This window comes from Rhodoferax sp. RT5P35, from assembly GCF_056521385.1.
This window is the reverse complement of sequence record NZ_JBWMAX010000011.1, coordinates 114918-171729: the sequence shown is the minus strand read 5'-3', so window position 1 is coordinate 171729 and position 56812 is coordinate 114918. Positions and strand designations below refer to the sequence as shown.

Here is a 56812-nt window from a genome sequence, read left to right as displayed (position 1 = left end):
CCTTCACCGCCGACGGCTACCTGCGCACCGGCGACATCGGCCTGATGGACGAGCGCGGCTACACCCGCATCGTGGACCGCAAGAAAGACATGATCTTGGTCAGCGGCTTCAACGTGTTCCCCAACGAGCTGGAAAACGTGATTTCGCTCTGCCCCGGCGTGGTGGAGTGCGCAGCCATTGGCGTGCCCGACGAAAAGCAGGGCGAAGCCATCAAGGTGTTCATCGTCAAAAGTGACCCGGCCCTGACCGAAGCCGATGTGCTGGCCTTCTGCAAACAGAACCTCACCGGCTACAAAATGCCCAAGAGCATCGAGTTCCGCAAGGACTTGCCGAAGTCCAATGTGGGCAAGATTTTGCGCCGCGAACTGCGCACGCCCACGACCTGACTTTCAGGCTAAGACGCTGCCGCCTGCCGCGCCACATGCACCTGGTGCAGCGTGATCTTGCGGACCTCGGCCTGGCTGCTTTGGATGTGGGCGCGCAGCAGCATGGCGGCCTGGTCGCCGCGGTGGCTGCGGATGGCTTTGAGGATCTTGGCGTGCTCCTCGTAGGTGGCAGTGATGCGCGCCTGCTTGGTGAAATCGAGCCGCCGGATGATGCGGATGCGCTCGGTCACGTCGCTGTGCACCCGGGCCATTTCGGTATTGCCCGCGGCGCGCACCAGGGCGCAATGGAATTCCTCGTCCCAGCGGGCCACGGCGATGCCGTCGGTACTGCGCTGGGCCACCGGCACCAGCCAGATGGCCACCAGCGCGTCCAGCAAGCTGTGGTCGATCTGGATGTGCGGTGCCCCCGCACCTGCGCCGCCTTCGCACAGGCGGTGGGCGGCGGTGGTTTCCAGCACCATGCGCAGGTCGTAGAGCTGCTCGAACTGCTCGAAGTTGAACGGCAGCACGCGCCAGCCGCTGCGAAACAGCACCTCCACATAGCCCTCTTGCTGCAGCCGGATCAGCGCCTGCCGCACAGGGGTGCGCGACACGCCCAGGCGCTCGCTGATTTCGTTTTCGGTAAAGCGGTCGCCGGGGACCAGGGTGAATTCACCCACGTCGCGCTTGAGCTGGGCATATACCTCGTCGGCGCGCGAGCGGTGTACGGCGGGTTCTGCAGGGGGGGTGGGGGTGGGAGTCAAAGATTGCACGGGGCAAACTTTAGCAGTTGCAAGGTGGCGGATTCAGACAGCAGCCAATACCTGCAGCACCGCCGTGCTGGGTGCCGTCCAGCCGACGATGCCGCCCTGGGCGCGCACCATCTGCAGCGTGGCGGCCTTGAACGCGGGGAAGTAGCTCTCGGTGCAGTCTTCCAGCAGCAGGCCGTCATAACCGCGGTCGTTGGCCTCGCGCATGCTGGTCTGCACGCAGACCTCGGTGGTCACGCCCATGAACAGCAGTTGCTGGATGCCGCGCTGCTGCAGCATCTCGTGCAGGCCGGTGGCGTAAAACATGCCCTTACCGGGCTTGTCGATGACGATCTCCCCGTCCACCGGGGCCAGTGCCGGGATGATCTGGTTGCCCGGCTCGCCCGCCACCAAAATGCGCCCCATCGCGCCCACATCGCCAATGCGCAGCGCCGGGTTGCCCCGGTTCAACTTGGCCGGGGGGCAGTCGGACAGGTCGGGTTTGTGCGCCTCGCGGGTGTGCACCACCAGGCCCCCTGCGGTGCGCCACGCCAGCAGCATGGCCTGGCAGGCGGGCACGATGGCCTCCAGCAGGGCCACGTTGTTGCCCAGGGTGTCCCCAAAGCCGCCGGGTTCGATGAAGTCGCGCTGCATGTCGATGATGACCAAGGCGGCGTGGGACAGGTGCAGCGGGTAGTCGAACGGCAGGGCGGGGATGTTCATGCAGCCTCCTTGTGGTCGTCGTGTCCACCACCCATATGTGCGCCCAACACGTGGCGCTCGGCGGTAGCAGCCGGGGTTTCAAACACGATGCGGCCTTCGCTCATGACCACGATGCGGTCGGCCAGCTCCAGCAGCTCGTCCAGGTCTTCGCTGATCAGCAGCACCGCGCCGCCGCGGTCGCGCACACCCAGGATGCGGCTGTGGATCTCGGCCACAGCGGCAAAGTCCAGGCCGAACACCGGGTTGGCCGCAATCAGCACATTGATCTCGCCCGCCAGCTCGCGGGCCAGCACGGCGCGCTGCACGTTGCCGCCCGACAGACTGCGGATGGGCGCGCCTTCGCCTTGCGTCTTCACGCCGTACTCCTGGATCCAGTCGCGGGCCCGGCTGCGCCAGGTGGAAAAGCGCAGCAGACCGCCCACATTCAGCGGCGGCTCATCAAAGTCGCGCAGTGCCATGTTCTCGGCCACCGACAGATCGCCCACGCAGGCATTGCGCAAGGGTTCTTCGGGCAGGCTGCGCACCTTGAGGCGGCGGTTGTCGGCGCGGCGGGCGGCGTAGTCTTCACCCATCACCTGCACCCGACCGCTGAGGCGCGCGCGTTGGCCGACCAGAGCCTCCACCAGCTCGCGCTGGCCGTTGCCCGAAACACCGGCCACGCCCAGGATTTCGCCCTTGCGCACCTGCAGGGTCAGGCCGTGCAGGGCCAAGGTGCCGCGGTCGCCCTGGGCTTTCAGGTTGTCTACCTGCAGGGCGATCGAATTTTCATTTGCTATACTTTGTGTAGCAAATTGTGCGGTTGCTTCCTGCGCTAGAGCACTATTTGACTCTGAACTCTCGCCCATCATCGCCTGGGCCAGGGTGCGGGTGAGTTCCTGCGGCGCAGCACCGGCCACCCGGTCGTGGTGCACCGCCTTGCCGCGGCGCAGCACGGTCACACCATCGGCATAGGCCAGCACCTCGCGGAATTTGTGGGTGATGATGAGCACGCTGCACTGGCCGCTCTGGGCGAAGGCACGCACATGGCCCAGCACCTCGTCGGCCTCCTGCGGGGTGAGCACCGAGGTGGGCTCGTCCAGGATCAGCAGGCGGGGTTTCAGGTAGAGCTGCTTTAGCAGTTCCAGCTTCTGTTTTTCGCCCGCCGCCAACTCGGCGGGGCGGGCATCCAGGTCCAGGCTGAAAGGCGTGGTGGCCAGAAAGGCCTTGAGCTCGGCGCGCTTGGCGGTCCAGTCGATCAACGCAGGCAGGGTGCCACCGGCCAGCAGCAGGTTCTCGGCCACCGTCATCCCCGGTGCCAGCGTGAAGTGCTGGTAGACCATGCCGATGCCAAGGCTGCGCGCCACGATGGGGTTGGCAATGTTCTGCTCGCGCCCGTCGATCAGGATGCTGCCCTCGTCCGCCCGCTGGAAGCCCGCCACGCATTTCACCAGGGTGCTCTTGCCCGCGCCGTTTTCGCCCAGCAGGGCATGCACCGTGCCGGGTTCGACCCGCATGGTGACGCTGTCCATGGCGGTGAAGCTGCCGAAGCGCTTAGTCAGCAAATAGGTGTCCAGCGCCAGCGCGCCGGTGCCTGGGGGAAGCCCGCCGATGGGGGTGGTGTCGGAGGCCATGGGGTTCCTTGGGTTAGACAACGGCCAGCAACGCGGCAGACGTGGCATGTGCACCGAACACGCCGCCCTGCATGGTCACCATGTTCAGCGCAGCCTGGTGGTTAGCCGGGTCGGTGGCCGCCGTGCAATCGGACAGCAGCAGGCACTCGTAGCCCCGGTCGTTGGCATCGCGCATCGTGGTGTGCACGCACACGTCGGTGGTGATGCCCGCAAGAATGAGGTTTTGCACGCCGCGCAGGCGCAGCACCATGTCCAGGTCGGTAGCGTAGAAAGAACCTTTGCCGGGCTTGTCGATCACCACCTCGCCCGGCAGCGGGGCCAGCTCGGGAATGATCTGCCAACCCGGTTCGCCGCGCACCAGGATGCGCCCACAGGGGCCGGGGTCGCCAATGCCGACTCCGCCCGCGCCAATCTGCCGCGAGCGCCAGCGCTTGTTGGCGGGCAGGTCGGCCAGGTCGGGCCGGTGCCCTTCGCGGGTGTGGATGATGTGGAAACCCAAGGGGCGCAGGCGGGCCAGCACAGCGGCAATCGGGGCGATGGGCGCGCGGGTCAGGGCGATGTCGTAACCCATCACGTCCACATAGCCACCCACGCCGCAGAAGTCGGTCTGCATGTCGATGACGATGAAGGCCGTGTTGTCAGGTCGCAGCGCGCCGTTATAGGGCCAGGCGTAAGGGTTGGCCTGGACGCAGCGGGGGGCGGTTTGCATGCTCATTCTGCCAACCGAGTGGAGCAAGGGGTGGGCGAAGGCGCGGGGTAAGGATTGGCCTCCGGCCCCTTGTAGGCACGCGTGGGCGCGTCGAAGCCGCAGGGCGTGCCATCGGTCACCGCCACCTCCCAGGGCAGCTTGTACTGGCCCGCCGCCATGTCCTGCATGTAGGTGTAGGGGAAGTCCTGCGCACCGCCTTTGACCGCCACGTAGCCGCGGTGGTAGAGCTGGTACATATTGTTTTCCACACCCCAGCCCATGCGGGCCTCGCGCACCAGGTCGGGTCGCAGCTCGGCGGTGATGATTTCGTCGGGGCGGCCACCGCCCTGCACCATCACCGTGCCATCGAAATGGCAGAACATGCCCTCGCCCATGGAGTCGAACGTGCCATCGCTGCCGCACATGCAGACGCTGGCGGTGTAGGCCAGGTTGCAGAAGGCGTTGGCCTGGTTGGTGATCTTCCAGGCATGTCGGATGGGTGCGGTGTAGCCCGCCGTGCGCAGAATGATGTCAGCCCCCTTGTACGCAGCCTCGCGCGCCATTTCGGGGAACATGCCGTCGTGGCAGATGATGAGGGCCAGGCGGCTGCCGTTGGGTCCGTCGCACACCGGTATGCCTAAATTGCCGGGCTCCCAGGGCTCAACCGGCACCCAGGGGTGCAGCTTGCGGTAGTACAGGCGGATGGTGCCGGTGTCGTCGATGACCAGGCCGCTGTTGTAAGGGTTACCGCCGGGGTTCAGCTCCATGATGGAAAAGCAGCCCCAGATACGGTGGTCCACACAGGCTTTTTTGAAGGCCGCCACTTCGGGGCCGTCCAGCGTGCACAGGATGGCGGGGTTGGTGTCCATGCTCAGGCCGTGCAGCGCGTATTCGGGAAACACCACCAGGTCCATCGTGCCCTGGTTGCGGCGCGCCTTGGCCACCAGGTCGCAGATGCGCTGGGTTTGCGCGGCCAGGTCCGCCGGGGTTACCACCACCGGCAGTTGCAACTGCACCAGACCCATAACCACGCCATTTTTTGATTTGTTCAAACCACCAAAACCGCTCACAGGATTCTCCTAACGGGTTGAAGAAAGTTCGCCCGGGCTGCCCACGGCTACGCTCCCGGGCTTGCAGGTCATGACCAAAATCACCAGGGTCAGCACATAGGGCACGGTATTGAACAGGTGGTAGCCCCAGCCGATGCCCACCGACTGCATGGCCGGGCCAATCGCCCCGGCACCGCCGAACAGCAGGGCCGCACCCACGCAGCGCAGCGGGCTCCAGCGCGCAAAGATCACCAGCGCCACCGCAATCAGGCCCTGGCCGCTGGAGATGCCTTCGTTCCAGCTACCGGGGTAAAACAAGGTGAGCGATGCGCCGCCCAAGCCCGCCATGAATCCCCCTGCCGCCGTGGCCGCGATGCGGATGCCCGACACCGAATAGCCCAGCGCCCGCGTGGCATTGGCCGAGTCGCCCGCCAGCCGCACCAGCAAGCCCCAGCGGGTACGTGCAAACGCCCACCATAGGCCCACGGCCAGGGCGATGCCAATGGGCAGCAGCGCGTTGATTTGCAAGGCCGACTGCACCACAGTGGAGCTGCTCCAACCGCCCAGGGCGATGGCCGGAATCTGCGGTGCCTGCGGCTGGATCAAGGGCTTGCCCAGATAGAAAGCCAGCCCTGTGCCCAGCAGCATCAGCGCAATGCCGGTGGCCACGTCGTTGACACCCGGCAGCGAGCACAGCACGCCGTGCAAGGTCGCCAGCAGCGCCCCCGCCATGGCACCGGCCAGTACGCCCAACCAGGGGGAGCCGGTGAGGTAGGCCCCGCCAAAAGCCGTCATGGCCGACAGCACCAGCACGCCTTCGAGCCCCAGGTTGATGCGGCCGGATTTCTCGGTCAGGCATTCGCCCAGGCTCACAAACAGAAACGGCGTGCCGACGCGCAAGGCCCCGCCAACAATTCCGGCAAACAACGCCACCCATTGGTCTGCAGTCATAAAGTTACCCCCACGCTCGGCATTGCATGTACTCGCTGCCCCCCGAGGGGACCGCGAGCTTGCTGGGGACGGCCCGGCGCGACGCTCATACAGCCTCCACCGGTTTACGCATCTTGGCAAACACCGTTTTCCAGTCCACGTCGCGCAGCGCTTCGCTGGCCAGGATCAGCACAAAGGCAATGCCTTGCAGCACCATCACCGACGCGTCCGGCAAGCCCAGGCGGCGTTGCAGCAGGCTGCCTGCTGCACCAAAACCGCCGAACAGAATGGCCACCGGCACGATGGCCACCGGGTTGTGCCGAGCGATGAAGGACACCAGAATGCCCGCATAGCCGTAGCCCGAGATCAGCGATGCATTGGCATTGGTGTGCACGGCCGCCACCTCCACCGCACCGGCCAGCCCGGCACCGGCCCCGCCCAGGGCGCAGGCGGTCAAAATCAGTTGCGTGGCGGGCAGGCCCACCAATTGCGCCGCGCGCGGGTTGCCGCCCACCACGCGGATCGAGAAGCCCGATGCCGTCCAGCGCAGCCATAGCCCCAGGGCTACGCATGCCAACACACCCAGCACCAGCCCCCAGTGCACGTCCGAGCCCGCAATGCCGGTGATCAGCATGCCCTCGGGCAGGGAATGGGTGGCGGGTTTGTTCAGGCTGGCCGGGTCGCGCAGCAGGCCTTCCACCAGGTGCTTGAAGATGCCGATGGCGATGTAGGCCAGCAGCAGGCTGCTGATGGTCTCGTTGATGCCGCGCGCCTGCCGCAGCCAACCCGCCAGCATGGTCCACAGCGCACCCGCCAGCGCACCCACGGCGCAGACCAGCGCGGTGCCCAGCAGATTGGCCGGTAGCGGCAGCAAGGTGCCTGCGGCGGCACAGGCCAGCCCGCCCAGCACCAAAGAGCCCTCCCCGCCGATGATGACCAGCCCGGCCCGTGCAGGCAGCGCCACGCACAGGGCCGTCAGCATCAGCGGTGCGGCGCGCTGCAGCGTGTTTTGCCAGGAGAACCAGTCGCCGAACGCGCCCTTGAACAGCGTCAGCCACATGTCCAATGGGCTGACCCCGGCGAACCAGACGAACACGCCAAACAGCAGCAGCGCCAGCGCAATCGCCGAGGTCGGCAGCAGGATGTCTTTCATGGCAGCGGCTTAAAAACTGCCTTGCACGCCTTCAGCCAGGTAATTCATGCTCTCCAGCACCAGATCGGTTTGCTTCAAGACCTTGCCTGCGGGGATGACCACCGCGCCTTTGTTGTCCTTGATCGGGCCTTTGAAGATGTCGAACTGATCCGCCACCATCAGCGCTTTGGTGCTGTCGGCCTGCTTCTTGGCCGCATCGGTGACCATGGCACCGTAGGGGGAGGTCTTCACGTAGCCCTCCTTCAGGCCGCCGCGCAGGAAATTGGGATGCGGCTTGCCGGACTGGGCTGCGTCGATGGCGGTTTTGTAGGCGGTGAACCAGTTCCATTCGGCACCGGTGAGGTAGGCGTTAGGGGCCAGCTTTGCCTGGCTGGCGTGGTAGCCGCAGACCATCTTGCCGCGCTTGGCAGCGGTCTCGACGACCACTTTGGGGCCGTCCACGTGCATGGTGAACACATCGCAGCCCTGGTCGGCCAGACTGTTGGTGGCCTCGGCTTCCTTGACGGCCATGGACCAGTCGCCGGTGAAGATCACGCTGCAGGTGATGCCGGGCTTGACCGAGCGCGCACCCAGGGTGAAGGCGTTGATGTTACGCAGCACCTGCGGAATCGGCTTGGCCGCCACGAAGGCGATCTTGCCGCTCTTGCTCATGTGCCCGGCGATCACGCCGTTCAAAAACTGGCATTCGTCGATATAGCCAAAGAAGCTGCCGACGTTCTTGGGGTGCTTGCCCTCGGTCCACATGCCGCCGCAGTGCGAAAAGCGCACATCGGGGTACTTGGGAGCCAGCGCCAGGATGTGCGGGTCAAAGTAGCCATACGAGGTGGGGAACAACAGCTTGGCACCGTCCTGGGCAATCATGCCGGTCATGGTTTTCTGCACGGCCGAGGTTTCGGGCACGTTCTCTTCTTCCACCACCTTGATGCCGGGCAGCTTTTTGATCTCGGCAGCAGTTTGCGCATGGGCCTGGTTGTAGCCGTAGTCGTCGCGCGGGCCGACGTAGATCACGCCGATGGTCAGCGGTGTCTGCGCCCGGGCCAGGCTGCCCAGGCCACCCAGCGTACTGGCAGCGCCCAGGGCGGCGATGGTTTTGAGGGAGTCGCGGCGGTTGAAGGTGGTCATGGCAGTCCTTTCGGTGGTGAAAGCGTGGGGTGGATCAAAACGGTGCGTAAAACTAAATCTTTCTTGGATACAAGAAGGGATGCAAAATGCGTGCCTGCTGGTAAAAGAATCGGGCCTCCATGGCATTCAACGTGCGGGCATTCCGGCATCGCCCAGCGGGCCGACCCGCACAATCGCCGCGACCGGCCCACCCCCGGCCGGGCCCTGGTGTTCGGCCCCGCCAGACACATACAGGGCGGTATCGCCCACTACCGAGGCCAGCACTGCCCCTACAGCAGCCCGTGCGTGGCGGGTGGCGTTGATGTCAGAGTCGTTGAGCATGGTGTGCCGCGCCCCGCGCACCCGCCCATCGGGGCTGGCTTCGGCCTTGGCCAGCAGGTTGACCAGACCGGGCAGCGCCGATGCACCATCGCTGTCCAGCCCCAGGGCCGCGCGCAGCATCTGGCGCACGCTGGCCGCGTCCACCGCGTCGCGCATCACGGTATGGGCAATACGGTACGGCGATGCCGCGCCCTCGGCTTCGCCCAGCACGATCACCACATTGGCTTCCAGCTCGATGCCTGCCGACGCAGACGCCCGAGCCGAATACAGCGACCAATCCGACAGCAGCGCCGCCGCATCCACGGGAGGCGGTATTTCGCCCAGGGCCAGCGCCACCCCCAGTGCCGAGGCCCCACGGGAATAGGCCATGGACTCGTAGCTGTCGTGCGTGACCGGCCTAGCGCCGCGTTGCAGCGCGGCATGCACTTTGGTGGACGTCAGCAACGGGCATTTGATCTGCACAAAATGCACGTCGGCGGCATCGGCGATACCCGCGTCTTGCATGGCCTCCCGTACGGCGGCGGCAGTGCACTCGATCTGGGCACTGCGGCCTATCTCTTCGGGTAAAAAATCGCGGGTATGCGCCACGCCCACCACCAGGCGTTTGCCACGCTGTTGCGGCTCGGCGGCCACCCAGCGGCGCGAAAACACCGTGAAATGGGGCGACAGCACGCCTTCGGTGCCGCCCGACATCACCAATGCCACCTGCTGCCCGACTTCGCTGGGCGAACACCCGAGGTGCGGGCTAAGGAAATCGCACCAGCGGCTGGCCGCAAAGTCACGCGTGAAATCGTTGACGCAGCCATTGCCCTCGGTCTTGCCCATCACCGCCACGATATCGGCCGGGCGCAGCGCACCGCTGTCGACCAAGGTCTGCACGCCCCCCAGGTCGCCAGGGCCGCTGCACAGCACCCGGTGCACATCGACGTATTGCACTTGCGTGTTCATCGGCGTACCCGGCGCATCACAGCAGGCTGACATGCGCGGCCACCACCCGCCAGCCCTGGGCCGTGCGTAGCCAAGTCTGGCTTTGGCGGCCGGTGGTGGCACTGCCTTCGCGCCGGAACTCGGCATGGGCCGTCGCAAAGTCCTGCCCGTAGGTGGTCAGCACGGTTTTCAGCAACTGGCGCTGCAATCCCTGGGACGGGCGGCCTGCGCGGAAGGCCTGGATGGCATCGAAACCGTAGAGGTTTTCGGAGGCACCAAACCGCAAGGTGTGCGGGCTGTCCCAAAACAGTTCGTCCAGCACCTCGACGCGGTTGTGCACCAGGGCATCTTCGTAGCGGTTGAAAACGGCCTGCACTTCGGCCAGGACTTCGGGCAGATTGATGGGGTAGTCCATGGGCTTCCTTCAGAGATGTGCAACGGGCGCGCGGCAAATGCCCGCAGCCTCCAGCACGGCGGCGGCGCGCAGCACCAGGTCTTCGCGCCAGGGTGCGGCAATCACCTGCACGCCGATGGGCAAATGGGGCAACTGCGGGTCCATACCCCATACCGGCACAGCGCACACCGGCAGGCCGATGCAGGAGATGGACTGCGTCAGCACACCGATGTTGGGCCGCAGCGGCAGGTCGCGGCCATTCAGGTCCAGCCGCTCGGCACCTAAAGGCGTGGCAACGCACGGCGTGGCGGGGGCCAGCAGCAGATCGTATTTTTCAAACACCTGGGCGGCGGCTTGGGCGTAGCGGCGGCGCACCCGCTGGGCGCGGGCCACCCAGGCGGCGGGGATCAAGGCCCCGGCCAGAAAGCGGTCGCGCGACAGGGGCTCAAAGTCCTGCGGGCGGCTGCGCAGCTTATCCAGGTGCAAAGCCGCGCTTTCGGAATTGGTGATCAGAAACGCGGCGGCCCGACCCGCCTCCACCCAGGGCAGCTCCACTGTGTCGCGCGCGCCCAACGCCTGCGCCACGGTGGCCACGGCGGCGCGGGCGGGGGGCAAGGCGTTATCAAAAAAGTAGCCGCCCAACACCCCGATGCGCAGGCCGGCGATGCCACGATCCAGCTCGGTCACTACACTTTCTGTAGCGCGCTGCGCACAACCTGCATCCACGAACGGGCTATTTTCTTCACAACCCTGCATTGCGTCGTAAGCCAGAGCCAGATCACGCACGCTGCGGGCGAACGGCCCCAGGTGGTCCAGGTTGGTGACGAACGGAAAGCTGCCGGTGCGCGGCAAGCGCCCGAAGGTGGGCTTGAGGCCGAACACGCCACACATCGAAGACGGCACGCGGATCGAGCCATTGGTGTCCGAGCCCAGCGCCAGCGGCACCTGCCCCGCCGCCACCGCCGCACCTGAGCCGCCCGAGGAGCCGCCTGCCGTGCGGGCCAGGTCGTGCGGGTTGTGGCAGGCGCCTTCGTGGGTGTTCTCGGTGGTGAAGCCGTAGGCGTATTCGTCCATGTTCAGCGCGCCGACCAGGATAGCCCCGGCGGCTTCCATGCGCTGTACCAGCAGGCCGTCGGCTGTAGCGGGCGCGCTGTCGCGCTCAATCTTGGAGCCCGCCAGCGTGCGCAGCCCGGCAATATCGAACAGGTTTTTGACCGCAAACGGCACGCCCAGCAGGGGCAGTGCGGGCTGGCTGCCGTCGGCCAGACCTGCGTCGATCTGCGCCGCACGCTGCAAGGCTCGGGCCTGCACCACGTCAGTGAAGGCGTTGACGCGGCCGTCGGTGGCCGCGATACGGTCCAGACTGGCCTGCACCAGTTGCGTGGCAGTCACCTCGCGGGCCGCTACGGCGCGGGCCATGTGGGATGCGTCTTGCTGCCACCAGTCGGCGGTCATGGCTTGCTCCCTGGGGTGACCGGAATGAAGGCCATGGGCGATTCATCGTGCACCGTCAACGGCGCGGCATTCACGATGTCGGCAAAACCTGCGGCCAGGGCGAAGTAGCGCAGTACGCCTGAGCGTGATTCGCCCAACGGCAGGCCGATGGCCGCAGCCGCCGCATCCACATAGGTTTCCAGCTCTTGTTCGGTCATTTCAGCAATTCCTCTTGCACATACGCCCGCCATCCGCCCCAGTGGCTGATGTCCCGTGCCCCCGCCAGTGCCTGCGGCTCGCAGATAAAACCTTGCACCCTGCTGCCATCGGCCAGCGCCAGGGTGCCGATACCCAGCGGGGCCGGGACCAGCGCCACGAAGGAGCCGTAGTGCGCCACCGGCATCTCCCACACCTCGACGGCAATAGCGGTGCCGTGGCCGGGCGCGACGCGCAGCAAACCGGGCTTGGGCGGCACGGTGCCGGGCAGGGCAAACAGCTGGTAGTCCGGAGCGGTGGTGGTGCTGGCGACCAGGCGGGCCTGGCGCTCGGTCAACTGGCTGTTCAAAGGCATGCCGGACAGGTGCGCACCCACCACTGCTACCCGCACCACCGCCGGGGGTTGGATGCCGGGCAGCGCTTGTGGCGCAGGAAGCGGCAGATCCAGTGCGCCCTGCAGCAGGCCGCTGGCATGGTGGTAGCGCTGGCCCAGTTCGGCCAGTTGCCAATCGCTGCCGCAAGGGCCGATCAGCGTGATGCCAAACGGCAGGCCATCGGCGCGCAGGCTGCTGGGCACCGAAATGGCGGCGTAGTCCAGCAGGTTGACGAAGTTGGTGTATGCGCCCAGGTTGCGGTTCAGCACCACCGGGTCGGCCTGCATATCGGCAATGGTGTAGTGCGTGGGTGCGGTGGGCACCAGCAGCACGTCGATGCCGCCCCACATGGCGGCAGCCTGCTGGCCATAGGCGCGCAACCGCACCTGGGCATCGACCAGATCGGCGGCGCTGTAGCCCCGCCCGCTGGCCAGAATGCTGCGCACCGGCTCGACCACCTCGTCCTCGTGCGTATCGAAAAAGCCGCGTACAGCCGCATAGCGCTCGGCCACCAGCGCGCTGTCGTACAACAGTGCGGCGGCGGCCGCCAGCGGGGCGTAGGCAATGGTGACGGGTGTGCCACCCAGGTCGCAGAGCCTGCGTATCGCCTGCTGAAAAGCCGCTTCGGCTGCGGTGTCGCCAAAAAAAGCCAGGATGTCGGGCACGCCGAAGTTGAACCGCGCAGGCAGGGGGCTGCTGGCCAAAGTCAAAGGGCGCGAAAACGGATCCAGCGGGTCGTAGCCCATGGCCGCCCGCAGCACCTGGGCGGCGGTGCCCACGCTGCGCGCGAAGATGGACACGCAGTCCACGCTTTGCGCGGCAGGCACCAGCCCCCGGGTGCTGACCAGGCCTTTGGACGGTTTGATGCCGACGATGTTGTTCAGCCCGGCGGGCACGCGGCCCGACCCGGCGGTGTCGGTGCCCAGCGCAAAGTCTACCTGCCCGGTGGCCACTACATAGGCCGAACCCGCGCTGGAGCCGCCCGACACGTAGGCGGGGTTGAACGCATTCGGCACCGCGCCATAGGGCGACCGCGTGCCGTTCAGGCCGCAGGCAAACTGGTCCAGATTAGTTTTGCCCAGCAGCGACGCCCCGGCTTGCAGCAGCTGGTGCACCACGCTGGCATGCGCGGTGGGCGCATAGGCAAACGCCGGGCAGGCCGCGGTGGTGGGCAGGCCGAGTACGTCGATGTTGTCCTTGACCGCGAAGCGCAAGCCCGCCAAGGGGCCTTGCGCCGCGCCCGCCATGGGGCCCGCGCTGCGCGACAACCAGGCTGCTGCTGCGGTACCGCTGCTTTGCGTTGGGGCTTGCACCATGTTGAAACATCCCATCTTGTATCCAAGTTGAGATGCAAGCAGTGTGCCAACTTGTGTGCAGTGCAAATGGCAGAAACCGAACGGTGCCTGCGGCTCCCGGCCAATTTTGGGTCGCCCTGGTTAAAATCTCGGGTTGCCTGCCCACCCGGCAGCGCCCCGTTTTGCTCTGGAAACCACCTTGTCTTACGCCTCCGAAACCCGCCGCCGCCGCACGTTTGCGATCATTTCCCACCCCGATGCGGGTAAAACCACGCTGACCGAAAAGCTGCTGCTGTTCTCGGGCGCGATCCAGATTGCAGGATCGGTGAAGGCGCGCAAGGCCACCCGCCACGCCACCAGCGACTGGATGGAAATCGAAAAGCAGCGCGGCATCTCGGTGGCCTCGTCGGTCATGCAGATGCTGTACCGCGACCACGTGATCAACCTGCTCGACACCCCCGGCCACAAAGACTTCTCGGAAGACACCTACCGGGTGCTGACCGCGGTGGATTCGGCCCTGATGGTGATCGATGCGGCCAACGGTGTAGAGGCGCAAACCCGCCGCCTGATCGAGGTCTGCCGCCAGCGCGACACGCCCATCATCACCTTCGTCAACAAGATGGACCGCGAAGTGCGTGAGCCACTGGACATTCTGGACGAGATCGAACGCGAACTCGGCATGCCCTGCGTACCGATGACCTGGCCGGTGGGCCAGGGCAAGAGCTTTGGCGGCATCATGAACATCCGCACCCAGAGCATGACCGTATTCGACTCCGGCAAGGAACGTCTGCCGCAAGAGTTCGAGACCATCGCCCTGGACAACCGCACCGAGCTGCTGAAGCGCTTTGGCAGCGAATTTGAAGGGGCCGAGCAAAGTATGGAGTTGGCCGCCGGGGCCTCCCCCGCCTGGGACCTGGAGGCCTTTTTGGCCGGCAAGCAAACCCCGGTGTTCTTCGGCTCCGGGGTGAATAACTTTGGGGTGATGGAAGTGCTGGACGCGCTGGTCGATCTGGCCCCGCCGCCGCAGCCGCGCACCAGTACCACGCTGGTCAACCGCCAGCCAGTGGTGAAAGAAATCCAGCCCGAGGACAAGGCGTTTGCCGGCGTGGTGTTCAAGGTGCAGGCCAATATGGACCCGGCGCACCGCGACCGCATTGCCTTTGTGCGCATGGCCTCGGGCAAGTACACGCCGGGCATGAAGCTGCGCGTACAGCGCACTGCCAAAGAGCTGCGCCCGACCAGCGTGGTGACCTTTTTGAGCCAGCGTCGCGAAGCGGTGGACGAGGCCTATGCGGGCGACATCATCGGCTTTACCACCCATGGCGGCGTGCAGCTGGGCGACACCATCACCGACGGTGCAAGCCTGCAATTCACCGGCCTGCCCTTCTTCGCGCCCGAGCTGTTCATGACGGTGATTTTGAAGAACCCGTTGCGCACCAAGCAGTTGCAGCAGGGCCTGGCCCAGCTGGGCGAAGAAGGTGCCATCCAGGTGTTCCGTCCCAGCGTTGGCGGGCCGATGCTGCTGGGTGCCGTGGGCCAGTTGCAGTTTGAAGTGGTACAGCACCGCCTGAAGTCAGAATACGATGCCGACGTGCGGCTGGAAGGCTGCCAGTACACCGGTGCGCGCTGGATCACCGCCGACACCCCAGCCGAGCTGCGCGCCTTCACCGATGCCTACCCGATGCGCATGGCCCACGATGCGGCCGAAACCCTGGCCTACCTGTGCACCTCGCCCTACGATGTGCGGCTGGCGCAAGAGCGTTTCCCGAAAATCCATTTCCACCCGCTGCGCGAACACGCGGGCCTGGCGCTGCAGAACGCATGCTAAACGCGGAATGAAACCATCGCCGCAGTTTCTACGCTTCTGCATGGTCGGCATCGTTGGCCTGGGCGTGGACCTGGCGGTGCTGTATGCCTCGGCCTGGGCTTTGGGCTGGTATGGGGCGCGGGTGCTGTCGTTCATCGCTGCGGCCACCGCCACCTGGTGGCTGAACCGGCGCTTTACCTTCCAGGCCGGGGTAACGGACACGGCTTCGGCTGTGCAACAGTACCTGCGCTACATGGTGTCGATGCTGGGGGGGGCGGTACTGAACTACGCCGCCTATGTGGCCACCCTGCACTGGATCGACCTGCCCGGCAAGGCCGCGCTAGGCGTGGCCTTGGGTAGCTGCGCAGGCCTGCTGTCCAACTACCTGACGGCCCGGCATCTGGTGTTCAAACAGAAGCATCAGGCCTGACGCTCTACCTCCAGCGTCGAATCGCAGCCGATGCCTGCGGCCACCCAGCGCCGCGCCCAACGGGCCAGCAGCGGTGCCGCCCAACGCCAGCGTGGCCCCAGCACTTCGGCGGGATGCGCAATGGCACCGCACAGATAGCGGGCCTGCGCGTCCTCCCAACGCAAAGCCGCACACGCACCGCTGCGCCGACCCGACAGCACGATGCCCAGTGGGCACGGAGCCGACAGGCAGCACACGCCGCAGCCGTTGCACGGCGCGCCCACGGCCGGTTTGGCCGGAGCGGCGGGGTGGATGTGGAGCACCTGCCAGTCGGCGGGGGAAGGATGGGGCATGAGCGATTGTGGCCCAGCCATCCAATGCTATAAATTAAATAGCTACTTGCGCATATGGAACCTGCGCTAACGGCCTAAAAAGCACATAACCAACGCAGCGACACCCCTTCCAGAGATTCCGCGGAACTGGCTTTGCCAGGCCGCTGGAATCGCCCCCTACAAGGGCGTGGGCGAAAAATGCGCAGCACTGCAGCCTGGGGGTGCCGCTACCCAGGGAAACTGCTGCGCAGGGTTTGGTACAGCGCCCGGAAACGCTGGTAACGGGCCACCTCGGCAGCCACCTGCGCCACCGGCTCGAATCGCTGAGCTATGGGCGGGCTCAGGCAGACATCGGCCTCCATACCGCCATCGGCCAGCCAGGCCAAACGTGCTGCACCCAGCGCCCCGCCGGTGGCACCGCCCTCTTGCGTCACCAGCGGCACGCCCAGGGTGTTGGCCAGCTCCTGCGACCACCAGGCGCTGCGGGCACCGCCGCCGACCACCGACAGCGCAGCTATGGGCTGGTCGGTGGCCAGGGTACGCCAACCGTCGCACAGGCCGAAGTTCACACCCTCGACCACGGCGTAGGCTAGTGCCGAGGCATCATGGCTATGGGTCAGGCCGAACAGCACGCCCTGTGCGTTGGGGTTGTTGTGCGGCGAGCGTTCGCCGGACAGGTAGGGCAAAAACAGCGGTGCGTTGGCGCGGGCGGTGGGCGACACCTGGGCAGCCGCCGCCAGCAGCGTGGCTTCGTTGTCAAAACGCAGCAGCTTGGTGGCCCAGCTCACCGCGCTGGCGGCAGACAGCATCACCGACATCTGGTGCCAGCGGTTGGGCAGTGCGTGGCAAAAGGCGTGTACCGCCTGGGCCGGGTTGGGCCGAAAGGTGTCGGTGGCCAAAAACACCACGCCCGAGGTACCCAGCGACACAAAACCCTGGCCCGGCGACACCACGCCCATGCCCACGGCGCTGGCGGCGTTGTCGCCCCCGCCACCGGCGACTGGTAGACCGGCACGCAGGCCCCAGCGGGTCGCGATGTGGGCCGACAAACCAGCGGACACTTCGCTGCCTTCGACCACGCGGGGCATGTGCGACGCGTCTAATCCACAGGCGGCCAGCAGCTTGGGCGACCAGGCGCGTGCGCCCACGTCCAGCCATAGGGTGCCAGAGGCATCGGAGCAATCGGTGACGGCCTCGCCGGTCAGCAGCAGGCGCAGATAGTCCTTGGGCAGCAACACGCGGGCGGTTTGCTGGAATATTTCGGGCTCATGCTCACGCAGCCACCACAGCTTGGGCGCAGTAAAGCCGGGCATGGCCAGGTTGCCGGTGATGGCGGCCACGTCGGGCACGGCTTCGGTCAGGGCCACGCAGGCCGCGCCGCTGCGGCCATCGTTCCACAGAATCGCCGGGCGCAGCACCTTGTCTTGCGCGTCCAGCAGCACCGCGCCGTGCATTTGGCCCGACAGGCCAATGGCCCGCACGGCAGACAGATCGGCACGGTGGCTAGCCGCCAGCTGGTCCATCACCGATTCCAGCGCGCGCCACCAGCTGTGCGGGTCTTGCTCGGACCACAGGGGCTGGGGCTGCTGCACGCTGAGCTGCGCATGCGCCACGGCCACCACGCGGTGGTCATCGGCCAGCAACAGGGCTTTGAGTTCGGAGGTGCCGAGGTCGAGTCCTAAATACATGGGTTTCTTTTCAGAGTAGATGGGGATGGGTGCAAGCCTCCACCTCAACCCTCCCCCGGAAGGGAAGGGGGTAAAGCGGGGCAAAGGTTAGTTCTTGTTTCCAAATCTCGCTTCGGCCTGGCGGCGGAAGTCTTTGGGGGTCATGCCTTTGATTTGCATGAAGCGGCGGTTGAAATTGGCAACGTTATTGAAGCCCACGTCGTAACAGACGTTGTTGATGTAGCGGTCGGTTTCCATCAGCAACTGGCAGGCACGGTTGATACGCAGGCGGTTCACAAAGTCGGTAAAGGTGTTGCCGGTGGCTTTGCGAAAGTAGCGGGAGAACTGGCTCTCCGTCATGCCCACACGCTCCGATACCTCGCCCATGGTGAACTGCTCGGCGCTGTGCTCGGTGAGGTAGCTGACGATGCCGCTGATTTGCGCCAGCGAGGCATCGTCGTCAAAGCTTTGCATCTGCACGGTGGACAGCAGCCGGTAATCTGTGCAGCGGGCCAAGCGGTCCAGCAGCATCAGGAATTCGCCATACCGGGCCATACCGTGGCTGTTTTTGATGCGCACCAGGGCATCGCGGGCGACCTCGCTCATGTCGAAGAATTCAATGCCGTGGCGGGCCCGCTCCAGCAGAGGCAACACGCTGTGCAGTTCGCCCACTTCGGCCCCGGCCTGGCGCAGCGGGGTTTCGGAAAACTGCAACACCATGTCGCGCAGGTGGACCACTTCGTCCGAGCCGTCGCTGCTGATCCAGTTGTGCGGCAGGCGCGGGCCGGTCAGCACCAAATTACCAGGTTCGAAGTGGCCGATGTAGTCGCCCACAAACAGCTTGCCCCGGGTCTCGACGATGAGGTGCAACTCACACTCTTCGTGCTGGTGCCAGCGCACCAGGGGCGTAGGAATACCGTGCTCTAAATAGCGCAGGCTGCCGGGCATTTCCAGCGGCTCGTAGCCCAGTGTCAAATGGCGGCCCAGGTCGTGTTCCAGCTCTGGTTCGCGGTCCCGTTGTCGCAGGCTGGCCATGGTGATCTCCTTGTGAACCGGTGACACTACCACCATCCCTTATCCCTTACACAGGCAGGGAGGGTGGTGGTCAGCCAGCTCAAGCTTTCAATATGAACTGGTCAACCTGGGCACTGGCTTTTTGCAGTGCAGCGACCAGGCGCGGATCGTCCGCCAGCTCGGCCCAGAACGGCACGTTGCCCGCCAGCGCCACCACCGGGTCGGCGGCATCGCACATGGCATGTGCCACGGCGGGGTCCATCGCCTGGTCCTGGTAGATATACGACAGCTCGCCCCGATGCCAACGCTGCAGAAACGCCAGGAACAGCGCGGGCAGCATGGCCACCGCGTCGATGCTGCGGCCCTGGGCCAGGCACTCGCGCACCGTAGGGGCGATGAAGCCAGGCATCTTGGAGAAACCGTCTGCCGCCACGCGCTGGTTGGTATCCAGAATGGCGGCATTGCCAAAGCGGTCCAGCACCACATCACGGTAGTTCGGCAGATCCAGCGGGCAGGGGTGCTCAGGCGTGTCCAGGCAAGGAATCACGTCGGTGGTGACATAGTCATACGCTATTTTGCGGATCACTGGGTCGTGCGTACCCTCGTGGATGTAGGTATAGCCCGCCAAGGTACCGGCCCAGGCGATGCAGCTGTGGGTGGCGTTGAGCAGGCGGATCTTGGCCTCTTCAAACGCCGCCACCGACTCCACCATCTGCACACCCACGGCCTCCCAGGCGGGGCGGCCATTACAGAAGTTGTCTTCAATCACCCACTGGATGAAGGACTCGCCCATGATGGAAGCACCATCGTCCCAGCCGGTGGCGGCCAGCACGCGGCCCCGCAGCTCTGGCGCAGGGCGCGGCGTGATGCGGTCTACCATGGCGTTGGGGCACGTGGTATTGGCCAGCACCCAGGCGTGCAAGGCGGTGTCGCCCACCAACTGGATGAAGGACAGCAGTCCCTTGCGCACGCGGTCGCCGTTGTGGCGCAGGTTGTCGCAGTTCAACAGCGTGACCTTGCCGCCGCCGCCGGCCATGCGCACACGCAGGATGGCAGTGAGTGCGGCGTAGATGCAGCTGCCGGGCTGGCCTTGCTTGGCGCGCTCCAGGTCGGCGGCCAGGTCGGGGGAGCCCAGGTCGAGCTGGTCGTTGGCATCCAGGTAGTAACCGGCTTCGGTAACGGTGAAAGAGATGATGCGGGTGTGGGCATCGGCCCCCACCTTAATCAGCCCGGCCAGGTCGGGCGTGTACGGCACGATCTGGCGGATGGACTCGATGCGCTCGTAGCTGCGCTCGTCGGTAGGGGTGACGGTTTCCAGCGTGTAGGCACCGCCTTGGGCGGCCAGGGCGGCCATGGTCTCGGGCATGTCGGGGCGGGTATTGCCCCCGGCCAGCGACCACTGGGTGTCGCCGGTATCGCCGAGAGCGCGCAGCTTGTGCATGTAGACGGCCTGGTGGGCGCGGTGGAACGAGCCCACGCCCAGGTGCAGCATGACGGAATGGGTAGCAGACATTCTGGGTAACTCCTAAACGTGAAAGTTACGTGAAAGTTAAGCCAGTGCGACCGTGCGGCCCGCGCTGTCAAAACAATGCAGGGTGTTCAGATCGAACTCCAGCGTCACCGGGTCGCCGATCTGCAGGCTGGTGCGCTCGGCCTGGCGCGAGATCATCTGCGTGCCCATCACGTCCACGTGGATCAGGGTGTCGGCCCCCAGGGCTTCGATCAGCTCCACCTTGCCAGGGACACCGGCGCTGCCCACGGGCAGCACACGCACACCCTCGGGGCGCACGCCGATCAGGCCGTCCTGGGGTACCCGGCCCGCAGCCTGGCCCGCCAGTGCGCCAAACTGCGACAACTGGGCGGCTTTGACGATGTTCATCGACGGCATGCCGATGAACTGCGCCACAAACTGGTTGGCGGGCTTGTCGTACAGCTCCAGCGGTGCACCCACTTGCTCGATGGCTCCGTCGCGCAGCACCACCACGCGGTCGGCCAGGGTCATGGCCTCGACCTGGTCGTGGGTGACATAGATAGTGGTGACACCCAGAGCGCGGTGCAACTTGTGGATTTCGACACGGGTCTGGCCACGCAAAGCCGCGTCAAGGTTGGACAAGGGTTCGTCAAACAGGAAGATCTTCGGGGCCCGCACGATGGCGCGGCCAATGGCGACGCGCTGGCGCTGGCCACCGGAGAGCTCCTTGGGGGTGCGCTGGAGGTAGGCGGTGAGGTTGAGCTTCTCGGCTGCCGCTTCCACCTTTTTCTTGATCTCGTCCGGGGCCACCTTGGCCAGCTTGAGGGCGAACGACATGTTGTCAAACACCGTCATGTGCGGGTACAGGGCGTAGCTTTGGAACACCATGGCCAGCTCGCGTTGGCTGGATGGCAGGTGGGTGATGTCCTTGCCATCGACGTGCAGGGTGCCGCCGTCGATGGTTTCCAGCCCGGCGATCATGCGCAGCAGGGTGGACTTGCCGCAGCCGGAGGGACCGACGAAGACGATGAATTCGTTCTTGTGGATATCGAGGTCGATACCCTTGATGGCGCGGTGCTCGCCAAAAAATTTTTCAACACCGCGGAGTTGCAGAAATGACATGATGGCATCCTTGTTGATACTGGCTAATTTCCAAAGGCAGAACGCAACGTTCCTTTCCAGAAATACCGAGGAACCGGCTTTGCCGGGCCTCTGGTATCGCCCCCTGCAAGGGGGTTGGCGAAAGACGCGTAGCGCTGTAGCCTGGGGGTGTTCTTATTTCACGGCACCGAAGGTAAGACCTTGGACGAGTTGTTTCTGGCTGAACCAGCCAAACACAATGATGGGTCCGATGGCCATCAGCGAGGCCGCCGACAGCTTGGCCCAGAACAGGCCTTCAGGGCTGGAGTACGAGGCGATCAGCGAGGCCAGCGTGCCGGCGTTGGCCGAGGTCAGGTTCAAAGCCCAGAAGGCTTCGTTCCACGACAGCACTAGGCACAGCAGGCCGGTGGAGGCAATACCGCCCATGGTCAGCGGCAGAATCACCCAGCGGAACTCTTGCCACACGGTGGCTCCGTCCAGGCGCACGGCTTCCAAAATGTCCTTGGGGACTTCCTTGAAGGCGCTGAACAGCATCCAGACCATGATGGGCAGGTTGGACAGGGTGAACACAATGACCAGGGCGGTCAGCGAGTCCAGCATGCCCACGGTCTGCGCCATCACGTACACCGGCACCAGGGCACCCACGGCGGGCATCATCTTGGTCGATAGCATCCACAGCAGGATGTCGCGGGTCCTCTTGGTGGGGAAGAAGGCCATCGAGTAGGCGGCGGGTACGGCAATCAAGATGCCCAGAATGGTCGAGCCCAGGCTGGTGATCAGCGAGTTGCGGGCAAACAGCAGGTAGTTGCTGCGCTCTTGCACTTCGGCAAAGCTGGACAGCGTGGGCGAGAAGAACAGGTGCCCGGCAATGGCCTGGCCCTCGGTCTTGAACGCGGTGATGCCGACCCAGAACAGCGGGAAGAACAGGAATAGCGCAATGCCCCAGGCAAACACGGTGCGCCACAGCGGAAAGGGTACTTTTTTCATCATGGTGGGGGTCCCGTTCAGTCCAGGTTCTTGCCAACGAGCTTGACCAGAAAGACCGAGGCGATGTTGGCCAGAATGACCGCAAACAAACCACCGGCCGAGGCCACACCCACGTCAAAGTTCATCAGCGCCTGCTTGAAGATCAAGAAGGCCAGGTTGGTGCTGTCGTTGCCGGGGCCGCCACCGGTGGTGGTGAAGATTTCAGCAAACACGCTCAGCAAGAAGATCATCTCGATCATCACCACCACGGCGATGGAGCGGCCCATGTGGGGCAGCACGAGGTAGTAGAACTTGTCCAGGCCGGTGGCACCGTCCATGCCGGCGGCATCCATTTGCTCGCGGTCCAGCGACTGCAACGAGGTGATGAAGATCAGGCAGGCAAACGGCAGCCATTGCCACGACAGCATGATGATCACCGATAGCAGCGGAAAGTCGGTCATCCAGTCGATGGGAGTGAGGCCAAAGAACTGCCACACATGGGCCATCACTCCGTAGATCGGGTTCATCATCATGTGCTTCCACAGCAGTGCGTTGACGGTGGGCATGACGAAGAAGGGCGAGATCAGCAGCACGCGCACGATGCCTTGGCCCGGGAACGGCTCGTTGACCAGCACCGCCAGGCCTATGCCCAGCACCACGGTGATCACCACCACCGAGCCCAGCAGTTGCAGGGTGTGCAGCACCGATGGCCAAAAATCGGGGTCGGACATGAAGTAGCGGAAATTCTCCAGGCCCACAAATCCGGTTTCGTCGGGCTGCATCAGGTTGTAGTGGATGACGGAGAAGTACAGCGTCATCACCAGTGGAACAATCATCCACAAAAAGAGCGTGACGATGGACGGTGCCATCAACGCGCGGGGGAGAAATCGGTTCATGGTGTAGCTTTCAAGAGCGAGCCCGCAGCCCTGGCTGCCCCAAAGGGGAGGCCATGGATGAAGCCCATTTTTCGGGTTACCTGCGGTCCAGCGGAACGAAGTTGCCAGTCTGAAAACCATCAGCCAACAACCCCGTCAGGCGTACACAGCGCAAGCCGGTCCATGGGGCAGTGGTGGCAGCAGCCGGAGCCACTGCCCTGCACACGCCCGGCCAGAGCTTTACTTTTTGTAGTAACCGCCCTTGGTCATTTCACGCTCGGCAGCGGTTTGCGAGGTCTTCAAAGCCGCATCGACCGTGACCTTGCCCGCCAAAGCCGCGCTCATTTGCTGGCCTACCGCAATGCCGATGGCCTGGAACTCAGGGATCGCAGCGTACTGCACGCCCACATACGGCGACTTGGGCAAAGTGCTGTCGTTGGGGTTGGCGCTGTTGATGGCCTTGAGCTCTTCGGTGGCGAATTTGGCCACCTTCTGGAACTCGGGGTTGGCGTAGGTGGACTTGCGGGTACCGGTAGGCACGGCGTTCCAGCCTTCTTCTTTGGCAACCAGGTTCACGTACTCTTTAGACGTAGCCCAGATGATGAACTTCTGTGCTTCAGCAGGTTTCTTGCTCGATGCAGGCACAGCCAGGTTCCACGACCACAGCCAGTTCGAGCCCTTGGGGGTTACCGCCTGGGGTGCCTGGGTGAAGGCCATTTTGTCCGCCACCTTGGACTGCTTGGGGTCGCTGACGAACGAGGCTGCAATAGTGGCATCGATCCACACGCCGCATTTGCCTTCGTTCATCAAAGCCAGGTTTTCGTTGAAGCTGTTGGCCGACGCGCCGGGAGGGCCGTACTTCTTCATCAGATCGACGTACTGGTTGATGGCATCGTGCCAAGGCTTGGTGTCGATTTGTGGCTTCCAGGCCATGTCAAACCACTGACCGCCGTAGGTGTTGACCATGGTGCTCAGGAAAGCCATGTTGTCGCCCCAGCCTGGCTTGCCGCGCAAGCACAGACCGTACACGCCCTTGGCCGGGTCGTTGATCTTGGCCACGATGTTGGCCATTTCCGCCCAGGTGGGGTTGGCAGGCATGGTCAGGCCGGCAGCCTTGACCAGGTCGGCACGGTACATGGTCATCGAGCTTTCGCCGTAGAACGGGGCGGCGTACAGTTTTCCGCCCATGGACAGGCCGTTGCGGATCGCGGGCAACATGTCGTCCACGTCATAGGCGGCATCGGTCACGATGGGGGCCAACCAGCCTTTTTTGGACCAGATCGGGGCTTCGTACAGGCCGATGGTCATCACGTCAAACTGGCCGCCCTTGGTGGCGATGTCGGTGGTGACACGCTGGCGCAGCACGGCTTCTTCCATGGTGACCCACTTGACCTTGATGTCGGGGTTCGCCGCTTCGAAGTGCTTGGTCAGCTTTTGCATGGTGATCATGTGGCCGTTGTTCACGGTGGCAATGACCAGTTCGGTGGCGGCAAATGCGCTGGCAGAAGCGAACATCGCGGTGACAAGGGCAGCGCAGTATTTCAATTTCATGGAGTGTCTCCTGAGGTTTTAGATGGATTCCGCAAGCACATGCGATGCACTTGATCGGTGCCGCTATCGTAGGAGTGCACCCGCGCAAACAACAATACCCAAAGGGCTAGTTCTTATACTTTGATGCGACAGAAGTTCAGTAAAAACCCTTATTACCTAGATAAAAGTATCTGAATGGGCGACTGAGATGCCAGGTAGCCGCACCACCCTGGCGCAGCCCCCGGTCGATGCAGTGCCGCGGGCCCCGCCGTCACAGGCGTATTTTTAAGGTTAAAAATAGGCTTTTGCGCATATATAACCTACGCAATACGCTACACATTAAGTAGCAAGAAGATGGGCTTTACAGCGCCCACAAAAAAGCCCCCGCCAGCCGTTGTACACGGCCCTGCAGGGGCTTTTAAGAGCGGGTGGGCGGTTTACAGGCGGCTCAGCAGCTCGGCTTTTTTGGTGGCGAACTCTTGCGGGGTCAGGATGCCCTTGGCCTGCAGGCTCGCCAGTTTTTCGATGCTGGCAAACACGTCGCCAGCATTGGCGGAGCCGCTGCTGTTGTTGCCGGTATTGTTGCTGTAGCTGCTGTCGTTATTGCTGTTGAAAGCCGGGGCTTGCACGGGCGCGGGGGCTGGTGCGGGCGCAGGGGCCATGCCGTTGATGCTCACCACCGGCAACTGCGACAGGTTCACATAGCCATACTGGCTGCTGAACTGGGGCGCATAGCCACTGCTTTGCTGCGACACGCCGCCGATGCTGTGGTCCAGCGTGTCGTACACGGTGACCTGGCCACCCAGGTCGATCGCCAGGCGGCGGGCCTGCGCAAAGTAGGCGTAGCGCATGTCATTTTGGCCGCCGGTGCTGTTGGGGAAACGCAGGTCCGGGCCCCACCAATCGGGCGGTGCGGGTGCAAACAGGCTGTTGCCATTGCCCGAACCATTGGAATGGTTAGAGCCGTTGAAACCGTTAGATCCGTTGTATTGGGTGCTGCCGTTCTGGCTTTGGCTCTGGAAGCTGCCGCTGCGCAGCAGGTCCGGCTGGTGGCTGATCAGGCGCGCCAGCTCGCTGCACAGGTTGTCGACCCGGCCTTTGAGGTAGCCGTTGAACATGTCGCCAATCATGGTCATGCCGCCCGACATCCACTGCCCGCCGCCGCCAAATTCTGGATGGCTGAACTGGGCCATGCTGCCGTTGCCGTTGATGACCGACTCCAGCATGGATTCCACCGCATGGGTGCTGAAACCTTGGCGTTGGGCGATGTCGCTGACGGCCTGCTGGCCTGCGGGAGAGAGTTGGCGCATAAAGTAACCTGAAAAAGTGCAAGAGTGGAAACCACTAAGCGACCCACTCTACCAGTGCAGACTTGCCATAAGGTGGCTAAAAGCCTACAGCCTCATGCCCTCTGGGCATAACCCTCCAGCACATTCACCGTGTTGGTGCCCAGCGCGTCCACTGCGTAGCCACCCTCAAACACAAACACCGTGGGCAGGCCCGCGGCCGCCAGGTCTTCGCCCACCCGGAAGTAGTCTTCGCTGCGCAGCTGAAAACCCGAGATCGGGTCGCCCTCGAAGGTGTCCAGCCCCAGCGACACCACCAGCGACTGCGCCCCGCTCTGGGCAATCCGCTGCAAGGCCAGGGCCAGTGCCTCGCGCCAGCGCGCAAAGCCGGTGCCGCGCGGCAGCGGCAGATTCAGGTTCGCCCCCAGCCCTGCGCCCTGCCCTGTCTCGTCCGCGTAGCCCAGGTAGAACGGGTATTCGGTATGCGGGTCGCCGTGCACGCTGGCAAAAAACACGTCGGCCCGGTCGTAAAAGATGGCCTGGGTGCCGTTGCCGTGGTGGTAGTCGATGTCCAGAACCGCCACCTTGGCCGCACCCGCGTCGCGCAGCGCCTGGGCGGCAATGGCGGCGTTGTTCAAAAAGCAGTAGCCGCCAAAAAAGTCGGCCCCGGCGTGGTGGCCCGGCGGGCGGCTAAGCGAAAACGCGCTGCGCGCACCGCCGCTGACCATCTGCGCGGCAGTCACCGCACAGCAGGCCCCGGCGTAGGCCGCAGCCCAGGTGCCCGAGGTCAGCGGCGTGCCCGCATCGTAAGAAAACAGCCCCATACGCGCCGAAAAGTTGGCGGGCAGCACGTCGCTGCGAAAGCTGCGCACCGGCCACACCGAGGGCAGCGCATCGCGCGTAGCATTTGCAGGGTCCAGCGCCACCCATTCGGCCCAGGCTCCGGCCAGAAAGTCCAGGTAGCGCGGACTGTGGATGCGCTCGATGGGGCCTCGCCCGCAGTCCTGCGGTGTTCGTACTTCGCCAAGCTGGCGGCGTTGCAGCTCTTGCAGCACGTCGTCGGCCCGGGCGGGCACCTCGAAGCAAGGGACCAGTTGGCCCCGGAACATTTCCAGCTTGCCCTGGTGCAGGGCGTGGTAGTGGTTATAGACGGAGATCATGCGGAGTTTCTTTCCATGCGGTGGAGCCCAAAGTATGCCGCTGCAGCGTTGGAATAGCTTTGCTTTTTACAGCTGCGCAGGGCTACCATGCGCAATGAAAACTGCATTCCAAGGCTACTTATGGGTACGACCAACTCAACACACGCACTAGACAGCACGGACCGCACTATTTTACGGCTCTTGCAAAAAGACGGCTCCCTGTCCACCCCGCAGTTGGCGGAGCAGGTCGCGCTCAGCGTCACGCCCTGCTGGCGCAGGCTCAAGCGCCTGGAAGACGCGGGCTTCATCACCGGCTACCAGGCCAACCTGGACCGCCGCAAGCTCGGGCTGGACATACTGGCCTTTGTGCAACTCACCTTCGGCGTGGTCACCGGCGCATCGGTGCAGCACTTCGAAGACACCATCCAGCAGCGCCCCGAGGTGCTGAGCTGCCACAAGGTGACCGGTCAGGCCGACTACCTGCTGCAAGTAGTGGCACCCAGCCTGGATGCTTACAGCGACTTCGTGGAAACCGTGCTGCGCAGCATGCCGGGCGTGAGCCTGATCCATTCCAGCCTGGCGCTGCGAGAGGTCAAGGCATCCAGCCAGTTACCTGTTGCCGATGCAAAAATTTAAAGAAAACAGGCCTATAGCGCATATAAAGCCTACGCCAATAGCTATTAATTAAATAGCAAAACAACATCTACCCGGCCTGGGGCTTATCCGCCGAAGCGCGTGCGCACCAACAGCTTTGCGTCGGTATCCAGCACAAAACCCTCGGCCTGCGCTGGCAGCTCTCCGCTGATGGCGGTGATGTTGACCTGGTGCGTCACCCACACCTCGAACTGCCCCGGCGGCACTGCGCGCAAGGCCTGGCGCAGGCTGGGCGTGGCATCGGTGGCCGGATAGCGGTCACCAAAGCTGGAATTCAACGCGGCCCACGGTGTGTGGCGGCCAAAGGCCAGTTGCGCCGTGTCGATGCAGCGGCACCAGGCGCTGGTCAACACCGCCCGCGGTTCTAACTGCTGGCGGCGAAACCAGGCCCCGATGCGGCCCGCTTCGGTCTGGCCGTCGGCGCTGAGGTTGCGCTGGGTGCTGCAGGTACCAAGCTGGAATTCGGGTGGATCCCCCACCCCCGGCACGGTGGAGGCATGCCGCAGTAGCACCACACAGCCGCCCGCCCGCAGCAGTGCGGCGTCATCGTCCGCGCGGGACGCGGCAGGCCAAGACGCTGCCGCGAGCAGCAGCAGGGCACCGCGCCGGTCCATGGGGTTCATTGCATTTCGTTGCGCTTGCATGTCGTCCCCTTACCCAACTACCGCGCCAGCACCGGCTGCAGCGCTACGCCCGTCGCCGTCCCCAAAGCCACCACCGCCTCCGGCGCAGCCGCCGCCACAATCCGGCCCCCGCCATTGCCGCCGTCCGGCCCCAGGTCGATGACCCAGTCGGCTTCGGCAATCACGTCCAGATCGTGCTCAATCACCACCACGCTGTGGCCGCCATCGACCAGGCGGTGCAGCACGCGGATGAGCTTTTCCACGTCGGCCATGTGCAGGCCCACGGTGGGTTCGTCCAGCACGTACAGGGTGTGCGGGGCTTTTTGGCCGCGTTTGGTGATGTCGTCGCGCACCTTGGCCAGCTCGGTCACCAGCTTGATGCGTTGCGCCTCGCCGCCGCTGAGCGTGGGAGACGGCTGGCCAATGGTCAGGTAACCCAGGCCCACATCTTTGAGCAGTTGGAGTGGGTAGGCGATGACGGGCATCACGGCGAAGAAATCGACGGCCTCGTCCACCTCCATTTGCAGCACGTCGCCGATGCTCTTGCCGCGCCAGGTCACCGTCAACGTCTCGGGGTTGAAGCGCGCACCGTGGCAGGTTTCGCACTTCACCTTCACGTCGGGCATGAAGCTCATGGCGATGGTGCGCAGGCCCTGGCCTTCGCAGCTGGGGCAGCGGCCTTCGCCGGTGTTGAATGAGAAGCGCGCCGGGCCGTATCCGCGCGCGCGGGCTTCCAGCGTCTCGGCAAACAGCTTGCGGATGGTGTCCCAAAAGCCGATGTAGGTGGCCGGGCAGCTGCGCGGGGTTTTGCCGATGGGGGTTTGGTCCACTTCCAGCACGCGGTCGATCGCGGCAAAACCTGCCACGTCGGCACAACCCAGCCACGGTGCGTGTTGGCCCGCAGCCCAGCTCTCGCGCCCGGCCTTGGTACTGCGCTGGACGACCGCGGTTTGCACGTTGGCCAGCAGCACGTCGCGGGCCAGCGTGGACTTGCCGGAGCCGCTGACCCCGGTGACGGCTACCAGGCGTTTCAAGGGCACGTGGGCGGTGACGTTTTGCAGGTTGTGCATGGTGGCACCGGTGACGACCAGCCACTGCAAGGGCTCGACCATAACGACCGCTTCCAGCTCGGTAGCCGCCTTCTTCTTGGCTGCTGCCTTGCTCTTGGCGGTGGGGGCCACGTAGGGCAGATCGGCCACCGGCAGCGCCACCGCCGCCACGTCAAATGCGTCCACGGTGCGCCGCGCCTGCAGTGGGTGGCGCATGGCGTGCAGCAGGTAGCGGCCCGTGACGGACTCGGCCGCGTCCGAAATATTGGCCACGCTGCCCTGCGCCACTAGCCGCCCGCCGCGCTTGCCCGCGCTGGGGCCGATGTCGATGATGTGGTCGGCGCGGCGGATGGTGTCTTCGTCGTGCTCCACCACCACCAGGGTGTTGCCCTTACTGCTGAGGGTGTGCAGGGCGTTGAGCAGAATGTGGTTGTCGCGGGCGTGCAGGCCGATGGTGGGCTCGTCCAGGATGTAGCACACGCCTTGCAGGTTGCTGCCCAACTGCGCGGCCAGGCGGATGCGCTGGGCCTCGCCACCGCTCAGGGTGGGCGCGCCCCGGTCCAGGGTCAGGTAGCCCAGGCCCACCTCTTCCAGAAACTCCAGGCGGCTCTGGATTTCGGGCACCAAGTCGCGGGCGATGTCGGTTTCGCGCTGGCTCATTTCACCGGCGACTTGCAAGGCTTGCACCCACTTGCGAATGTCCGTCACGCTGAGGCGGGCCAGGTCGGTGATGCCGACATTGGCAAAGCGCACGGCGCGGGCGGTGGCGTTCAGACGCGTGCCCTGGCAGGTGGGACAGGCTACGTCATGCAGGTCTTCCACCTCGGGTTCGGCAAAGGTTTGTTCGCGGCCCCCGGTGTCGTCGGCGCGCACCGAGTCATCGAACACAGCCCGCTGGTCGCGGGTGAGCTTCACGCCCGTGCCCACGCAGTCGGGGCACCAGCCGTGCTTGCTGTTGTAGCTGAACAGGCGCGGGTCCAGCTCGGCGTAGCTGGTGCTGCACACCGGGCAGGCGCGCTTGGTGGAGAACACCATCACCTTGCCGATGTGCGCGGTGGGCTCGCCTGCATCCATCGCGGCCTTGAGTCCGTCGATCGCCACCAGCACATGCACCACGCCCTTGCCGTGCTCCAGCGCAGTCATCAGGCCCTCGCGCAGGCGGGCTTCGCTGCCAGGGTTCACATCCAGGCTGAGCACCGGCAGCTCGACGGTGTGCTCCTTGAAGCGGTCGATGCGCGGGAAATTGGTGGTCGGCAAAAAGTCGCCGTCCACCCGCAGGTGGGTGTAGTTGCGGGGCCGCGCCCAGTCGGCCAGCTCGGTGTACACGCCCTTGCGGTTCAGCACCAGCGGGGCCATCAGGCCAATGTGCTGGCCGCGGAAGGTTTTGAGCAACTGCGCGGCAATGCTGTCCGGCGTTTGCGGCTGTACCGCCGTGCCGTCATGGATGCAGTGCTGGGTACCCAGCTTGACGTAAAGCAGGCGCAAGAAGTGCCAGACCTCGGTGGTAGTGCCCACGGTGGACTTGCGCCCGCCCCGGCTCAGGCGCTGCTCGATGGCCACTGTCGGCGGGATGCCGTAGACCGCGTCCACTTCGGGCCGACCTGCGGGCTGCACGATGCTGCGGGCGTAGGCGTTGAGCGACTCCAGGTAGCGGCGCTGGCCCTCGTTGAACAAAATATCGAACGCCAGCGTGGACTTGCCGGAGCCGCTCACGCCGGTCACCACATTGAACTGGCCGCGCGGAATGTCCACGCTGAGCGACTTCAGGTTGTGCTCCTTGGCATTGACGATCTGGATGGCATTGGGTGGCACCACTTTGGGCAAAACCGCCCATGCCCCCGACTTTTCACGGGCCACCTGCACGCCCAGCCCCAGCGTCGATTCGTACTCGCGCAGGGCCGCGCCGGTGTGCGATGTGGGGTGGTGGCGCACGTCCTCGGGCTTGCCCTCGGCCACCACAAGACCGCCGCCATAGCCGCCCTCGGGTCCCATGTCGATCAGCCAGTCGCTGGCGCGGATGACATCCAGGTTGTGCTCGATCACGACCATGGAATGGCCCGCGTCCAGCAACTTGCGCAGCGCCCGCATCAGCTTGGCGATGTCGTCAAAGTGCAGACCGGTAGTGGGCTCGTCGAATAAGAACAGCGTGCCCTTTTTAGCCAGTGGCTGGCGGTTGCTGCTTTTGGCGGCCTCGGCCAAAAAGCCCGCGAGCTTGAGGCGCTGGGCTTCGCCGCCCGACAGCGTAGGCACGGGCTGGCCCAGCTTCACGTATTCCAGGCCTACATCCAAAATCGGCTGTAGCGCCCGTATCACGTCCCGGTCACCGTCAAAAATGAGAGCAGCCTCGCTCACGGTCAAATCCAGCACGTCGGCCACGTTGAACTGCTTTACGCGGGCATCGGAGGCGGCGCGGCGTTCGATAGTGATCTCCAGCACTTCGGGCCGGTAGCGTTTGCCGTCGCAGTCCGGGCAGCGCAAATACACGTCGCTCAAAAACTGCATTTCCACATGCTCAAAGCCCGAGCCGCCGCAAGTAGGGCAACGGCCATCGCCGCTGTTGAAGCTGAACTTGCTGGCGGTGTAGCCGCGCTGGCGCGAGGCGGGTGCGTTGGCAAAGATCTCGCGGATGGCATCCCAGGCCCCCACGTAGCTGGCGGGGTTGGAGCGGGCGGTTTTGCCAATGGGCGACTGGTCCACAAACACCACATCGCTCAAAAAGTCGGCGCCCAGCAGGCGGTCATGCAGGCCGGGGGTATCGGTGGCTTTGCCGAAGTGGCGCAGCAGGGCCGGGGCCAGCACGTCCTGGACCAGCGTGGACTTGCCGGAGCCGCTGACACCGGTGATGCACACCAGGCGCTGCAAGGGGAATTCGACCGACACGTTTTGCAGATTGTGCTCGCGCGCGCCTTCCAGCACCAGGCGGGGCGTGCTGTCGGTCACCAGCTTTTTGAAGCCCATGCCGATGGTCTTGCGGCCACCCAGGTAAGCGCCGGTCAATGTGTCGGCACTGCGCAAATCTTGGGTCGTGCCGTCGAACACGATTTGCCCACCGCGCTCGCCAGGGCCGGGGCCCATGTCGATCATGCGGTCTGCCGCCAGCATGACTGCAGGGTCGTGCTCCACCACCACCAGGGTGTTGCCCGCGTCGCGCAGGCGTTGCATGGCTTCGATGATGCGGTGCATGTCGCGCGGGTGCAGACCGATGCTGGGCTCGTCCAGCACAAACAAGGTGTTCACCAGCGAGGTGCCCAGCGCCGTAGTGAGGTTGATGCGCTGTACCTCGCCGCCGCTGAGGGTGCGGCTCTGCCGGTCCAGCGTCAGGTAGCCAATGCCCACATCACACAGGTATTTGAGCCGGGTGGTGATTTCGTCCAGCAGCAGCTTCAGCGCCTGCTCGTCCCCGCCGCCTTTGCCGCCCCGTTCTGCACGGCCGCCCAGGATGCGGTCGGCTTGCAGGTCGAAAAAGCGGCGCAGCCGGTCGATGGGCAAGAGCATCAGATCGTGCAGACACAGGCCGGGCAAAGCTTCCAGCTGGGCACGGGACCAGTCCACCCCTTGGGGCAGGTGGCGCTTGGCCGGGTCCAGCACCGTATTAGCATCTTCCACGCTACCCAGTCGCCACAGCAGGCTCTCGGTCTTGAGCCGCGCGCCTTCGCAGGCCGGGCAGGTGGTGTAGCTGCGGTACTTGGACAGCAGCACCCGGATGTGCATCTTGTAGGACTTGGTTTCCAGGTATTCGAAGAACCGCTTCACGCCAAACCAGTGCTGGTTCCACTTGCCGTTCCAGTTGGGCGAGCCGTTGACGACCCAGTGCTGGTGCTCGGGCGTGAGCTTGTAGTACGGCGTGTCGCGCGGGATGCCTGCGGCCTCGGCGTGGCGCATCAGGTCGTCCTGGCACTCTTGCCAGGCAGGGGTTTGCATAGGCTTGATGGCTCCGGCGCGCAGCGTCAGCTTGTCGTTGGGGATGACCAAGCCGTAGTCCACGCCGATGACGCGGCCAAAGCCCTTGCAGGTTTCGCAGGCGCCCACGGGCGAGTTGAAGGAAAACATCGACGGGATCGGGTCGGTGTAGCGCACATCGCTCTCGGCGCAATGAAGGCCGGTCGAAAATTTCCACAGCAGCGGCTCCACCGCTTCATCAGCCGACAGCACGTAAACGTTGACGCGCCCGCCGCCACGCTTCAGGGCGACTTCAATCGCCTCCAGTGCGCGGGCTTTTTCGGTACCCGCGATGCGAAAGCGGTCGGCCACCACGTCCAACACCTTGCGGGTGGCAGAGACCACAACCGCCTTCTTGGTGGTTTTAGCGGGCGTGGCGGATGCTTCCACCGCCACCTCGCGCTCAGCATGCACCCGGGTGAAGCCACTGGCCGACAGCCATTGCGCCACTTCGTCGGCGCTGGTGTTGCCGGGCAGCTCGACGGGGAAAGTCAGAACGAGCCGCGGGTCCTGCGCCGCTGCCGCGCGTTCACACAGCTCGGCGTAGATGCTCTCCGGCGTGTCGTGCCGCACCGGCAAAGCGGTTTTGCTGTCAAACAACGACCCGGCGCGGGCGTAGAGCAGCTTCAGATGGTCGTTCAGCTCGGTCATGGTGCCCACGGTGGAGCGGCTGGAGCGCACCGGATTCGTCTGGTCGATGGCGATCGCCGGGGGCACGCCCTCCACCTTGTCCACGGCGGGTTTGTCCATGCGGTCCAGGAACTGGCGGGCGTAGGCCGAGAAGGTTTCGACGTAGCGGCGCTGGCCTTCGGCAAACAGGGTGTCAAACACCAGGCTGGACTTGCCGGAACCGCTGGGGCCGGTCACCACCGTGAGCTCGCCGGTGCGGATATCCAGGTCCAAATTCTTGAGGTTGTGCTGGCGCGCTCCGCGGATGCGGATGGTTCCCTGGGTCATAAGTGCAGTGCTCTGGGGGGTAAGGCAGATGATTGTAGGAAGAGGCTGCCCAACCAGCCCATTCTGGGGTTATTGCAGGCCACCAACCGGCGCCTAGGGCGGGAAAACCCCCGGTCCAAAACCCGTTTTAGGACCAGAAACGTCAGTTATCGGTCAGCCCCTCTGCGCACACTCATTCCACTGCCAGAACGACATTTCGGTCTGGTGGAGGTTCGATTGACACACACCAAAGGGGACAACCATGACGGATCCGATCGTGGCCAGAATAGAGGCCAATCCCAAATACCATGAGCTCAAACGCAAACGCAACGGCTTCGGCTGGCTGCTCACCGGGCTGATGATGCTCGTGTACTACGGCTACATCGCGCTCATCGCGTTCGACAAACCATTTTTGGCCACCCCTCTGGGCGCGGGCGTCACCAGCATCGGCATTCCCATCGGTATGGGTGTGATTGTGTTTACCGTGGTGATCACCGCCATTTATGTGCGCCGCGCCAACAGCGAATACGACCGCCTGACCGCTGAAATCCTGAAGGATGTCTCCAAATGAATGCCCTCCTGAAATCTGTGGGCGCTGTGGCGCTGATGCTGTTAGCCGGTGCGGCACTGGCCGCTGGTGGCGACCTGGGCCAGGTGGAAAAACAACCCACCAACTGGGTGGCCATCAGCATGTTTGGCATCTTTGTGGTTGCCACGCTGTTCATTACCAAATGGGCGGCAGCCAAAACCAAGTCGGCTTCTGACTTCTACACCGCCGGTGGCGGCATCACCGGCTTCCAGAACGGCCTGGCAATTGCGGGCGACTACATGTCAGCCGCATCGTTCCTGGGCATTACTGCTACCGTGATGGCCTTCGGCTACGACGGCCTGATCTACTCCATCGGCTTTCTGGTCGGCTGGCCGGTCATCACCTTCCTGATGGCCGAGCGCCTGCGCAACCTGGGCAAGTTCACCTTTGCCGACGTGGCCGCCTACCGCTTTCAGCAAACCCCGATCCGCATGTTTGCGGCCTCGGGCACGTTGGTGGTGGTGGCGTTCTACCTGATCGCCCAGATGGTGGGTGCCGGTGCGCTGATCAAGCTGCTTTTTGGCCTGGACTACTGGCTGGCGGTGGTGATTGTGGGCGGCTTGATGATGATTTACGTGCTGTTTGGCGGCATGACGGCCACCACCTGGGTGCAGATCATCAAGGCCTGCATGCTGTTGGCGGGCGTGACCTTCATGGCCTTCATGGTGCTGGCGCAGTTCAGCTTCAGCCCCGAAGCCCTGTTTGCCAAGGCGGTGGAAGTCAAAACCCAGTTCGCCCTGAACGACGGCAAGATGCCCGATGCTGCCGCCAAGATAGGCCTGGCCATCATGGGGCCGGGCGGTTTTGTGAAAGACCCGATCTCGGCCATTTCCTTTGGCATGGCGCTGATGTTTGGTACCGCCGGTTTGCCGCATATCCTGATGCGCTTCTTCACCGTACCTAACGCCAAGGAAGCCCGCAAATCCGTGCTGTGGGCGACCACCTGGATTGGCTACTTCTACGTGCTGATCTTCATCATCGGCTTTGGTGCCATCACCCTGGTGCTGACCAACCCCGAGTTTGCAGATACCGCCAAGGGCATCATCAAGGGCGGCGGCGGATCGAGCAACATGGCGGCCGTGCTGGTGGCCAAGGCCGTGGGCGGCAACATCTTCTTCGGCTTCATCTCAGCCGTCGCATTTGCCACCATCCTGGCCGTCGTTGCGGGCCTGACCTTGTCGGGAGCCTCGGCTGTGTCGCACGATCTGTACGCCACCGTGTTCAAAAAGGGCAAGGCCGACAGCGCTTCCGAGCTGAAGGTATCGCGCATCACCACCGTGGCGCTGGGCATCGTGGCCGTGGCACTGGGTATTGCGTTCGAGAAGCAAAACGTCGCCTTCATGGTGTCGCTGGCCTTCGCGATTGCGGCATCGGCCAACTTCCCGGTACTGTTCATGTCGGTGCTGTGGAAAGACTGCACCACCCGCGGCGCGGTGATTGGTGGCTTCATGGGCTTGGTCTCTTCCGTGGGCCTGACCATCGTGTCACCTGCGGTGTGGGAAGTGACGCTGGGCTTTGCCAAAGGCTCGGCCTGGTTCCCCTACACTTCGCCTGCGTTGTTCTCCATGACTATCGGCTTTGTCGGTATCTGGCTGTTCTCGGTTCTGGACCGCAGCCCGCAAGCCGCCAAAGAGCGCGAAGCCTTCAAGTCGCAGCAAGTGCGTTCGGAGACCGGGTACGGCGCATCGGGCGCGTCGGGACACTAAAAGCTTTCCCTCCACCGTGGCCCTCTGAGTGGGCCACCCCCAAACCGTTCGCGCGGGTCTGGTCGACTACCTTCGATCAGACCCGCCCGGACGGTTTTTACGTTTTAGCCAAGAGCCGTTTGGGCGCGCCGGGCAATCTGGGCCCACACCGCCAACCTGCTCGGCGCGTCCAAGCCGCGCCAGGCACCGATCTCGTCCAGCGTGCGCAGGCAACCAGTGCAAATCTGGCCCGCTACGTCCATCTGGCAGATGCCTACACAAGGCGATGCCACTTCAGCATCTTTTTGGCCTCCAGCGTAGATAACACTTGCGCGAGCAGCTATTAAATCCATAGTACTCACAGGGTCACGTCCACCACCGGCGCACCGGTCAGCCGCGCCAGGTCATCGGGCGAGAGCGCAAACACCGCGTGCGGATGCCCGGCAGCCGCCCAAATCTCGGCAAACCGAAACAGCGCCTGGTCGATCAAGGTAACGCTGGGCACCGCATGCGCCACCGGGGCCACGCCGCCGATGCTGAAGCCCGTGCGGGCCTTCACAAACGCTGCATCGGCCCGCCCCACCGGCCCCACCAGCGCGGTGACCTTCTGCTCGTCCACCCGCCGGTCGCCCGAGGCCACCACCAGCACGGCAGCATCGTCGGCCACACGGCGAAAGATGATGCTCTTGGCGATCTGCCCCACCGCAATGCCCAGCGCATCGGCGGCCTGCTGCGCGGTGCGTGCTGCATCGTCGAGCATGCGCGGCAGATGGGCGTGGCCTTGCGCTAGCAGTAGCGCGGCTACCCGTTGCACGCCTTCGGGCAGGGGCTTGAGCTCAGCGCCGCACATCAATAACCCCGGTCGCGTTGCACCACGCCGTTCACTGCCTGGCCTTGCAGCAGCGCCTGCAGCTTGCCGATGATCTGCGCCAGGCTTTCCGCGTCCAGGGTGCGCGCCGAAATATGCGGGGTGATGTGGATTTTTGGGTGGCCCCAGAACAGGTGGTCAGGCGGCAGCGGTTCGGTGCGGAACACGTCCAGCGTGGCCCCGGCCAGGTGGCCGCTGTCCAGCAGGGCCAGCAGGTCGGCATCCACCAGGTGCGCACCACGCGCCACGTTAATGACGTAGCCGCCCGGCTGCAGGTGCGACAGGGTTCGGTGGTCCAGGATGTTTTGTGTGTCCACCGTTAGCGGCAGCAGGCAGACCAGCACTTTGCTGGCGGCCAAAAAGGCATCCAACTGCCCAGGCCCGGCATAGCCACGCACGCCGTCCAAACCCTTGGGCTGGCGACTCCACGCGTTGACGGGGAATTCAAAACCCCGCAAAGCCTGGGCCACCCGTGTGCCCAGCACGCCCAGGCCCATCACGCCCACGGCAAAGTCGCTGCGCCGCACAGCATCCTGCCTGCGCCAGCGCCCGGCGCGGGCATCGGCCTCGTAGGCATCCAGCCCCCGAAAATGCCGCAGCACGGCGTGGCAGACGTATTCGGCCATTTGCACCGCCATGCCCGCGTCCTCCAGCCGCACCACCTGGGTCTGCGGGGGGATGCGTAAGCGCATCAGCGCATCCACGCCCGCGCCCAGGTTGAACACGGCTTGCAGGTCGGGCTGCGCGTCAAAAAACGCCTGCGGCGGGGCCCAGGCAATGGCGAAATCCGCCGGGGCACTACCGGGGCTCCACAAGGCCACTTCGGCCTCGGGCCAGACGGCGTGCAGCCCGTCGATCCAGAATTTGGCTGACCCATCGGGGTTGTACAAAGCTATCCGCATCCAGGTTTCCTTTTGTTGCACATCCGTCCTCCATTGTGTCTGCTGGCACGCGGGCAGTGCCTAGAATTTGCCCTTCCATTCCACGACGGAGACATCCATGACAAGCACCCCTTGCGAATTTGTTTGGTATGAACTGGTGACCAGCGACGGCCCGGCCGCCGAGGCCTTCTACCAGGCCGTGGTGGGCTGGACGACGCAGGACGCGGGCATGCCCGGCATGCGCTATGCCCTGGCATCGGCAGACAGCACCCAGGTGTGCGGCATCATGACCCTGCCCGCCGAAGCCAAAGCGGCCGGGGCCCAGCCCGGCTGGTGCGGCTATATCGCCGTGCCCGATGTGGATGCCCACTCCGCACGCATGGTGCAAGTGGGCGGAACTGTCCACTATCCGCCCACCGACATCCCCGGCGTAGGCCGGTTTGCCATGGTGGCCGACCCGCAGGGGGCGGTGTTTGCGCTGTTCAAGGGCCTGCCCGCCGAGCGCCCGGCCCCGCCGCCCGCAGGCACACCAGGCACCTTTGGCTGGCACGAGCTGCACGCGGTGGACGATGCCGCTGCCCTGGCCCTGTATGCCGATCTGTTTGTCTGGACCGCCGCCGAAACCATGGACATGGGGCCGATGGGCACCTACCAGCTGTTTGCCACCGGTGCTGCCCCGGTCGGCGGCATGATGCGGCGCGACGACGGCGGCGCGCGCGCCAGCTGGCTGTACTACATCCATGTGGAGCAGATCGACGCTGCGGCAGACCGGGTACGGGCCCACGGCGGGCAGGTGCTCAACGGCCCCATGGAAGTACCCAGCAATATGTGGATTCTGCAGTGCAGCGACCCGCAAGGCGCGCAGTTTGCGCTGCTGGGAACGCGTTAAAACACTATCATTTATATAGCTGTTGGCGTAGGCAGAATATGCGCCAGAGCCCTATTTTCCTCAAATTACCCAACCCCGCACCCGCCGCACCAAGGCCTTTAAAAAAGACCACAGCAGCACCAGCAGCCCGATGCTGAGGACCAGCACCCCGCACAGCGCCACACCGAAGCCGACCGGGTAGTGCGCGGCCAGCCACAACGCGCCCATGCTCATGCCGTCTTCCAGAAAGCTCAGGGCAAGGTTGGAAAAAGGTTCGGGCGAGGTGTTCACCGCCGCCCGAGTGGCCGCCTTGGTAGCAAACGAGGTGGCGGCCAGCGAACCGCCCAGCAAAGCCGCCACCGCGCCCATGGTGCCGCTGTCGGCCCCGAACACGGCCGCAGCCAGTGCCGCCCCGGCAGGGATGCGGACCACCGAATGCAGCACGTCCCACAGGCTATCAAGCCCCGGAATCTTGTCGGCAAAAAACTCCACAAACAGCATCGCACCGCTGGCCGCCAGCATCGCCGGGTGCTGGAGCAGGTGCAGCCCGGCAGGCAGGCTCCACCAGCCCAGCGCCCCGCTCAGCCCGGTGACAAATACCACGGCGTACAGGCGGATGCCACTAGCCCAGCCCAACGCAGCGGCCAGGGCCAGCAGCGCAGGCATGTCCAGGTGCGCGCTGCCCTGGGCCAGCGCGTCCACCGCCGTGCGGGCACCGCTGTGACCCAGGGTTTGCAGCCAGGTGCTGAAGCTGTCCATAGGGCCAGGGTGTCAGGGTGCCGGGGTGTCGGCCGGTTTCACCCACACCACCACGTTGTCCACCGCGTACAGCTGGCACGGGGTCTTGCTGATGCGGCGGCAGCGCGCCAGGGCGCGGTCGGACGGGTCGGTGGGTTCAGTGGCATCGGCCGGGTCCAGGCCTGCGGTGGCGATCACCTTTTCAGACGAGAACGCAAACGCCCGCGGCAGCGGCAGGTCCAGCCACTGGCGGTAGATCTTGCGCACGGTTTCGGTTTTGAACGGCAGGGCATTGATGTCGTCCACCTTGGCAAAACCCGACGCGGTGTAAGGAACAATCACCGGCGCGGTGCCGGGCGCCATCGGCAGCACCGCAGACGGTTCGACCACCGCTTCGGCGGGCAAGGGCGGCAGCGCGGGCAGTTTGGCGCTGGTGTCGCGTTTTTCCATCAGGCTGCGCAGCGCATCGGGCAGTTGCTTGGCCCAGGCCAGCATGTCTTCGTCGTTGTCCATCGACTGGGCGGGTACGAACACGCGGATGCGGCCATAGTCGTTACGCGAATACTTGGTGTAGACCACCTCGTACACCGCGCCGGGCAGGCGCACCGAATTAGCCTGCACCCACTGCTGGGCCTGGGCGTAAAAGTCGGCTTGCAGGCCCAGCAAATGGCCGGTGCGCTTGAAGATTTGCAGGCACTCGGGCATGGCCAGGTCGCTGCCAAAGTTTTCGCTGTACTGCGGGTTGCGGGCGGTGCAGCGCTCGGCCTTCCAGTCGGCCCCCAGGGTGGTGCGGGAAGGCATTTCCAGCACGATGCCGCCACGCATGCGGCCGTTTTGCACATCCATGGCGTAAGCCGCATACACCGGCGAGCGCGGGGGTGGCCCTTGCGTGGTGCTCCACTGGGCCTGGGCAATGTAGGTCCACTGGCCTTCGGGCAGCGTCAGGCTGCGCGGGCCAATGGTGATTTGCTGGTCCAAGATGTCTTTGGCTGGCGGGTTGCCGGGGATTTCAATGGCCAGTGCGCAGGGCAGTAGCGCGGCCAGCCCCAATGCCAGGGCTAGTGCCAGGCTCAGGCGCTGGACGGTTGTAACAATCTTCATGGTATCTCCAACAATTCTATTTTTGTGTAGGTATGGGTAAGTAGCTGGTGCCGCTGTTTAGGGGGCATCGCCGCCAAGGGGCATTTTCACCGCTTCGACCGGGAGGCCCCTATCCCGCACCCACACCACGGCACCGTTGACGGCGTACAGCTTGCATGGGCTTTTACTGACCCGATCGCAAGCCACCACGGCACGCTCTGTGGGATCGGCTGGCAATGTGTCGTCTAGCGGTTTCAATCCATAGCTGGATGCATTGAAACCTGTGGCTGAAATGGCAAACGCCCGGGGTGTGGGCTTGGTCAACCACTCCCGGTAGCGCTGGCGGCCTTTGTCGCCCAGGTAGGGAATGGCATCCACGTCGTCAATGTTGGCGAATCCGGAAGCGGTGTAAGGAATGTGCGCCGATGCCACCGCAGACACAGGCATAGTCTGCTTTGGTGGCCGCGCAGAAAGTGCCTCAGTTGCCCCCATTGCATTGGGCTGCGCCACGGCAGGTGCGGCCACCGCAACGAGGGTATTGGGCCCGCGAGGAGCCAGTTTTTTATCGACGGATGTCGCCGCAGTAGTGCCCGTCAACTCGCTCAAAGTGAGCTCGGCGAATTTGTCGTACAGCCAGTTCATACGCATGCTGTCTTGCCCACCAGCCCAGCCACCTAGTCCGTACGAGGCGTTGACCTTGAACGCGTGCACTGCCCGCCCCTGACCATCAACCACCTGCACCCGCCCGTGGATGGAGTCAGTACCCGCCATCACCCCAAACAGCACTGCCGTTACAGCGGAGCGCACCCGAAACTCCTCTACCGTCACATGCACTTTGTAGGAGGCATCTGGTTGCAGCAAACCATTGCCATCCATGCGCCGCTGCACATAGCCCACCAGCTCTTGCGTGCTGAATTGCGGGTTGTCTGCCTGTAGCTTGCGGGCTTCGTCGGTGAGCACGATTTCTACCTTGCTGTACCGTGCAGCCAACAGTTTTTCCTGCCCGTGGGCACTTCCCATCTCTCGCTGCACAGTACCTGCGCAGCCGCTTATCAACACCAAAACAGCCACTACCGCCAACACTCTGCGCATGCATTGCTCCTGTATAAATAGATAAATCACACCACCCCCCGTAAACCCATGAACGCCACCATACCGACATAGTCGCGGTCGTTCTGGAGCAGATCGCAGTCGTTGCGGATGCACCAAGCCCCCACCAGCAGGTCGATGGGGCTGCGCACGGTAAGGCCTTTGTGGCGCAGGTCGCGGTAGATGTCGGCGGCCAGCAAGGCGATGGCCTCGCCACCGGCGGTGACCACTGGCAAAGCGGCCAGGGCCTGCTTGGCCAGCCGCAGCTCTTGGGGGTGGCGAAAGCCGCGCAGCACCTCCATCAGCACCACGTCCAGCAGCACCAGTTCGTGCGCGCTGTCGTTGAGCACGGCATCCAGCGCCTCGGTGTGCGGGGTGGCCGTGCCTTTGAAGTAGTCGATCCAGATGCTGGAATCGGCGGTGATCACCGGGCTGGGGCCCGAGTGGCTTTGTCGAGGTAGGTAGCGCGGGGCTCCTGCACGCTGTGGCCGTCGCTGGTGGTCCAGTCGCCGTCCAGGCTCCACTGCAGCTTACCGCGCAGGGCACGCAGATTTTGGTAGGCAGCGCGGCGGGCCAGCAGGCGCAGGCCTTCCTCCACCGCATCGCGCTTGGTTTTGAAACCGCCGGCCTGCATGGCGGCATCCATCAGTTGGTCGTCGATGACGATGTTGGTGCGCATACAACGCCCTCATGTGTATTGATCCAAAAAATTATACACACGAAGCGTAAAAAAGCGATGGGGCGGATCGCTCCGTCCCATCGCATGTCCGCCGAGGTTTAAACCACCGCCGCCATCTGCTTGACCAGCGCCATGCGCTTGCTGGTGTGCGGGCCGGTCAGCACAAAGCCGTGCGCGCGCCCGGGTGCGTCTGCTGGGGCGAACCACCATTCGCCCAGCGTCTGCTCGACCCACGCGCCCAAATGGCCGGGTGCAGGCGGGTGCGCCACGATGGGCAGGGCCGGGGTTTTGATGGCCACCGGCATGGCGGCAAATTCCAGCGTGGCATCCAGGCCGCACAGGTTGGCCGCCAGCACCTTGGCCGCCGCCATGATGGGCATCACATAGGGCAAGGTACGGCCGGTGGGCGCGCCGGGGCTGGCCGCGCTGGCGTACTGTGCACCGTCACCCAGCGCCCACACGTGGGGGGCACTGGTTTGCAACTGGCGGTTGACGTTGATACCGCGCTCGCAGGCGATGCCCGCGGCCTGGGCCAGCGCGGTGTCGGCACGCAGACCGATGGCGCTGAGCACGATGTCGGCAGCGATCGCCTGGCCGTTGCCCAGGGTCAGGGACAGGCCTTGCGCAGAGGGCTCCACACTTTGCACGGTGGTCCCCAGGTGCCACTGCACCGACAGGCCGGTCAACGCCGCCTGCAACTGGGCGCTGGCCGTGGGCGGCAGCAAGGCGGCCAAGGGGCGGTCCGCAGGATCAACCACCGCCACGGCATAGCCCGCACCGGCTAGGTCGTTGGCAAATTCACAGCCGATCAGGCCCGCGCCCATGATGGCCACGCGAGCCCCCTCGCCAAATGCGCTGAGGAGCTGGTGGAACACGCAGAAGTCGGCCAGCGAATTGACCGACAGCACCTGGTCCGCCGCTGCGCCTGCCAACGGCACGCGGATAGGCTGCGCGCCGGTGGCCAGCACCAGGTCACGGTAGCCCAACACGCCTGCGCTGGTCTGCACGGTCTGCGCAGCAGTGTCGATGGCGGTGACCTGGGTGTACGGCAACAGGGTGACGTTGAGCGTTTGTGCGATGGTGGCCGCCGGGGTAGTTACCAGCTGTGCCGGGCCGCGCTTCTGGCCAAACGCGTTGGACAGCGTGGGCTTGGCATAGAAGTCGCCCGCGTCCGCAGTGACCAGGGTGATGGGCGTGGTGGTGTCGAGCTTACGGAACTCGCGCGCCGCCTGCCAACCGGCCAGGCCCGCGCCGATGATGAGGAGAGGATGGTTCATGCAAGAATTTTAGACAGGACTTACGCAAGGCTCCTGTGCGCCCAGAGGGCGGCACAGGGGGCGCTGCGTAAATCCTATTAGATCTCGACAGGCTCGAAGTCGGCCTTGGCGACACCGCATTCCGGGCATTCCCAGCTAGCGGGCACGTCAGCCCACAAGGTGCCAGGGGCGATGCCGTCCTCCGGGCGACCCGCTGCTTCTGCGTACAAAAAGCCACAAACGATACAGACATAGGTTTTCATGGTGGGAATCTCGGTTTTATATAAAAAATGCTTCTAACGCATATTCTATCTACGCCATTAGCTATGAAAAGCGTAGTGATTATGCCCATGGTGTCCCAAGGTGCACCCGCTACTCCGCCCGCCGCAGCGCGTCGATCAGCAGGGCAATACTGCTGACCTGCAGCTTTTCGTAAATCGCCTGGATCTGGTTGCGCACGGTGGCGGGCGAACGGTTCAGGGCCTGGGCAATCTCCTTGTGGCTTTCGCCTTTGGCGATGCGCCGGGCGATCGTCCATTCCCGCACATTGAGCAGGTCCGCCAGGCACCGCGCGCGGGCCTTTAAAAACAACAGGCCATGTTCAAAGTAGCGGCGCACTACGAGGGTTCGGCCGACGAAATGTGCGGAGCCTGAAGACAGCAAAGAGGCCATCAGCGCGGTAGGCAATGTGGGGCCGCGCCAGTCACCCCATTCGGCATGGGCCAAGCCCATAAATTGCGGATCGGCGTGGTACAGCACACCCCGGGCATCGGCAATCGCGGAGCCGTAGGGCGACATGGCTTTGTCCGCTTCGTCCAATTGGCCCAAATGCATGACGCGGTTCAACGCCAGCGCCTGCATCACATGCGGGGCGAGTTGGCCCAGCAGCCGGCGGTCTGCGGGGGTGCCCTGCGCGTCCTTCTTGGCTCGGTACAGGCTGATCCAGTGGACAAATTGGGTACGGGGATTGTTGTCCGCCGCAATCAGCATGTTTTCCACCCCAAAACGCTGTGAAAAGTCGCGGTACTCACGTGCCGCATGGCCCGCATAAAAATTTTCGATATTGATCGAATAGGTGACTTCCAACTCGCCCAGCACCATGGAGGCAGTGGCATCCTGGTGCTTCAGCGCTTCATATTCCACCAGCATGTCGGGTGCTATTGCGTGCAGGTGCACGGTATGGATATCGAGACCGTCGGGTCGGGTGGTGGCGGTGCCCCACATCGAAGAGTCAAACGGCAGGATCTGCTTGATCTGCGCCAGCGCTGCATCCTGGAAATGCTGTATCGGCAGCTCTTGCGACAGCCGATACAGCCGCAACAGCAGGGTATTGAAGTCGGTCGGCAGGTCGCGTTGGTCGTGCATGTCGCCCGGGTGTTCCATAGTGCAATTGCACTATTGTGACATTTTGTATCGAGTTGGATACTTTTCAGCAATGCGCCGTCCGGGAGCCCGCCATCCGCGTGTGGCGGGGGAATGCGCAGTGAAAAGTCAGCCAACTACCCAATCAAAAGGATTCTCGATGAACCATCGCATGCCATGGGGCCTGGCCCTCGCTACCGCAACCCTGCTGGGCCTGAGTGCTTGCGGCGGAGACGGAGATAGCGCCTCGCCGGTCGCCACGACCACCATGACCACCTTCTCCGGCACTGCTGCCACGGGCGCCGCGATGGCGAATGCCACTGTCTCCATCACCTGCGCCAGCGGCACCGGCAGCACTACCGCCACGGCCACCGGCACGTATTCGAAAGACATCACCAGCGTCACCCTGCCCTGCGCCTTGCAGGCAGTCAGCGCCGACGGCACCACGCGGCTGTACTCGGTGACCACCGCTACCGCAACCAGCAGCACCAGCCAGGTCGCCAACATCACGCCGCTGACGCAACTACTGGTTGCCAGTCTCACAGGGGCTGACCCGGCCACCTTCTTCAACAACTTCAACGCAACCACCGCCAGCACCGTGACCGCCGCCAGCGTGGGCGCTGCGCAAGCGGCAGTTCTGAACACTCTGACGCAGGCCGGCATCAGCACCACCGGCGTGACCGACCTGATCGGTGGCGCGTTGACGGCAGGCAGCCATTCCGGCTACGACGGGGTGCTCGACGCAGTGCAGACCCAGCTGACCGCCAGCGGCACCACGCTGGCCACGCTGACCACCACCGTGGCAGCGGCATCGCCTGTGGCCAGCACCACGGTAGCTGCGGCCACCACCAACACCCCCAGCCTGCCGGCCGCACAGCTGCTCAAGACGGCCGACAACAATTGCGCTGCACTTCGCAGCGGCGACTACTGGGCCATCACCCCCACCAAGGGCGGTAACACCACGAACCAGTTTGCCAGCGGCAACTACAACGCCAGCACCAAGACCGCCACCAACCTGCTGGGCAACTCGACAGTGCTCACCAACAACGGTGCTTGCCAATACCTGGCGGCAGACAGGGTCAGCAACGTGGTGGTCTCGCAAGCCGGTATCGCCGTGACGCGGTATCTGGACGGTGGCGGCGTATCGCGCCTGGGCCTGGCCATTCCGAAGCAGACCATTGCCGTGTCCGACCTGGCAGGTACCTGGAGTACGCTGAATTTTTCGATGAACGATGCCGGCACCAACTATGTGGCCGAATCCTCCACCGCTACGGTCAGCAGCACCGGTGTATTCAGCAACGTGACGGGATGCAACGGCGCGGTCGCCGCATCCACCTGCGCCGCCGGCACCGATGCCATGAACTTCCAGGCCAACAGCGATGGCGCACTGGACCTGGTCGACACCACCGACCACAGCACCTCGCGGGCTTTCGCCTACCGCACCGGCAGCGGCAGCCTGGTGGTGGTGGTGGTTGATGGGGACGGCAGCCTCACCTTCTTTGCCAAGCAGCGTACCCTGACGCTGCCCGCCGTCGGCACGGTCAACCCCAAGAGCTGGTTCGTGCGCACCAGCAATGTGCTGCTGGCCAATGCCTTGGGGGTGAGCTACACCACGACCGTCACCGGTGTGGACGCCACCGCCGGCAGCTATACCCGCACCCAGAACACCGCCGCCGGAGCTGCGGACTACAGCGAGACCATCCTGATCAACAACCCACGCAATGGCTACAACTTCCGCGCTGCTGCCAGCGGTGTGGTTTCGACCGTGTCGGGCACCACCAACATCCGCGAACGCACCAGCCTGGGCCTGCCCGGCACCGGCCTGTCGGTGCAGTCTGTGCCCAGCCTGGCGGCCTTCCAGGTCAGTATCGACCAGCCGCTGTAAGCGCCGCCAGCCCCATCGCCCCGCGCTGGGGCCTGCGACGACTGCCCCCGTGAATCCATGCTAGATGGGTTGACGGGTGCTTTTTGCGTCAGGCCAGCAATGCCGCCAACTGCTCCATATCCGTGAACGTGCAAAACGCCCCCGCCTCCATCAGCGCCTGCGCGTCCACATGCCCCGAGGTAGCGGGTGCGTAGCCAAACACGGTAGCCCCGGCGGCCACGCCTGCGCGCACGCCGGTGGGGGTGTCTTCCACCACGGCGCAGCGGGCGGGGTCTGCTTTGAGTGCGGCAGCGGCCGCCAGGTACACATCGGGCCAGGGCTTGGTGCGGGGCATTTCATGGCCGCTGAAAACCATGCCTTTGAAGTAGTCGGCCAGGCCCACTTTTTCTAGTTGCAGCTCGATCTTGATGCGGTCGGCCCCCGACGCGCAGGCGATGCGGCCCGCGTAGGCGGTGTGCACTGTGTGCAGAGCGGCGTGGATGCCGGGAATCGGCTCCAGCCGGGTCTGCAGCGCGTGGTTGCGCCGGGCGCGGAACTCCCGCATCCAGGCATCGGTGAGCGGCTGGCCGGTGTGGGCCTCGATGGCGGGGGCCTCGTCCAGCACAGTTTTGCCGACGAACAGCCGCATGCATTCGGCCAAGGTCATGGCCCAGCCGCTTTCGGCCAGCATGTCGCGCAGCACCCCAATGGTCAGCGGCTCGGAATCGACCAGCACGCCATCACAGTCAAACAGCACGGCTTCAAATTGCATAGGCTTTTCTTTCAGTAAATTTATGGATGAATAGGCAGCTAGCGCACATTCTGCCTTGGTAAGCAGCTATCAATACTATAGTTTCATAGTACAGCCTGGTCTTGTTATGCTCTGCCCATGGCCCATTTACTGATTGTGGAAGACGACGATTTGCTGCGCGACGGCCTGGCGGCCCAATTGGGGCAGGTGGGGCACCAAACCACTACCGCAGCCAACGGTGCACTGGCGCAGGAGCTGCTGGAATCCACCCGCTTTGATGGCGTGGTGCTGGACCTGGGTTTGCCCCTGGTGGACGGCATGGCCCTGCTGCGCTGGATACGCAAACGCCTGCTGGCCCTGCCGGTACTCATTTTGACCGCGCGCGACGGCGTAGACGACCGCGTGGAGGGCCTGAACGCTGGGGCCGATGATTATTTAACCAAGCCCTTCAACATGGCCGAACTGGAAGCCCGCCTGGGCTCCATGCTGCGCCGCTCGCGCCTGCCAGCCTTTGGCGGATCGCTGGAATTCCAAGTGGGCGAAACCGGCCGCCTGCGGCTGGATGCCACGCAGCCGCTGGCCTGGCTGGACGACGAGCCGCTGGAGCTGACCCAGCGCGAGTGGGCGCTGCTGTCGCTGCTGGTGACCAATGCGGGCCAGGTGGTCGGCCGAGAAGACGTGCTGAGCGCCTGGAAGACCGACCCCAGCGACCCCAGTGACACCACCAACACCGGCTCCAACGCGCTAGAGGTCTACGTGCACCGCCTGCGCCGCAAGCTGGCCGACTCGGGCCTGAGCATCCGCAACGTGCGCGGCCTGGGCTACATGCTGGAAACCGCCGCGCCATGATGCCCGCGCCATGCCACTAAGCCTGCCGAGCAAGCAGGTCAAGGGCCTGCAGAAAGACAAGGCCCCCGGCCTGTCCCTGAAACGCCAGTTGCTGCTGTGGCTGCTGCTGCCGCAACTGCTGCTGTGGCTGGTGGGCGGGCTGCTGGCCTACCGCATCGCGCTGAACTACGCCGAAAAAGGCATCGACCAGTCGCTGACGCAGTCGGTACGCTCGCTGGCGCGCCAGGTCAAGCCCATGGGATCGGGCCTGCTGGTGGACTTTCCGCGCGCCGCCCGCGACATCCTCGAAGAAGACCCGACCGACCGCGTCAGCTATATGGTGTCGTCGCCGCCCGGCCAGTTTGTGTTGGGCAACAGCCGGCTTCCCGACCCGCTGCTGGATGTCCATGTGCAGCCCGGCGAACCGCTGATTTACGAAACCCTGCTGGACAAAAAACCGGTGCGTATCGCCCTGCTGGAAGTCAACTACGGCGATGCCGACGCGCCCCAGCGCCTGCGCGTGCAGGTGGCCAAGAGCCTGGCCGTGCAGCAGCGCATTGCCCGCGAACTGGTGGCCGACATGCTGGTGCCGCTGGTGCTGCTGGGCGCGCTGATCGGCACCGTGGTGTTCATCGGCGTGGGCCGCGGCCTGCAGCCCCTGAAGCGCCTGGAAGCCTTGCTGGGTGACCGGGCCCACCGCAGCGTCACCACCCTGCTGCCCATCGCGCTGACCCAGGCCCCGCTGGAGGTGCATTCGCTGGCCGAGGCGGTGAACCAGATGCTGGCCGCCGTGCGGCGCAGCATGGGCCAGGAAAAGCGCTTCATCAACGACGCCGCCCACCAACTGCGCACCCCGCTGGCGGGCCTGATCAGCCAGACCGAGCTGGCCTTGACCGAACTCGCCAAGACCGAAACCGACCCACAGGCCTTGAAAGAACGGCTTACCAAGGTGCACGCCGGGGCCAAGCGCTGCGCCCACCTGGTGCACCAGTTGCTGGCGCTGGCCCGTACCGAGGCCGACATCACGCCCCAGCCGCTGGACATGGCCGCACTGGCCCGCGAAGTGGCCCGCGAATGGACACCGCGCTCCATCGCGGCAGGCATTGACCTGGGCTACGAGGGTGAAGACAGCCTGGTCACCCAGGGCGAAAAACTGTTGCTGCGCGAAGCCATCAGCAACCTGATCGACAACGCCTTGCACTACGCGGGCCGGGGTGCCACGGTGACCCTGCGCGTACAGCGCCTGCAAGGCTTTGCGGTGGTGGAGGTAGAAGACAACGGCCCTGGACTGCAAGAGGCCGATCTGCCCCGGGTGTTCGAACGCTTCTGGCGCGCCAGCGAGTTGCCCGGCGGTTGCGGCCTGGGCCTGGCTATCGTGCAGGAAATCGCCCTGCGCCACGGTGGCAACGCGGCGGTGCTGAATGGGGTGCCCCAGGGTTTGTGCGTGCGGCTGAGCCTGCCGCTGCCACTGTTTCCAACCACCTCGGCGGCATTTCGCCATCCCCCCCCATTGCCTGCGGCGGCTTGAATGCGCACTTACCGGCCCTCCCTGCGAGTCGCCATATCGGTGCCCTTTGCGTTGGTCCTGGTAGCCACCGTGGCTTTGCAGGCGCTCATGCAGCAAGACAACACCACCCGCCTGATCAACACCACCAGCGTGCGCATGCTCGGTGCGCTCACGGTCGCCTCCAGCAACCGTTTGGTGAACTTTCTGGAAGAGCCGTTTCGCATCCAGAACGGCATTGCCGACGCGATAGGCCGCCATGGGCTGTACATGCCCCTGGACCTGGGCCCCATCCACCGCCACCTGCGCGGGGTGTACCAGGACCTGTATCGGGACCAAACGCAGATCAGCAGCATGGGTTTTGGCAGCGCCGCCGGCGAGTTTGCCGGTATGCGCCGTGAAGATGCCGGTGCGGGCTTCAGCCTGATGCTCAAGGATGCCTCCACCCAGGGCCAGCTGCGCATTTACAAAGGCGACCACCCGGGCGATGTAGTAGCCGCCTACGACAATTACGATCCGCGCGGGCGGCCCTGGTATGCGCCGATTGCCCAGTCCGGCCTGGCCGGGTGGTCGGCCATCTACACCAACTATGACGAGCGGGCAGAGGTCACCATCTCGGCCTCCACGCCGGTCAAAGCAGGCACCCGGTTTCTGGGCGTGATGTCGGCCGATGTCAAACTCAACGGCCTGAACCAGTTTTTGCATGACGAACCGCTGCGTGGCAGCGGCACCATCGCCATCACCGATATCGACGGGCAATTGGTGGCGTTTTCAGAACCGGGTTCGGTGCTGGCCGATGGCCGCACCCGCACCCCGCGCGGACAGCGCTTGCGCCTGTCGGAAAGTGACAACCCGGTGTTGCGCGCCGCCGCGCAGCCAGTGGCCGATGCGCCCACCGAAAGTGCCACAGACTTTCAGCTGACGGTCGATGGCCGCTTGTACATCTGCCGGGTGGCCCCGTACTCGGATAGCCGGGGGCTGGATTGGCGCATCGTCACCCTGGTGCCCGAATCCGACCTGCTTGGCGGTATCCGGGCCGCCAGCCAGCGCACGATGGTCTGGACCACCGGCTTTTCCGTGTTGGCTTTTCTGCTCGGCCTGTGGGCCATTGGCTGGGTGACCCGGCCCATCCAGCGTACTGCCCAGGCCGCCAACCAGCTGGCGCTGGGCCAGTGGGATACAGAGATCGACCCCGGCAGCGTGGTGCAGGAAACCGACACCCTGGTGCAGGCCTTCAATGCGATGGCGCAGCGCCTGCAGCTGTCGTTCAACGGTATGCGCGACCAGTTGCGTTTTGATAGCCTGACCCAGTTGCTGACGCGGCGTGGTCTGCTGGAAGAGGTGCAGTGGAGCGGCACGAAACCCGCGGTGCTGTGCCTTGTAGGGCTGGATGGATTTCGGGCCATCAACGACAACGTCGGCCACGGCACCGGAGACCGCCTGCTGCAAGCCATTGCCCAGCGCCTGCGCGACCAACTGCCGTCCCAGATGCTGATAGCCCGTGTGGGCGGCGATGAATTCGCCTTGCTGCAGCTAGACACCGAGCGGGCTGCGGCCGACATAGGCGCACGCGTCAGCAGCCTGTTTGCCATACCGTTTGCGTCGGGCGACGACGAGGTCACCGTCACCGCCTCGGTCGGCGTGGTCGCCGGGCATTTACCGGCCGAAGCCCTGCCCGAGTGGCTGCGCAATGCCAGCGTGGCGCTGGGCGAAGTCAAACGCCGGGGCCGCGGTGCCTGCGTGGTGTTCACACCGAGCATGATGGAGCAGTCGCTGGAACAAGCCCGGCTGGCCAATGAACTGCGCCAGGCCCTGGACCGCGACCAGTTTCGGGTCTACTACCAGACCGTCATCGAACTGGCGACCGGCCAGGTCAGCGGTGTCGAGGCGCTGGTGCGCTGGCAAAGCCCGACACGCGGCCTGGTGCCGCCCGGCATCTTCATCCCGATCGCCGAAAGCTCCGACCTGATCCTGGCGCTGGGCGACTGGGTGCTGCGCACCGCCACCCGCGACGTCGCCCAGCACCTGGCGCAGTTACCCGCAAATTTCGACCTGCATGTGAATGTGTCGGCGCGCCAGCTGATCCAGTCCGACTTCAGTGCCACGCTACAGCAAGCCCTGCGAGAGAGCGGGCTGCCGCCGCAGCACCTGACGCTGGAGCTGACCGAATCGGTGCTGCTGGAGCAGGACGGCAAGACCGTAGAGCGGCTGCACGAAATCCGCGCCCAGGGCGTGAAGATTGCCATCGACGATTTTGGCACCGGCTATTCTTCTTTGGCTTACCTGGGGCAGCTGCCGTTTGACTGCCTCAAGATCGACCAAAGCTTTGTCCGCAACCTGTGCAGCTCCCCGCAGGACGCGGCGATTGTGACCGCCGTGCTGCACATGGCCGAGGGCTTTGGGGTCAGCGTGGTGGCCGAAGGTGTCGAGACCCCCACCCAGGCCCAACGCCTGCAGGAGATGGGCTGCCTGCACGCCCAAGGCTATTGGTTTAGCCGCCCCCTGCCCTGGGCACAGGTCCAGTGGGGACCGCATGACCCTGGCGGCAGCGGAGTTTAAATTTAAAGAAAATAGGCCGCTAGCGCATATTCCACCTGCGCAATATGCTATTAAATTAATAGCAAATGCCACCAGCAGTTGGCTCGCATCCAGCCCATGCCGCCATCCGCCACCATCTGCGCCCCCAGGGTAAGAGCAAACCCGTACAACACCAGGTGCAGCACGTTGGCCACAACTGCTTAGTGTGTGCTGCCGCTGCTGTACGCGAATTACTGAACGTCCAGATCAAACACCATCAGCCCCTGCACCCCGCCCTGTGCGGCCTGGACCAGCTTGGCACCGGTGGCCTGGTGGGCAGGATGGGCCTGGTAGGCGGCCAGACCCTGCGGGCCGTCGAACACGGCGATGAAACCGTCGGCAAAGCCGTGGTCCAGGTCTTCATAGCGGGCATTGGCCCCGGCGCGCACCTCCCGCAGGCCGGGCACCTCGCCCACCAGGGCACGCAGCTCGTCCCACAGCCCCTGTTTGGTGGCCTCGGTGACTTCGGGCCGGAAATGGATGAACACACAGTGGTGGATCATGCTGCGGCTCCTCGGTTATGCACCGCCCTGGTGTCGGCCACCGACTGCACGGCAGACACCATCCATTCGCCAGCCATGGTGCCGGCCCCGATAAACGTCCAACGCATAGTGTCTCCTTGTTTTTAAAAATCAAATGATAACGTTTACATTTTGCCAAGTCAAAGCTTGACAGGCAATGTACACGTTTACATAATGAACATCAGGAGACAAGATGCAACCCCGAAAACCCAGCATCACCACCTTGGCCAAAGCCACCGGCCTGTCGTCGGCGACGGTATCGCGCGCCCTGGCCGGGGCTGCCAGCGTGTTGCCAGAAACCCGCGACAAGGTGCTACAAGCCGCCCGCGAACAACACTACGTGCGCGACCGTGCCGCCGTGCACCTGAAAACCGGCAAAACCCACACCCTGGCCTTCATCCAGGACCGGCAGGATGCCACCCAGCTCGGCTTTAAAGACTTCTTGCTTGGCCTGGGCGATGCCTTGCAGGGCACGGACTACCACCTCATCGTGCTGCCGCAAGTCGCCGGGCACAGTGCCCTGGACAGCGTGCAGTACGTGATCGAGCGCGGCCTGGCCGATGGCCTGGTACTGACCTACACCGCGCCGCAAGATGCGCGGGTGCGCTGGCTGCAGGACCAGGGCTTCCCCTTCGTCACCTACGGGCGCACCGCACTGCCCGCACACGACAGCGTGGACTTTGCCAATGAAAGCTTTGCCGCCATGGCGGTCGCCACACTGGTGGCGCAGGGCCGCACGCGTCTGGGCATCTTGCTGCCTGCGGCGGGCACTACGTTTGCGCAGCACCTGGCGGATGGCTTTGCCCGTGCCTGCCAGCAATCCGGAATCGCGGGTGAATGCATTGCGGCCGTCACCCTGGACCACTCCCCCGAAGCCATTTACCAATGGGCGCGTGCGCACGCCGCGGGATTCGATGGCCTGGTGCTGACGCGCGAAGCGCCAGTACTGCCGCTGCTCAGTGCACTAGCCGACAGCGGCCTGCAGGTAGGCCCCGGCCGCCACCTGGAACTGGCCATCAAGTACAGCAGCCCCCTGCCCCAGTACATCCGCCAGCCCTTCTGGGCCTGTTTTGAAGACATGCACCGGGCCGGCCACGCCCTGGGCAGCCGCATGCTAGCGCGGTTTGCGCAGCCCGATCTGCCCGCCAGCCAAGCACTTTTTCCTCCCCCCACCCTGGAGCTATTCCATGCAACAAGCTGACCTCAACCTCGACTTCCAAAGCCAGATCATCGCCGCCAAGCGCCAGCTGCGCGCCCAGATTCCCGACCTGAAGCAACGCTTCGAAGTCCTGACGCGCAACATCGAAGCCCAGGTGGAAACCATCGAACGCGAGCGTGCCCAGGGCTTGCAGCCGGTGCCCGATGTGCAGTTCAGCCAGCTCGACACCCTGGACGCAGCGCAGATCGCCCGTATCAAGCAGCGCGGCTGCCTGGTGATACGCAACGTCTTCGCGCCGGAGCGGGTGGCGCAGTGGAACGCCAGCCTGGCCGACTACATCACCGACAACCACTACCTCGACAAACAGGTGGGCAAACGCGGCATCGACAAGTACTTCAGCGCCCTGGCCAGCTCCAAGCCGCAGATTTACGGCATCTACTGGTCCAAGCCGCAAATGGACGCGCGCCAGTCGGTCGAGCTGGCCCAGGCCCGGCGCTGGCTGAACCGCCTGTGGGACAGCCAGCATGAGGGCCAGCCGATGTTCAACCCCGACCAGGAGTGCACTTATTCCGACCGCGTGCGCCAGCGCGAGCCCGGTGATGCCTCGCTGGGCCTGTCGCCCCACATGGACGGCGGCTCCATCGAGCGCTGGATCGACCCCGGCTACCAGAACGTCTTTCGCCACGTGTTTGGCGGCGACATGGGGCAGTACGACCCGTTTGCCGCCGCCTACCGCACCGAAACGCACGAGATCCCCTCGCCCGCCGTGTGCAGCATGTTCCGTACCTTCCAGGGCTGGACCGCGCTGACCCCGCAGGGCCCGGGCGACGGCACGCTGAACCTGGTGCCGATTGCCAACGCCATGGCCTGGATGCTGTTGCGCGCGCTGCAAGACGACATCGCCGAAGACCAGCTCTGCGGCGCCCGTGCCGGCCGCGCCCTGGTGGCCTCGCCCGAACACCACGCCCTGCTACTGCGCGCCTATGGCCCCATCCCCAAGGTCAACGCGGGCGACACCGTCTGGTGGCACCCCGACACCATCCACGGCGTGGAAGACAAGCACCAAGGCACCGGCTACAGTAATGTGATCTACATCGGCGCCGCCCCTGACTGCGCCAAGAACCGAACGTTCCTGGCCAAGCAGCGCCCCGCGTTCGAGGCGGGCAAATCGTCACCCGACTTTGCGGCGGAAGATTACGAAGTGGATTTTGAGGGACGCTTCACGCCCGCAGACTTGACGCCACTGGGCCGCAGCCAAATGGGATATTAAAAGGAACACCCCCAGGCTACAGCGCTGCGCGTCTTTCGCCCACCCCCTTGCAGGGGGCAACACCAGCGGCCTGGCAAAGCCAGTTCCGCGGTGTTTCTGGAAGGGGTGCTTCCACAGGTAGTTATTGGTCTTTTAGGCCGTTAGCGCAGATTCAATCTACGCCAGAAGCTATTAAATACATAGCAAACCGTTCAGGCGATCAACTGCTCCGTCTGCGCATCAAAGCACACCAGCTTACCCAGATCGACCAGGAACTGAGTCTCCTGGCCCGGTGCCAGCGGCGCGTCGGGTTCGACACGGGCGGTGAATTCGTGGCCGCCCAGATTCAGCACCACCAGGGTGTCGGCACCCGTGGGTTCAATCACTTCCACCCGGGCTTGCACCAGGCGGTGCAGGGCGGTTTCCACGGCACCGTCGCGTGGCAGGCTGATGGCCTCGGCGCGGATACCGGCAATCACGTCTTTGCCCTGGTAGGCATGCAGTGCCGCAGGCACCGACGCCACGGCAATGCGCACCGCGGGCCGGTCGCCTTGCTGCATCTCCAGCACAATGCCGTCGCCCTGCGCCAGCACGCGGGCCTTGGCCAGGTTCATGCGCGGCGAGCCCATGAAGCTGGCCACGAAGGTATTGGCCGGGCGGTTGTAGACCTCGTGCGGGCTGCCCAGTTGCTGCACCACACCGCCCTTCATCACCGCGATGCGCGTGGCCAGGGTCATGGCCTCGATCTGGTCGTGCGTCACGTAGACGATGGTGGCTTTCAGGCGCTGGTGCAGCTTCTTGATTTCGGTACGCATGTCGAGCCGCAGCTGGGCGTCGAGGTTGGACAGCGGCTCGTCAAACAGATACAGCTTGGGCTCGCGCGCCAGGGCCCGGCCGATGGCCACGCGCTGGCGCTGGCCACCGGACAGCTGGCGCGGCTTGCGCTGCAGCAGGTGCTCGATCTGCAGCAGCTTGGCCACGCTGGCAACGCGCTCGGCGCGCACGTTCTTCGCCACCTTGCGCATCTCCAGCGGGAACTCGATGTTCTTGGCCACCGTCATGTTCGGGTACAGCGCGTACGACTGGAACACCATGGAGATATTGCGCTCGGCAGGG

At 64.5% G+C, this 56812-nt stretch carries 52 protein-coding genes (2 of these 52 only partly in view); 13 read left to right on the top strand and 39 right to left on the bottom strand.

All coding sequences use genetic code 11. The features are described 5' to 3' along the window. On the top strand, positions 1-386 hold the 3' portion of the coding sequence (locus AC097L_RS17890) for an AMP-binding protein (protein ID WP_479587891.1). The gene continues 1303 nt to the left of window position 1, outside the view; 386 of the gene's 1689 nt are visible here — the last part of the coding sequence; its start codon lies beyond the left edge, outside the window; its stop codon occupies positions 384-386. Between the two features lie 8 nt (positions 387-394). Here the strand turns inward: AC097L_RS17890 and AC097L_RS17885 are convergent, their stop codons facing one another. The 13 genes from AC097L_RS17885 to atzF form a co-directional block, all read right to left on the bottom strand. Then, positions 395-1138: a GntR family transcriptional regulator gene (locus AC097L_RS17885; RefSeq protein ID WP_479587890.1), complete on the bottom strand. Its 744-nt coding sequence runs from the start codon at positions 1136-1138 to the stop codon at positions 395-397. 33 nt (positions 1139-1171) lie between these two features. Beyond that, complete coding sequence (locus AC097L_RS17880) at positions 1172-1837, bottom strand: cysteine hydrolase family protein (protein WP_479587889.1); 666 nt, start codon at positions 1835-1837, stop codon at positions 1172-1174. Then, positions 1834-3447 carry an ABC transporter ATP-binding protein gene (locus AC097L_RS17875; protein ID WP_479587888.1) on the bottom strand — a complete coding sequence of 538 codons (1614 nt, stop codon included), beginning with the start codon at positions 3445-3447 and terminating at the stop codon, positions 1834-1836. The genes AC097L_RS17880 and AC097L_RS17875 overlap by 4 nt, the downstream gene beginning before the upstream one ends. 13 nt (positions 3448-3460) lie before the next feature. Beyond that, positions 3461-4156, bottom strand: a complete 696-nt coding sequence (gene biuH / locus AC097L_RS17870) for a biuret amidohydrolase (RefSeq protein ID WP_479587887.1) — start codon at positions 4154-4156, stop codon at positions 3461-3463. A 2-nt stretch (positions 4157-4158) separates the two neighbouring features. Further along, complete coding sequence (locus tag AC097L_RS17865; RefSeq protein ID WP_479587886.1) at positions 4159-5205, bottom strand: formamidase; 1047 nt, start codon at positions 5203-5205, stop codon at positions 4159-4161. Between the two features lie 9 nt (positions 5206-5214). After that, positions 5215-6135: an ABC transporter permease gene (locus tag AC097L_RS17860; protein ID WP_479587885.1), complete on the bottom strand. Its 921-nt coding sequence runs from the start codon at positions 6133-6135 to the stop codon at positions 5215-5217. Positions 6136-6220: 85 nt separating this feature from the next. Further along, positions 6221-7267: an ABC transporter permease gene (locus AC097L_RS17855; protein WP_479587884.1), complete on the bottom strand. Its 1047-nt coding sequence runs from the start codon at positions 7265-7267 to the stop codon at positions 6221-6223. Between the two features lie 9 nt (positions 7268-7276). Then, positions 7277-8389 carry a BMP family ABC transporter substrate-binding protein gene (locus AC097L_RS17850; protein WP_479587883.1) on the bottom strand — a complete coding sequence of 371 codons (1113 nt, stop codon included), beginning with the start codon at positions 8387-8389 and terminating at the stop codon, positions 7277-7279. A gap of 126 nt (positions 8390-8515) precedes the next feature. After that, positions 8516-9658 (bottom strand): cyanuric acid amidohydrolase, encoded by a 1143-nt coding sequence (gene atzD / locus AC097L_RS17845; protein ID WP_479587882.1) that lies wholly within the window; start codon positions 9656-9658, stop codon positions 8516-8518. Positions 9659-9674: 16 nt separating this feature from the next. Continuing rightward, the gene (gene hpxZ, locus AC097L_RS17840) at positions 9675-10052 is read right to left on the bottom strand and encodes an oxalurate catabolism protein HpxZ (RefSeq protein WP_479587881.1); all 378 of its coding nucleotides are present in this window, start codon (positions 10050-10052) and stop codon (positions 9675-9677) included. 9 nt (positions 10053-10061) lie between these two features. Beyond that, entirely contained in the window at positions 10062-11486 is a 1425-nt protein-coding gene (locus AC097L_RS17835; RefSeq protein ID WP_479587880.1) for an AtzE family amidohydrolase, read from the bottom strand. Beyond that, complete coding sequence (locus tag AC097L_RS17830) at positions 11483-11683, bottom strand: DUF4089 domain-containing protein (RefSeq protein ID WP_479587879.1); 201 nt, start codon at positions 11681-11683, stop codon at positions 11483-11485. Before AC097L_RS17830 ends, AC097L_RS17835 begins: the two co-directional genes overlap by 4 nt. Further along, positions 11680-13386 (bottom strand): allophanate hydrolase, encoded by a 1707-nt coding sequence (gene atzF, locus AC097L_RS17825; RefSeq protein WP_479587878.1) that lies wholly within the window; start codon positions 13384-13386, stop codon positions 11680-11682. Before atzF ends, AC097L_RS17830 begins: the two co-directional genes overlap by 4 nt. A 163-nt stretch (positions 13387-13549) precedes the next feature. Between atzF and AC097L_RS17820 the strand changes: the two genes are divergently transcribed. Continuing rightward, positions 13550-15178, top strand: coding sequence for a peptide chain release factor 3 (locus AC097L_RS17820; RefSeq protein WP_479587877.1), 1629 nt, complete (start codon positions 13550-13552; stop codon positions 15176-15178). 7 nt (positions 15179-15185) lie between these two features. Then, positions 15186-15587, top strand: coding sequence for a GtrA family protein (locus AC097L_RS17815; RefSeq protein WP_479587876.1), 402 nt, complete (start codon positions 15186-15188; stop codon positions 15585-15587). Here AC097L_RS17815 and AC097L_RS17810 read toward each other — a convergent pair. The 10 genes from AC097L_RS17810 to AC097L_RS17765 form a co-directional block, all read right to left on the bottom strand. Beyond that, entirely contained in the window at positions 15578-15919 is a 342-nt protein-coding gene (locus AC097L_RS17810; protein ID WP_479587875.1) for a hypothetical protein, read from the bottom strand. The genes AC097L_RS17815 and AC097L_RS17810 overlap by 10 nt on opposite strands. A gap of 206 nt (positions 15920-16125) precedes the next feature. Then, the gene (gene xylB / locus AC097L_RS17805) at positions 16126-17586 is read right to left on the bottom strand and encodes a xylulokinase (RefSeq protein ID WP_479587874.1); all 1461 of its coding nucleotides are present in this window, start codon (positions 17584-17586) and stop codon (positions 16126-16128) included. Positions 17587-17673: 87 nt separating this feature from the next. Continuing rightward, the gene (locus AC097L_RS17800; protein WP_479587873.1) at positions 17674-18600 is read right to left on the bottom strand and encodes an AraC family transcriptional regulator; all 927 of its coding nucleotides are present in this window, start codon (positions 18598-18600) and stop codon (positions 17674-17676) included. 79 nt (positions 18601-18679) lie between these two features. Then, on the bottom strand, positions 18680-20092 hold the full coding sequence (dalD, locus tag AC097L_RS17795; protein ID WP_479587872.1) for a D-arabinitol 4-dehydrogenase: 1413 nt from the start codon (positions 20090-20092) through the stop codon (positions 18680-18682). Positions 20093-20128: 36 nt separating this feature from the next. After that, a complete protein-coding gene (locus tag AC097L_RS17790; RefSeq protein ID WP_479587871.1) occupies positions 20129-21172 on the bottom strand; it encodes an ABC transporter ATP-binding protein in 1044 nt (347 codons plus the stop codon). Positions 21173-21325: 153 nt separating this feature from the next. Continuing rightward, positions 21326-22138 (bottom strand): carbohydrate ABC transporter permease, encoded by an 813-nt coding sequence (locus AC097L_RS17785; protein ID WP_479587903.1) that lies wholly within the window; start codon positions 22136-22138, stop codon positions 21326-21328. A gap of 17 nt (positions 22139-22155) precedes the next feature. After that, positions 22156-23013 carry a carbohydrate ABC transporter permease gene (locus tag AC097L_RS17780; protein ID WP_479587870.1) on the bottom strand — a complete coding sequence of 286 codons (858 nt, stop codon included), beginning with the start codon at positions 23011-23013 and terminating at the stop codon, positions 22156-22158. A 219-nt stretch (positions 23014-23232) separates the two neighbouring features. After that, positions 23233-24543, bottom strand: a complete 1311-nt coding sequence (locus AC097L_RS17775) for an ABC transporter substrate-binding protein (protein WP_479587869.1) — start codon at positions 24541-24543, stop codon at positions 23233-23235. Positions 24544-24959: 416 nt separating this feature from the next. Continuing rightward, entirely contained in the window at positions 24960-25832 is an 873-nt protein-coding gene (locus AC097L_RS17770) for an SHOCT domain-containing protein (protein ID WP_479587868.1), read from the bottom strand. Positions 25833-25924: 92 nt separating this feature from the next. Further along, a complete protein-coding gene (locus AC097L_RS17765) occupies positions 25925-26968 on the bottom strand; it encodes a histone deacetylase family protein (protein WP_479587867.1) in 1044 nt (347 codons plus the stop codon). A gap of 120 nt (positions 26969-27088) precedes the next feature. Between AC097L_RS17765 and AC097L_RS17760 the strand changes: the two genes are divergently transcribed. Next, positions 27089-27583, top strand: coding sequence for an Lrp/AsnC family transcriptional regulator (locus tag AC097L_RS17760; RefSeq protein WP_479587866.1), 495 nt, complete (start codon positions 27089-27091; stop codon positions 27581-27583). Between the two features lie 83 nt (positions 27584-27666). Here the strand turns inward: AC097L_RS17760 and AC097L_RS17755 are convergent, their stop codons facing one another. Both AC097L_RS17755 and uvrA read right to left on the bottom strand, forming a co-directional pair. Beyond that, positions 27667-28245, bottom strand: a complete 579-nt coding sequence (locus AC097L_RS17755) for a histidine phosphatase family protein (protein ID WP_479587865.1) — start codon at positions 28243-28245, stop codon at positions 27667-27669. Positions 28246-28262: 17 nt separating this feature from the next. Then, positions 28263-34169, bottom strand: a complete 5907-nt coding sequence (gene uvrA, locus AC097L_RS17750; RefSeq protein WP_479587864.1) for an excinuclease ABC subunit UvrA — start codon at positions 34167-34169, stop codon at positions 28263-28265. 241 nt (positions 34170-34410) lie between these two features. Between uvrA and AC097L_RS17745 the strand changes: the two genes are divergently transcribed. Beyond that, a complete protein-coding gene (locus AC097L_RS17745) occupies positions 34411-34719 on the top strand; it encodes a DUF485 domain-containing protein (RefSeq protein ID WP_479587863.1) in 309 nt (102 codons plus the stop codon). Next, positions 34716-36443 carry a cation acetate symporter gene (locus AC097L_RS17740; protein ID WP_479587862.1) on the top strand — a complete coding sequence of 576 codons (1728 nt, stop codon included), beginning with the start codon at positions 34716-34718 and terminating at the stop codon, positions 36441-36443. Before AC097L_RS17745 ends, AC097L_RS17740 begins: the two co-directional genes overlap by 4 nt. 104 nt (positions 36444-36547) lie before the next feature. On the opposite strand, the gene AC097L_RS17735 is transcribed toward AC097L_RS17740, so the two are convergent. The 3 genes from AC097L_RS17735 to AC097L_RS17725 all read right to left on the bottom strand — a co-directional run bounded on the left by AC097L_RS17735 (position 36548) and on the right by AC097L_RS17725 (position 38192). After that, positions 36548-36715, bottom strand: a complete 168-nt coding sequence (locus tag AC097L_RS17735) for a DUF1289 domain-containing protein (protein ID WP_479587861.1) — start codon at positions 36713-36715, stop codon at positions 36548-36550. A gap of 65 nt (positions 36716-36780) precedes the next feature. Beyond that, positions 36781-37272, bottom strand: a complete 492-nt coding sequence (locus AC097L_RS17730) for a YbaK/EbsC family protein (RefSeq protein ID WP_479587860.1) — start codon at positions 37270-37272, stop codon at positions 36781-36783. Further along, a complete protein-coding gene (locus AC097L_RS17725) occupies positions 37272-38192 on the bottom strand; it encodes a 2-hydroxyacid dehydrogenase (protein WP_479587859.1) in 921 nt (306 codons plus the stop codon). Before AC097L_RS17725 ends, AC097L_RS17730 begins: the two co-directional genes overlap by 1 nt. 97 nt (positions 38193-38289) lie before the next feature. Here AC097L_RS17725 and AC097L_RS17720 point away from each other — a divergent pair, with 97 nt between their 5' ends. After that, positions 38290-39060 (top strand): VOC family protein, encoded by a 771-nt coding sequence (locus tag AC097L_RS17720; protein ID WP_479587858.1) that lies wholly within the window; start codon positions 38290-38292, stop codon positions 39058-39060. Positions 39061-39120: 60 nt separating this feature from the next. On the opposite strand, the gene AC097L_RS17715 is transcribed toward AC097L_RS17720, so the two are convergent. From AC097L_RS17715 to AC097L_RS17680, 8 genes are all read right to left on the bottom strand, one after another. Beyond that, positions 39121-39798, bottom strand: coding sequence for a DUF4126 domain-containing protein (locus AC097L_RS17715; protein WP_479587857.1), 678 nt, complete (start codon positions 39796-39798; stop codon positions 39121-39123). A gap of 12 nt (positions 39799-39810) precedes the next feature. Next, positions 39811-40878, bottom strand: coding sequence for a hypothetical protein (locus tag AC097L_RS17710; protein WP_479587856.1), 1068 nt, complete (start codon positions 40876-40878; stop codon positions 39811-39813). A 57-nt stretch (positions 40879-40935) separates the two neighbouring features. Continuing rightward, entirely contained in the window at positions 40936-41847 is a 912-nt protein-coding gene (locus AC097L_RS17705; RefSeq protein WP_479587855.1) for a DUF4410 domain-containing protein, read from the bottom strand. 128 nt (positions 41848-41975) lie between these two features. Further along, positions 41976-42374, bottom strand: coding sequence for a type II toxin-antitoxin system VapC family toxin (vapC, locus tag AC097L_RS17700; RefSeq protein ID WP_479587854.1), 399 nt, complete (start codon positions 42372-42374; stop codon positions 41976-41978). Further along, positions 42371-42625 carry a type II toxin-antitoxin system VapB family antitoxin gene (locus AC097L_RS17695; RefSeq protein WP_479587853.1) on the bottom strand — a complete coding sequence of 85 codons (255 nt, stop codon included), beginning with the start codon at positions 42623-42625 and terminating at the stop codon, positions 42371-42373. Before AC097L_RS17695 ends, vapC begins: the two co-directional genes overlap by 4 nt. A 98-nt stretch (positions 42626-42723) precedes the next feature. Beyond that, the gene (locus tag AC097L_RS17690) at positions 42724-43902 is read right to left on the bottom strand and encodes an FAD-dependent oxidoreductase (RefSeq protein ID WP_479587852.1); all 1179 of its coding nucleotides are present in this window, start codon (positions 43900-43902) and stop codon (positions 42724-42726) included. Between the two features lie 77 nt (positions 43903-43979). Further along, on the bottom strand, positions 43980-44144 hold the full coding sequence (locus AC097L_RS17685; RefSeq protein ID WP_479587851.1) for a rubredoxin: 165 nt from the start codon (positions 44142-44144) through the stop codon (positions 43980-43982). Between the two features lie 109 nt (positions 44145-44253). Next, entirely contained in the window at positions 44254-45264 is a 1011-nt protein-coding gene (locus tag AC097L_RS17680) for a helix-turn-helix transcriptional regulator (protein WP_479587850.1), read from the bottom strand. 139 nt (positions 45265-45403) lie between these two features. On the opposite strand from AC097L_RS17680, the gene AC097L_RS17675 reads away from it, so the two are divergent. Continuing rightward, on the top strand, positions 45404-47128 hold the full coding sequence (locus tag AC097L_RS17675) for a hypothetical protein (protein WP_479587849.1): 1725 nt from the start codon (positions 45404-45406) through the stop codon (positions 47126-47128). An 88-nt stretch (positions 47129-47216) separates the two neighbouring features. Here AC097L_RS17675 and AC097L_RS17670 read toward each other — a convergent pair whose 3' ends face one another. Beyond that, entirely contained in the window at positions 47217-47879 is a 663-nt protein-coding gene (locus tag AC097L_RS17670) for an HAD family hydrolase (protein WP_479587848.1), read from the bottom strand. Between the two features lie 117 nt (positions 47880-47996). Between AC097L_RS17670 and AC097L_RS17665 the strand changes: the two genes are divergently transcribed. From AC097L_RS17665 to AC097L_RS17655, 3 genes are read left to right on the top strand one after another with little or no spacing between them, the layout of a single operon-like run. Then, positions 47997-48707, top strand: a complete 711-nt coding sequence (locus AC097L_RS17665) for a response regulator (protein ID WP_479587847.1) — start codon at positions 47997-47999, stop codon at positions 48705-48707. Positions 48708-48717: 10 nt separating this feature from the next. Further along, positions 48718-50214 carry a sensor histidine kinase gene (locus AC097L_RS17660; RefSeq protein WP_479587846.1) on the top strand — a complete coding sequence of 499 codons (1497 nt, stop codon included), beginning with the start codon at positions 48718-48720 and terminating at the stop codon, positions 50212-50214. After that, positions 50215-52749: a bifunctional diguanylate cyclase/phosphodiesterase gene (locus tag AC097L_RS17655; RefSeq protein ID WP_479587845.1), complete on the top strand. Its 2535-nt coding sequence runs from the start codon at positions 50215-50217 to the stop codon at positions 52747-52749. Positions 52750-52958: 209 nt separating this feature from the next. Here the strand turns inward: AC097L_RS17655 and AC097L_RS17650 are convergent, their stop codons facing one another. Next, positions 52959-53270, bottom strand: coding sequence for a Dabb family protein (locus AC097L_RS17650; RefSeq protein WP_479587844.1), 312 nt, complete (start codon positions 53268-53270; stop codon positions 52959-52961). Positions 53271-53481: 211 nt separating this feature from the next. Between AC097L_RS17650 and AC097L_RS17645 the strand changes: the two genes are divergently transcribed. Both AC097L_RS17645 and AC097L_RS17640 read left to right on the top strand, forming a co-directional pair. Further along, on the top strand, positions 53482-54489 hold the full coding sequence (locus AC097L_RS17645; protein WP_479587843.1) for a LacI family DNA-binding transcriptional regulator: 1008 nt from the start codon (positions 53482-53484) through the stop codon (positions 54487-54489). Further along, positions 54476-55717 (top strand): YbiU family protein, encoded by a 1242-nt coding sequence (locus AC097L_RS17640; RefSeq protein ID WP_479587842.1) that lies wholly within the window; start codon positions 54476-54478, stop codon positions 55715-55717. The genes AC097L_RS17645 and AC097L_RS17640 overlap by 14 nt, the downstream gene beginning before the upstream one ends. A gap of 191 nt (positions 55718-55908) precedes the next feature. Here AC097L_RS17640 and AC097L_RS17635 read toward each other — a convergent pair whose 3' ends face one another. Beyond that, on the bottom strand, positions 55909-56812 hold the 3' portion of the coding sequence (locus tag AC097L_RS17635) for an ABC transporter ATP-binding protein (protein WP_479587841.1). 212 nt of this gene lie beyond the right edge of the window; the window shows 904 of its 1116 coding nt (coding positions 213-1116); the start codon falls outside the window, past its right edge — the gene reads right to left on this strand; the stop codon is at positions 55909-55911.

Excerpts from the sequence above, each read along its gene's own strand:
- AC097L_RS17880 (WP_479587889.1), bottom strand. The coding sequence starts at position 1,837 with ATGAACATCCCCGCCCTGCCGTTCGACTACCCGCTGCACCTGTCCCAC.
- AC097L_RS17875 (WP_479587888.1), bottom strand. The coding sequence starts at position 3,447 with ATGGCCTCCGACACCACCCCCATCGGCGGGCTTCCCCCAGGCACCGGC.
- biuH (WP_479587887.1), bottom strand. The coding sequence starts at position 4,156 with ATGCAAACCGCCCCCCGCTGCGTCCAGGCCAACCCTTACGCCTGGCCC.
- AC097L_RS17860 (WP_479587885.1), bottom strand. The coding sequence starts at position 6,135 with ATGACTGCAGACCAATGGGTGGCGTTGTTTGCCGGAATTGTTGGCGGG.
- AC097L_RS17855 (WP_479587884.1), bottom strand. The coding sequence starts at position 7,267 with ATGAAAGACATCCTGCTGCCGACCTCGGCGATTGCGCTGGCGCTGCTG.
- AC097L_RS17850 (WP_479587883.1), bottom strand. The coding sequence starts at position 8,389 with ATGACCACCTTCAACCGCCGCGACTCCCTCAAAACCATCGCCGCCCTG.
- atzD (WP_479587882.1), bottom strand. The coding sequence starts at position 9,658 with ATGAACACGCAAGTGCAATACGTCGATGTGCACCGGGTGCTGTGCAGC.
- hpxZ (WP_479587881.1), bottom strand. The coding sequence starts at position 10,052 with ATGGACTACCCCATCAATCTGCCCGAAGTCCTGGCCGAAGTGCAGGCC.
- AC097L_RS17835 (WP_479587880.1), bottom strand. The coding sequence starts at position 11,486 with ATGACCGCCGACTGGTGGCAGCAAGACGCATCCCACATGGCCCGCGCC.
- AC097L_RS17830 (WP_479587879.1), bottom strand. The coding sequence starts at position 11,683 with ATGACCGAACAAGAGCTGGAAACCTATGTGGATGCGGCGGCTGCGGCC.
- atzF (WP_479587878.1), bottom strand. The coding sequence starts at position 13,386 with ATGGGATGTTTCAACATGGTGCAAGCCCCAACGCAAAGCAGCGGTACC.
- AC097L_RS17815 (WP_479587876.1), top strand. The coding sequence starts at position 15,186 with ATGAAACCATCGCCGCAGTTTCTACGCTTCTGCATGGTCGGCATCGTT.
- AC097L_RS17810 (WP_479587875.1), bottom strand. The coding sequence starts at position 15,919 with ATGCCCCATCCTTCCCCCGCCGACTGGCAGGTGCTCCACATCCACCCC.
- xylB (WP_479587874.1), bottom strand. The coding sequence starts at position 17,586 with ATGTATTTAGGACTCGACCTCGGCACCTCCGAACTCAAAGCCCTGTTG.
- AC097L_RS17800 (WP_479587873.1), bottom strand. The coding sequence starts at position 18,600 with ATGGCCAGCCTGCGACAACGGGACCGCGAACCAGAGCTGGAACACGAC.
- dalD (WP_479587872.1), bottom strand. The coding sequence starts at position 20,092 with ATGTCTGCTACCCATTCCGTCATGCTGCACCTGGGCGTGGGCTCGTTC.
- AC097L_RS17790 (WP_479587871.1), bottom strand. The coding sequence starts at position 21,172 with ATGTCATTTCTGCAACTCCGCGGTGTTGAAAAATTTTTTGGCGAGCAC.
- AC097L_RS17785 (WP_479587903.1), bottom strand. The coding sequence starts at position 22,138 with ATGAAAAAAGTACCCTTTCCGCTGTGGCGCACCGTGTTTGCCTGGGGC.
- AC097L_RS17780 (WP_479587870.1), bottom strand. The coding sequence starts at position 23,013 with ATGAACCGATTTCTCCCCCGCGCGTTGATGGCACCGTCCATCGTCACG.
- AC097L_RS17775 (WP_479587869.1), bottom strand. The coding sequence starts at position 24,543 with ATGAAATTGAAATACTGCGCTGCCCTTGTCACCGCGATGTTCGCTTCT.
- AC097L_RS17770 (WP_479587868.1), bottom strand. The coding sequence starts at position 25,832 with ATGCGCCAACTCTCTCCCGCAGGCCAGCAGGCCGTCAGCGACATCGCC.
- AC097L_RS17765 (WP_479587867.1), bottom strand. The coding sequence starts at position 26,968 with ATGATCTCCGTCTATAACCACTACCACGCCCTGCACCAGGGCAAGCTG.
- AC097L_RS17760 (WP_479587866.1), top strand. The coding sequence starts at position 27,089 with ATGGGTACGACCAACTCAACACACGCACTAGACAGCACGGACCGCACT.
- AC097L_RS17755 (WP_479587865.1), bottom strand. The coding sequence starts at position 28,245 with ATGCAAGCGCAACGAAATGCAATGAACCCCATGGACCGGCGCGGTGCC.
- uvrA (WP_479587864.1), bottom strand. The coding sequence starts at position 34,169 with ATGACCCAGGGAACCATCCGCATCCGCGGAGCGCGCCAGCACAACCTC.
- AC097L_RS17745 (WP_479587863.1), top strand. The coding sequence starts at position 34,411 with ATGACGGATCCGATCGTGGCCAGAATAGAGGCCAATCCCAAATACCAT.
- AC097L_RS17740 (WP_479587862.1), top strand. The coding sequence starts at position 34,716 with ATGAATGCCCTCCTGAAATCTGTGGGCGCTGTGGCGCTGATGCTGTTA.
- AC097L_RS17730 (WP_479587860.1), bottom strand. The coding sequence starts at position 37,272 with ATGTGCGGCGCTGAGCTCAAGCCCCTGCCCGAAGGCGTGCAACGGGTA.
- AC097L_RS17725 (WP_479587859.1), bottom strand. The coding sequence starts at position 38,192 with ATGCGGATAGCTTTGTACAACCCCGATGGGTCAGCCAAATTCTGGATC.
- AC097L_RS17720 (WP_479587858.1), top strand. The coding sequence starts at position 38,290 with ATGACAAGCACCCCTTGCGAATTTGTTTGGTATGAACTGGTGACCAGC.
- AC097L_RS17715 (WP_479587857.1), bottom strand. The coding sequence starts at position 39,798 with ATGGACAGCTTCAGCACCTGGCTGCAAACCCTGGGTCACAGCGGTGCC.
- AC097L_RS17710 (WP_479587856.1), bottom strand. The coding sequence starts at position 40,878 with ATGAAGATTGTTACAACCGTCCAGCGCCTGAGCCTGGCACTAGCCCTG.
- AC097L_RS17695 (WP_479587853.1), bottom strand. The coding sequence starts at position 42,625 with ATGCGCACCAACATCGTCATCGACGACCAACTGATGGATGCCGCCATG.
- AC097L_RS17690 (WP_479587852.1), bottom strand. The coding sequence starts at position 43,902 with ATGAACCATCCTCTCCTCATCATCGGCGCGGGCCTGGCCGGTTGGCAG.
- AC097L_RS17685 (WP_479587851.1), bottom strand. The coding sequence starts at position 44,144 with ATGAAAACCTATGTCTGTATCGTTTGTGGCTTTTTGTACGCAGAAGCA.
- AC097L_RS17680 (WP_479587850.1), bottom strand. The coding sequence starts at position 45,264 with ATGGAACACCCGGGCGACATGCACGACCAACGCGACCTGCCGACCGAC.
- AC097L_RS17675 (WP_479587849.1), top strand. The coding sequence starts at position 45,404 with ATGAACCATCGCATGCCATGGGGCCTGGCCCTCGCTACCGCAACCCTG.
- AC097L_RS17670 (WP_479587848.1), bottom strand. The coding sequence starts at position 47,879 with ATGCAATTTGAAGCCGTGCTGTTTGACTGTGATGGCGTGCTGGTCGAT.
- AC097L_RS17665 (WP_479587847.1), top strand. The coding sequence starts at position 47,997 with ATGGCCCATTTACTGATTGTGGAAGACGACGATTTGCTGCGCGACGGC.
- AC097L_RS17660 (WP_479587846.1), top strand. The coding sequence starts at position 48,718 with ATGCCACTAAGCCTGCCGAGCAAGCAGGTCAAGGGCCTGCAGAAAGAC.
- AC097L_RS17655 (WP_479587845.1), top strand. The coding sequence starts at position 50,215 with ATGCGCACTTACCGGCCCTCCCTGCGAGTCGCCATATCGGTGCCCTTT.
- AC097L_RS17650 (WP_479587844.1), bottom strand. The coding sequence starts at position 53,270 with ATGATCCACCACTGTGTGTTCATCCATTTCCGGCCCGAAGTCACCGAG.
- AC097L_RS17645 (WP_479587843.1), top strand. The coding sequence starts at position 53,482 with ATGCAACCCCGAAAACCCAGCATCACCACCTTGGCCAAAGCCACCGGC.
- AC097L_RS17640 (WP_479587842.1), top strand. The coding sequence starts at position 54,476 with ATGCAACAAGCTGACCTCAACCTCGACTTCCAAAGCCAGATCATCGCC.